Origin of the sequence: Desulfobulbus alkaliphilus (assembly GCF_016918545.1) — a bacterium.
Lineage (GTDB): Bacteria > Desulfobacterota > Desulfobulbia > Desulfobulbales > Desulfobulbaceae > Desulfobulbus > Desulfobulbus alkaliphilus.
The window spans coordinates 1-57,671 of sequence record NZ_JAFFQC010000014.1; the positions used below are offsets into that span (position 1 = coordinate 1).

The window sequence follows — 57,671 nt, forward strand, 5'->3', positions numbered from 1 at the left end:
TGTCTCGACCACGGCATCAAGGGCTTCAAACGCTACGTCGCCATGGCGGTATTGGCACGGAACATACAGCGCCTGGGTGCGGTGTTGCGCCAGCAGGAGCAAGAAGCCGCTCAACGAAAGCGCGGCCCGTATAAAAAAGCGGCCTGAGTTAAACAGGCTGCCCCGGCTTTGCAGACGACGGGAGAACTCTGTCCTCTGATCGCCTCACATGGGAACGATTCTCATGTTTAGCACGTTAAAGCTAAAACCCGACACCAGAAAGAAAACCATTCTCATTAGCGATGACCCCGCCGAGGCGCCGTTGGGTAAAAAATGGGGGTTTTCTTTCAGGCACTATATAGCCGCAATTGACGCAGATGTAGCGATTGCTTATATTCTGATCCATAATTACACCGCAAAGTATTTAGCCTGAGGATGGTGGACAACAATGGCGGAGGTCGACTGCTCCGGCACCATCTGCATATTTTCCGTCAGCGAAATCCCCAGCTTTTCCGGTTTCAAAAATGCGAACAAAGGCCGATGGGCCTCCAGGTCCGGACAGGCCGGATAGCCGAATCCGTACCGGGACCCTTGATACTCTTGAATCAGATAGCCCTGTCCATGTTCAGCCCCCTTGTTTTCGATCCCCAGTTCCCGTCGCATGACTCCATGCCAGTATTCTGCCAGAGCATCGGTCACCTCCACACTGAATCCGTGCAGCAACAGATACTCATGGTAGGCATTGGCCTGATACAGCCGCCCTGTTTCCTCGCCGATTTGCGAGCCTATGGTGACAATGAAAAATCCGACCAAATCGCCGCCGGCTTGCTCTGACCTGAAATAATCGGCAATGCAGAGGAAAGGAGCCTCAGCCTGACGAGGAAATGAAAAAGTATGGCTGTTGCCTTCGGCCTCAACCACCAGGGTATCACTCTTGGCATAACACGGAAAATATCCATAACTCACCTTGGCCTGTATCCATCCTTGGGCAAGGGATCGGCGCAGCAGGTCTTCATAGAGAGGCTGCACGGTTCCCTGAATCAGGTCCTCATACTCCCCTGCCCCCATTTTTCCCCGCCGGTATCCCCAACGACCACGAAAGAGCGCCTGGGTATTGATCAAGGGAAACAACTCAGCAGGATTAATATCTTCGACATAACGCTGTCCGATGAAGGGAGGCACCGGCACCGGTCCATTGAAATCGACCACGCTTTCCTTGCGGCCTGGCTTCATGGGTTTGATTGCCGAATGTGCGTCGTACACCGTTGCAGCCAAAACCCCTGCCTCAAAATCCTTGACCGCCTGCAGACCGGCAAAAGCATCGGCACAGTAGACCACCGGCCCTGGATAGGACGGAACACATGATTCAGCGACAAATTTAGGTGTCAAAGCCGCACCACCCAACAGGATAGGAATTGTCAACCCGGCATCCCGGTACTGGTGCATGGAATCCTGCATGGCAAGGGCTGATTTGACCAGCAGACCGCTGAGGCCAATGATATCAACTCGATACTCTTTGGCTTTTTCAATCACTGTTTCAGCCGGCACCTTGATACCTATGTTATAGACCGTGTAGCCATTGTTGGTCAGAATGATATCCACCAGGTTCTTGCCGATATCATGGACATCCCCCTGGACGGTGGCCAACAGGATTTTTGTGGCCGTGTCGCTGTCGGTTTTATCCATAAAAGGTTCGAGTAGCGTTACCGATGCCTTCATGACCTCGGCCGACTGCAGCACAAATGGCAGCAGAATTTCGCCTTTGCCAAAGAGCTCTCCCACATGGCGCATGGCTGGAACCAGAATTCGGTTGATTATATTGACCGGTTGATTTCGCTGGCGAAGAATGGCCAGCACATCGTCCAGGTTTTCTTTGTCACCCTGCAGCACTTTCTCAACCAGGAGTTCTTCCGGTGATCGATACCCTTCCGCTTTATCCTCACCGCCCCCGGGCGTCTTACCGCTGAAATGTTCGATAAAACGCATCAGCGGATCTTTTTCTCCTGCAACCCGCTGATCTGTCAAAAGATCCAGACTGATCTGTCGATCTTCAGCAGCAATACCCGCCAGGGGCAGGATCTTGGCCACATCGACAATAGCGGCATCCAGCCCGGCTGCCACAGCCTCGTGAAGAAAAACCGAATTGAGAATACGCCGGGCCTGCGGAGCAAGTCCAAACGAGATATTGCTGAGCCCCAGCACAGTCATGCATCCCGGCAGTTCAGCCTTGATCCGACGAATCCCCTCCAGGGTCTGCACAGCGGCATCGCTCAGGGATGGATCACCGGAGCCTACTGTGAACGTCAGACAATCAAAAAGCAGATCTTGAGATCGCAGGCCGCATTCATCAACGGCAATGGTATGTATAGCCCTGGCAATGCGCAGTTTATCCTCGCTGGTCATGGCCATGCCCTGGGCGTCGATGGTGAGAGCGACAACCGCGGCTCCGTATTTTCTGACCACACGACAGACCCTACGGATGTTGATGCCGCCATCCTCAAGGTTGACCGAGTTGATAATTGCCCGACCGGGATAGAGTTTCAGACAGGCCTCGATACATTCCGGTGAGGTGGAGTCAATCATCAGCGGGGCTTTGAGAGACCTGGCGCACATGCGAACCAGGGTGGTCATGTCCAGTTGTTCATCCCGACCGGCATAAGCGGTGCACAGGTCGATGACATGCGCCCCTCTGGCTTCCTGCTCCAGAGCAATTTTCAAACAGGCTTCGTACTCATCGGCAAGAAGGAGTTCCCGGAATCTTTTCGACCCATTGGCATTGGCCCGTTCACCGATCAACAGTGGGGGTATTTCCTGTTGCAGTTCAACGGCCTGGTAGAGGCTGGCAACCGAAGGTTTCATACCAGCACCTCCCGTACCGCCGGCTTGACTCCGGCCAGCGTCTGCACGAGCTGCCGGGTATGGGCAGGGGTGGTGCCGCAGCATCCACCGACCACACTGACGCCATATTCCATGACAAACCGCTTCATCTCCTGGGCATACCCCAATGGATCAAGAGAATAGCATGTTCTGCCATTAACAACTTCAGGCAACCCCTGATTGGGGACGCAGGAAATCCGCCCGGGCCAGTTACGACTGAGATAACGGATATGGGATTCCATATCCGCTGGACCGGTTGCACAGTTGAGGCCAAAAGAAAAAAGCGGATAGGGCTCGAAGGTGACGGCTGCGGCGGCGATGTCCGTACCAACGAGCATGGTGCCGGTCCGCTCTATGGTGACCGAAACCATGACCGGGATCTCCAGATGCATGGCTTCCAGGGTGGCATAACAGGAGGTCATGGCTGTTTTGATCTGCAACAGATCCTGGCAGGTTTCAATGATAAGCAGGTCGACTCCGGCCTCGGCCAGGGCCCGTATCTGTTCTTTATAGGCGCCTGCCAGTTCGTCCACCGAGATATGACCCAAGGAGGGCAGTTTCGTTCCCGGTCCAATAGAACCGGCGATATAAGTGTCTGCTTTGCCGCCGATAGCTGTGCGGGCATTTTCAACTCCGGCGCGGTTGATCGCTTCAACCCGCTCCTGCAGGCCATATTCCTCGAGAACGATGCGGTTGGCGCCGAAGGTGTTGGTCTCGATCACCATGGCCCCGGCCTCGACAAATCCGGTGTGCAGGGCGATAATGGCCTCCGGAGCAGTCAGGTTGAGTACTTCGTTGCAGCCTTCCTTGCCATCCCATGCCGAAATTGGAATAGCCATTTCCTGTAGATTGGTTCCGCAGGCGCCGTCAAGAATCAGCACCTCATAATCGTGTGGTTGCATTGGTCGTTTGTTTATTTTTCTGAATACTATGGGTCATGGAAACTTTCGCAGCTGGATCAGCTAGTTTCCCGTTGGTATCGCATGTTCGAACACCCTGGAATCGCAGAGATCCCGGCGATTATGCCGTATGATTTCATTGTACGGGTGATGCAAATGATTCGCATCACTTTTTTCCGAAACCGCTTGGGTACCTCTTCTCGGTTCACATCGAGCTGTCCGCACCTCGGTGCCTCTTGTCAAACCTGTTTTTTTTTTCTACAGTGGTGCCAACCTGGTATTGCACCTGGTTCGATGCAAGCGGTCACAGGACCCCATCCTGCAACGATCCAGCTCCCGTGCCCACACTGTTTACAGCTCTGCATCCGTTTGTTCTTAGATGCGCCGCTGGCAAAAGGATTCCGGGGGCCAGGGGCGACTATCGTTCCCGGTGCCGGAAAACAGTTACAAATTCCTGTAAGGTGTTCCCTGATGGAGCCATCAATCACCGCTCTTGTCCTTGCTGCCGGCAAGGGCACCCGCATGCGATCCAACCGTGCCAAGGTGTTGCATGAGGTTTTCTTCCAACCAATGATTCACCATGTACTCCATGCGGTGAACCAGGCCTCCATCAATCACTGCGCTGTCATCGTCGGTCATCAGCGGCAGGAAGTGATGGCCGCCCTGGATGGGTTTTCGTTAACCGCGGTGCACCAGGAGCAACAACTCGGTACCGGGCATGCTGTTCTCTGCGCTGAAGCGGCGTGCGCCGGAGCGGATATGGTCATGATTCTCTGCGGCGATACCCCGCTCATCAAAGCATCAACCCTGCGCGCCATGATTTCGGCCCATCGGCACCAGCAGGCCGACCTGACCCTGATGTCGACCCTGCTTGACCAGCCATTTGGATACGGTCGCCTGCTCACTGATGACCAAGGAGCTGTTTTGTCCATCGTGGAAGAGAAGGACGCCACCGAGGGACAGCGCCGGATTCGAGAGGTGAATGCAGGTATCTATCTGGTCGATACAAAGATACTTTTCGACGCCCTCCGCCGAGTCGGAACCAATAACAGCCAGGGGGAAATGTATCTGACTGATATCATTGCCATCGCCAATGAGACGGGACGAAATGTGCAGAAATTTCTGCATCCTGAAGCCATCGATGTCCTGGGGGTCAATTCCCGCATCGAATTGGCCCGGGCGCAGGCAACCCTGCAATGCCGACACAATCACAGCCTCATGCTCGCCGGTGTCACCCTGTACGCTCCCGAAAGTACCCTGATCGCCCCGGATTGCATCATTGGTCAGGACACCAGCCTGCAGGGCAATATCCGCATTGACGGTGGGACAACCATCGGTACAAACTGCCGGATTGACAGCGGGTGTGTACTCCATGCCTGTCAAATCGGCGACAACGTGTCCATCGGGGCCAATACCGTTCTCGAACACTGTACCCTTGCCGACAGCATCTCTGTACCGCCTCTGACCTATCGCCGGGATACCTGATCCATTCCTTGCTTAAGCAACCACCCATGAAAGGGTCCATCCCGCCGGCACACAAGACCTTGACCCTCTCTTCCGCCCCCTCTTTTCCTTGGACCACGAGACATGACTGATCTGAAAAAAATATATTCGACCCTGGCAGGCGACGCCTTTCCCATGGAGATGACCCTTTCCTTTGACGGCCAGACTTTGGTCTATCGAAAAAAAACCTGGAAAATTCCCATGGCCGATGGCACCGTTGAAGAACGGGGGCTGCGTTATGGGGAAAACCCTGATCAGGAAGCCGCGCTTTATGAACTGGTGAACGGCAACCTGATCCTCGGTGACTGCCGTTTTATCGAACCAGGCAATGGTCTGGTCAGTGCCATCACTGTGGAGGATATGCTTCAGGTTGGCAAGCATCCCGGGAAAATCAACCTCACTGATGTGGACAACGGCCTCAATATCCTCAAGTACCTGATCGATAAGCCCGCGGCCATTATCCTCAAACACAACAACCCCTGCGGTGCTGCGATTGGTTCCAGTCTGGCCGAAGCCTACAATCGTGCCAACCGTTGCGACCGTATTGCGGCTTTTGGCGGCGCGGTGGTGACCAGCCGCCCACTGGACAAAGAAACCGCCGAACTCATGGCAGCAAACTTTCTGGAAGTTGTCTGCGCCCCCGAGTTCGAAGAAGGGACGCTTGCGATTCTCGCTCGCCGCAAAAATCTGCGGGTGATCCGCATCGCCGGCATCAATCGTCTGGCCGATTTCGAGCAGCATCGCTTTGTTGATTTCAAATCCCTGATCGACGGGGGCATCATTGTCCAGCGGTCAGCGATCAACACGATCCGAGCGGCAACGGACCTGCAACCGGCAACCGCCACTTATAAAGGGGTTGCCTACGCATGCGAACGTCAACCGACCCCAAGGGAAATAGAAGACATGCTTTTTGGCTGGGCAATCGAACACGGGATCACCTCCAACTCGGTCATCTATGTCAAGGACGGGTGCACGACCGCCATCGGTGCTGGTGAACAGGACCGGGTCGGCGTTGCGGAAATCGCTATCCACAAAGCCTATGTCAAATACGCCGACATCACCTGCTTTGATACCCATGGCATTCCCTATGCGGATCTGGCTCTGGAAATCTCCCGCGGTCAACGGGATAGCGCTGACAAGGAGGCGATTGACGCCAAAGTTCTGGCTGAACGAGCCGGTCTTCCCGGATCAGTGATGATTTCCGACGCCTTCTTTCCCTTTCGTGATGCAGCCGATGTCGGCATTCGCGAAGGTGTCACCGCCATTCTCCAGGCAGGTGGCTCCATCCGTGATTTTGAGTCCATTACAGCCTGTAACGAGGCCGAACCTCAGGTGGCGATGATGTTCACCGGGCAGAGGTCTTTCAAGCATTGACCTGAATCCGTGACGGCTGAACTCCTTGTTTGCTGCATTCTGCTGCACTCAGGGGATACGTGCGATGATATTTCTGACAATTCGCCTTCACCAGCCGCCTTTGGGGGCGTCCGTCCGCTCGCCCTCTTCATTGCCCGCACCCGTCCAATAAAGGATCCTTTCATCGAACGGCCACGGACAACGAAGTTGACCAACGGACCAACGCTCGCGGATCCAGGATGACCAACAGCCTGCTTGGCTCAGCCAAGTATTTGCGATGACAGCGCCGCAGAGGTTCCCGGCAATGCAACGGGTTCCCACCTCTCTCTTGCGGCTGAACGGAGACAGGCTTCGGCAACACGAACCGCGGCTACCCCTTCCTCGCCGGCAACCGGATTCACCATCTCGCCGCGAAGAAAACCAAGCCATTGGGTCAGCAGCGGTACAATGGTACTCACCGGCTCCCGTGGATCAAGAACAATCCGGTCCTGCCCATGAATCAAGGTACAGCAATGGTGCACCTGATCGCCATGCAGCTGCCCCAGCCCCCCAATAAATTCAAACCGTCCGGAACGAGCCGTGCCGACCTTGGAACAATCCACAGTGCCAATAACACCGTTTTCCAGTTCCACCAGCACTATCAGCTGATCCTCGAGTTGTTGTGCATGTCGGCGCTGCGTTCGGGCCAGAACTCGGATGATTTCCTGGCCGGTCATGAAACGCAGCGCATCGAATACATGGACCGCGGTCTGCAAGCTGACACCGGCTCCCGCCAGTGATGGTTCGTCCAGCCAGGAGAGGGTTGCCGGTTCCAGGCGCTGATTGGCGCTGAACCCATACAAGGGACCTATTCTGCCAAGACAGTCACGGAGAATGCCGACCACCCGGTTATAGCGCAGTGTCTGGCCAATGGTCAATGGAACCTTCATGCGCAGGAAGTCTTCACAGATGGCCTCGGCATCTCTCACCGAAACAGCCATGGGCTTTTCGAGTAACAGAGGTTTGCCGGCCTGGGCGCAGGCTGCGGCAACCTCCCTATTCAAACCCGGCGGCAAAGTGGCGACAACCGCATCGACCTCCGGCTCGAGGATTAGTTGACGCCAGTCAGCAAGCCACCGACACCCCCATTGGCGGGCCTGCTCCTGGCCCTGCTGAGATCGCCTGCTGATGGCGGCTAAACTGAGTCCTTCCACATCTTCTATGATATGGTGGGCATAGCGGCTGCCATGCTTGCCGGTGCCGATCACGCCAACCCGCCATGTCTTGGTTGCTGCCGTCATGATTGGTTCCACTTTTTGGCATCATTGCCCGGGTTGGTAAAAGACCGTGCAGAGCGCAGTCGCTCTCGTCGCCTGAATACATGCAGCGCTACCGGATAGCTGAACAAGGCGACAGGCACAGCGAGCGCCAGGCCACCGGTAAGCAGAACCACCATGGCGCTCAACCCCAGGTGCCCGACCAAAACCGTTGCCTCCACCAATCCGGCCTCCTGGACCCTCACCAGAGTGAACTGTACATTTGTCCACCCGGCCCGTCCCGGCAAAAGGACATTACCGACCACATAGGCAAGATAATACAAAGGAAGATAGGTCAAGGGATTGCAGATGATGGTGCAGGTTATAAAAGCGGCCACGGTACTGCTCTTCGTAGCCAAGGTAAAAAAGAGAAGCAGCACGGATTTGAAAGGCGACAGGGGCGCGAGACCGATACCAACTCCGACCGCCGTCCCTCGGGCCAGCGCCACCGGAGTGCCCTGCAAGCGTAGCAAATTGTGAAAAAGAGAGATGAGTGCCTTGATCACGGAATACCTGTGGTAGCAATTGCCCATCCAGAACCAGTTGCTCTTCCCTGACTCCTGGTTGCGCTGTTCAATGCAATCCTCGGAATGGCACCTCAAAGCCTGCGGTTACATTTGCCCGCGCGCCCTGATTGAGAACAGAATATTTCGCTCCTGGATGGACACCGGCAACCCACAATCTGATCTCTGCCTATCTGGGAAACCATGTGTACCGGCGTCAGGTCGCCTGTTCGCACAAGGAAGCCCATCCAACCGGCAATGACCTCGGATCGATATCCAGAGCATCAATAAAATCCTGTACAGAGGAGACAGAGCAGTTGACTGAAGACGTACGGCCACCGGCACGGACATCTGCGACCTCCCGTCGAAAATAGGTGAGCAGTGCTCTGCCTGCTTCCTGCTGGAATTCGCCATAGGGCACACCAATCCGGTCACAGAAGAGGATAAAACGGCGCCAATTGCACATCGCCCGATTGATCCCCCGAAACAGGGATAAATCACGATTTTCCACATCCAGATCGCGGAGAATGATCTCCCGATAGCGCTCAAGCACCGCATCCTGCAGGGGCTGCAGTTCTTCCGCGGAGAGAATGAAGCCGGGTCCTTCCTCATCCTCACAAAGATAATACAAACTGGCATGGAGGGCGACCTCGGGAATTTCACCGGAATGGCGGATGAGCAGATATTCCTCCTCCAGGATATATTCACGCTCACTGCCGATCATGCCGGTCCCTGGTCATTGTCGCTACTGTCGAGTTGATACAGATCACGAACCGTTTTAATCCGGTCATGCAGGCTGATGCAGTGATGCTCGGTTTTCAGATAACTCAAGGGATGGTACACCATCTTTCCGGTGATAGCGGCGATCATCTTTTCCAGTCCCTGCCGGTCCATCTCTTCCATATTGTTCAATCGCCCCATGGTTTTCTCGACCTCAGCGCGGACAAGCTTCTCGACCCCGGCGCGCAACTGAATGATCGTCGGTGTTGATTCCATATTAGCGAGCCATTTACCGAACTTCAATTGCTCTTCAGCAATGATACGTTTGGCCTTGATCGCCTCTTTGTCCCGCTCGGAACGGTTCATTTCGACGACATTGTGCAAATCGTCGATATCATAGAGATATATGTTATCAAGGTCATTAATGGCCGGATCAAGATCCCGGGGCACGGCAATGTCGATGAAAAACAGGGGCCGATTGCGTCGTTCCCGCATCACCGGGCGTACATCCTCCTTGCGGAGAATGAGATCGGGAGAACCGGTCGAACTGATGAGGATGTCAACCTGCTGCAGTTGATCCAGCAGTTCTTCCAAGGCCACGGCCCGTCCGTTGTAACAGCGGGCCAGATCAACCGCCCTTTGCAGGGTACGGTTAGCGACCACCACTTCAGTGACCCCCTGCCCGACCAGATGTTCCGCAGCCAGTTCCGCCATTTCACCGGCACCGACCAACAGCACTTTTTTCCCGTCGAGACCACCGAAGATCTTTCTGGCGAGTTCAACCGCGGCATAGCTGATGGAAACGGCACTGGCCCCGATACGGGTCTCGGAGCGAACCCGTTTGGCCACGGAAAAAGATTTGTGGAGCAGCTTGTTGAGAATAAACCCGGTGCACCTCTTTTTCGCCGCATGCCGGTAGGCCTCTTTCAATTGACCCAGGATCTGGGTTTCGCCAACAATCATGGAATCGAGACTGGCAGCCACCTGAAACAGGTGGCCAACGGCATCGTCATTGACATGCTGGTAAATGTGCTGGTTTAAATCTTCAGCAGAGACAGCGCTGGTAAATAATCGTTCAAGGACCCGTGCCTTTGCCAGTTCGACATTCTGGCAGGTAAAAAGAATCTCCACCCGGTTGCAGGTGGACAGGAGGTAGTATTCACGTACTTCTTTCAGGTCTTGCAAAGCCCGTAACGGCTCCTCGTAGCCGGAAGAAAGGGCTAACTTCTCCCTGACCGCCAGCGGCGTTGTTTTATGATTGACGCCCAGCAGGACGATAGTGTCACGACGCATAGGTATGGATCCCTTTCAAGAGAAAGGAAACCCCCCAGAGGGTAAACAGTACGGACAGGAAAGCAATGATACTGAGAAGGGCCGCCCTTCTCCCCCGCCAACCGACGGTGAAGCGTTGATGGACCACTGCCGCATAGAGAAACCAGGTTACCAGCGACCAGGTTTCCTTGGGGTCCCAATGCCAGTACGCCCCCCAGGCCTGTTTTGCCCAGATGGAGCCGGTAATCAACCCCAGGGTGAGCAAGGGAAAGCCGATACTCAAGCAGTGATGATTGAGGGTATCCAACGTTTCCAGGGAAGGCAGACGGGAATAAAACAAACCAAAGCGCTTCGTTTTGATTTCCCGCTCCTGCAACAGATACATACAGCCACCGATGCAGGCTAAAGCTAGAAATCCATAGGCGATCAGGGTCACCGAGGCATGAATCGGCAACCACCAGGATTGCAGCGCCGGAGCCAACGGCACTATCTCCCGGGAGGAAAAGGCTGCGACCAGCATCAAGGCCAGCACCAGAAGACAGACAAAAACCCCGAGATTTTTCACCGTATACCGCCAGCGAAAGGTCAGATAGCAACAGCTCAATGACCAGGCGAAAAAGGAAACCGTCTCGTGGTGACTGGTAATCGGGGTATATCCGGCTTCAAAGTATCGAGCAACAATGGTCAGGGAATGGAGACAAACCGCTGTGAGGAAAAGGAAATATCCGATGCGGCGAATTTCCTGCTTCTTGTTGAAGAAAAAAACCAGATAGGCTGCCGTGGCAAGCAGATACACCGTGACACTGCCCTGAAAAAGCAAAAAACTCATGAGCCCTCCTTCCGCAGCAGGTCTGGATCGACTTCGACCGGACGTCCGAGAACAGCCTGCAGGTGCTGCCGGATTCTGTCCCAGTGATCATCCCGAATCCAGTCAACTATATCCTCATGGAGAATCTGCTGGAAAAGGATCTTTTTCCTCTCCCCATCCTCCTCCAGCAGGATGTCGTCCCGCAGCCTGGCCATTAATGCGGTGAGAAGGACATACTCCTCACCGAAATCGTGTTCAAGGCGCCGCCTGACCATGGCCGCAAGAGCCGGTGACCTGCCATTGGTGGCCACGCTGAGGGTCAGATTCCCTCTTCGAACCGAAGCCGGAACCTGGAAATCACAGGCTTCAGGAGCATCGGCCCGGTTGATCAACAGTCCGGCGTCTCGGGCATCACGGGAAAGAGCATTCTGCACCTCAGCAAGGTCAGTGGCGGCAAAAACAAGAAACACTCCTTGGAGATCAGCGGTCTCGTATGTTTTTTGACGCCATTCGATGCGTTCCTGCTCGGCCAGGAACTTCAATGCGGCCGTCACCACCGGACTGACCACCCGCACCCGACCGCCACTGGCCAATAAACCACGAACCTTTCTCTCGGCCACTCTCCCCCCACCCGCAACGAGGCAGAGCTTACCCGATATATTGAGACATACTGGGTACATGGAATGATTGGTTACGTTGATGACCATGGTTAGTCATACAGACTGGTTTTCTTTGCGCAAGAGGTCAAAAAAATCGCACAGATATCCCCCTATGACCCTGCACGCCTGATCATGGGTTTGTACTTGTCTGTTGAATCATGCTTCTGTCTTGTGCACGATCACAGGCACCTGTTCAACCACGTAGCTGCAGGCGGGTCAGAAGGATGACCTTGTCCTCATCCAGGCTCTTCAGTTTCCTTCGTGAGGCAGAGACGATGTACTCCTTTTCCGCCATTTGCAGAAAAGGTTTGAGGCTTCGACGCTGGATATCATGGGCCAGATACACTACACCTTCGGGCTTGAGTGCCTGGCGGAGGATCTCCAGCAGAGGTTGAAAAAAATCGTCACGAAAAAGAATTTCCGCACCAATGATGACCTCATACTGCGCCATTTCCGGCGGATTCAGCCAGTCCAGCAAGGAAAATTGGACCCTATCAAGTCCGCTTGCCGCCGCATTGATCCGTTGAAAATCAAGGATGATCTCCTCATAATCGCTCAAAGTGACCTGAAAACCGGCAGCCGCGGCAGTCAAACCCGGGGCACCGAGTCCTGCCCCAAGTTCCAGCAACGTGGTTCCCGGCGTGTTATTCAGCCCGGCGACGAAATCAGAGAGCACAATAGCCGCCTCCCAGAGCCTGACCCAGAAAGGAAAGGCGGAAACGTCCTGCAACGGATCCTTGCCTGCCAGAATCTGCTCGAGATCGGTCATTTTCAGAAGCTGAAGACGATGCTCTCTGATGGTCAAGGGCTCAAAGGCAACCTGGTATCTTTTTTTAATATCAGTATACAGGGCTAGGGCATGAGGGGGCAATGTTTGCGGATCCATTCTCCATCACTAGTTAATTTTTATCGCGAAACCAGGGAATCGCAACCTGCTGCGATTAGTAAACAGTGGCTGCGCAAGCAGTCGGGTGCAGTGTTCTCCAGAGCAACCCATGAACCCAAAATCTCATCCCTGACCCGCTCGAGAAAAAAAAGAGCGGACCGATGATAATCGGCCCGCTCTTGCATGCAAAGAGATTTTTTCAGGTTATCAGCAACCCTCCAAAGCTCTCCTTTTTCGCTCGGTTCTTGTTAAAACGTTATCACCCACTTCAAAATCAATGTCTTCACAGGTCATGGTCACTGTTGTATCTTCAATGGCATCAACAGTGCACCTGGCGGCAAAAACCACGCCACCGCTGAACAAAAAAGCCGCAGCCAACGTTATTGCAACAATTTTTTTCATCCTACCCTCCTTTGGCAAATGAAATGTGAGAAAAACCGGATTGTTTCACCTCGTTCAGCGACATAATTTAGAATATACCAAAACACTTGTCAACCTCAATTCCCAGCCGATCAAGATAAAACCTAACGATATAGTACTGATTCTATATCTTTTTCCAAAATCCGGCGAACTATTCCTCCGGAATATTTTTTTACTACATGTCCGTCCCTGTTGACCAGAAACGAGGTTGGAACAGTAGTAATACCGCCAAAGTCGCGGGTGGCTTTGTTATCTGCCATCAGCACCGGATAGCTGATCCCTGCCCTTTTGATCAACCGATTCACGGCCGTGGTGCCACCTTCATCCACTGACAGGGCCACCACCGTAAAACCATGCGGCGAGAATTTCGCATGCATATCCTTCAGAAGTGGAATTTCATGCAGACAGCTCGAACACCAGGTTGCAAAAAATGTAATCAGCAGCGCCCTGCCTTCATAGGATTTGCTGGACACAACAGCACCATCAACCGCCGTCGGCAGAGAAAAGGCAGGCATGGGCACAGCCCCTCGGCTTTCCGTACAAAAAACAGTCAGTACCAGTGCCAGCCCCAATATTCTCAACGCTTGCATGACCTGCCCACTCCTTAAATTCTTCCCTGATTCATTTCGCCTGCCTCTTGACGAACTTTTTTTCAAGCCATCCTGCCCGCCGGAAAAAACCTGTCTGTCTTCGGTAGTATGATGTTGACCTGTCCTTGACATTCAAGACACAATTCTGTTCTTTGAATTTCACTGCACTCTTTAACCAGTCCGGTTCCGCCCTCAGTTCACGCCTTGATGTCCAACAGGCTTCGAGTCATCTTGTCCGTGGTTTCAAGGGTTTTCAGGTTGGCATTGAATCCGTTTTTGTTGAGCAGCAATTCAGGGATTTCTTCCGCGAGATCGACATTCGATAATTCAACCATCTCATATCCTCGTTCGCGCATCTCGGCTACATAAGGTCCCGGCGATGCGACTTTTTCCACGGTCGCCTCGACTCCCTGAGGGTAACGTTCGGAGAGGAGCACCCGGTCCTTTTTAAAGCCCTGGGTCTGCATATTGGCCACATTGTTCGCATTTTTCTCAACCCTGGTCGTCAAGGCTTGAAGGCCGGATAAGGCGGTATATACTCCATTTATCATCGTCATTCTCCTGAATTTGAAAAAAGATTATAATTTGTTCAGATAGAATAAAGGTAGCAAAATCAGCACCAGAACAGGCATTCATAGACTATCCATTTATTGCACCACCACACTTGTGCCCACAATTAAGGAGGCCAGAGCGGGCAGCCCCCCTGGCCACCAGAGGTCGTGAACAATGGCATTGGTTACGAACCAAGGCCCGGTCTTGCTGTTCCGTTGCCGTGACCGATTTTACTCCCCGGGAAAACCGTTGCGTCCCGGTCTTCTTCCGGGTAGATAAAAAGTGGTGTGTCGATATTCTCAGCGATGCATACTATTCGATCCTTCCATCCATCACAAGATTATGAGCCCGAAAACTCTCCTGCTGTTTGTTTTTTTTCTTTTTCCCCTCCCGGCCTTCTCGCTGGCCGATGTGATTGATCGCAGTGTTGCCATAGTGAACAACGACATCATAACCCTTTCTGAAGTCAATGAAATTGGTGCCCCTTTTTTCCAGCGAATTGCTGATGAAACCCCACCCGCTCAACTCGAGGAAACCCTAAGGCAGGCACAAAAAGAAGTTATCGAACAGATTATCGAAAGAAAACTCCTTTTGCAGGAGGCCGAAAAACTCAACATTCGCGTCAGTGATGCGGAAATCGACACGACCTTGCAACGTATCCTGACCGAAAACAGAACGAGTTGGGACCAGTTCCGTGAAGATTTATCCGCCCTGGGCATGAATGAAAAACAATACCGGGAAGAACTGCGGCAACAGATTCTGACTTCTAAGCTCATCAACCAGGAGATACGGGCACAGATTGTCATCCCGGAAGAAAGGGTGGTTCTTTACTATGACAGGTATTATACTGAGTATGAAAATGAAGGGTATTATATTCTGCAGATCGGTACGCTCTGGGGAGCACCGGATCGAACCGGGACAATCCCGACACAAACGGAGGCCAGAGAAAAAATCCTCAACATTCGAGAGCGTGCCGTTCGCGGGAATAATTTCAATCAATTAGCCAAACAATATTCCGACTTGCCTTCTTCGGTCGACGGCGGCGACCTGGGAGTTTTTCAACGGCATGAAATGGCTACCGCCATGCGGCAGGCAGTCGTCAATCTTAAGCCAGGGCAAATCAGCGAAATCATCGAACTGAGTAACACGTATCAAATTTTCAAGCTCCTTTCGAGCCAGACGGGCCAAATCACCGCCAAGGTGCCCTACGAATCTGTGAAGGAAGAGATACGTGACCTGCTCTTCCAGCAGGAAATGGAAACCAGGTTCAATGAATGGTTGCAAAACATCCGCGATAAAGCCTATGTCAGGATCCTTTGATACTCTCGACAAACATCTTCCGGAGCGCAATGCTCGAAAAGTCACACCACCCTTGCCCCCAGGTTTGAGCATCAGTGCTGTCCCGCTTCCTGCCGAAAGGCCTTTTTTCAACCTGTAACAGGACAAAAGACATGGTTCGTCCCATTTCGGAACCGCAGCCCATTCATCACCTACTGCGATCACTCCGCGAAAACAAAGGTCTGACCTTGGAAGAAGTGTCCCGGTCTACCAGGATTTCCCTCAGCAATCTGCGCGCCATCGAATCTCTGCAGTACGAGAAATTACCGGCCGATCCTTTTACCAAGGGAATGCTCATTCTCTATGGCACCTTTCTTGACCTTGATGGCCGAGAAATCGCCTCAAGGTTTTTTTGGGAACGGGACGGTGGCAAGGCGGCGACCCCTTCCCCAAAAAAATACCTCGCCCGTCGCTCCCTGTCGCCCAAAGACCTGGCCGAGCCCGCTCATTTTTCCTCGGCGACGATTGCCGGTATCCTGATGACCCTGATCACGGTTTCGCTCACCGGGTTCTGCCTGTACACCTCATGGAATCCTTTTATCTTCCTGACCAAGGGCATAAAAAACTCGCCGGCAGCGACAATCAGTCCTTTTCACCCTGCCGACCCATCATCCGGCACCATTCCGGGACAAGTTGACAGTGCAGAAATCAGCGTCCTGTCAGACGGTGAGATGTCCGTTGCCTTAAACATTTCCGATGCCAAAACAATACGACCCAAAAAAACAGGCCAGCTGAATCCGCTCATTTTTTCCAGGTTGAATCAGTTTGTCCCGACTTTCGACCCCAGCTCCACTGTACTCCTGTCCCACACTCCTCCAGCTAACAGTGAAGACCAATCACTCCGCGGCCAGACCCTTTTTCATTTCACACCATGATTCAGCGCTCGACCTGCGCCATAGTGCTACGGGTTGTCGATTACGCAGAATCCGACAAACTGGTGACCTTGTACAGCAGAGATCTTGGCCGCATAACCGGTATTGCCAAGGGGGCAAAAAAAAGCAAACGTCGTTTTGTCAACAAACTCGAGGAATTCTCCCTTTTGCAGCTTCTCTACCAAACTCCGCGGATAGAAAACGGGCTGTTTTTCATCGCCGAGGCAGAACTTCTCAATGCCTATTTAGCTTTACGAACCGACTACCGGCGCTACACCACTGCTGCCTATCTGAACGAACTGACGGTGCGCTTCACCCGGGAAGCCGATCCGGATTCCCGTCTCTTTACACTGCTCCAGTGGGCCCTGGCCTCACTGGAGCGCAATGACAATCCTGCAAAAATAATCGCCCTCTTTCACTTGCGACTCCTTGCTGCTGTCGGATACCGGCCGGAATTGAGTGCCTGCGGATCGTGTCGGCTGGCGATCACAACAGGATCCGGTCATCATTTTCGACTTGTGCCAGGCAGTGGTGCACTTATCTGCACTTCGTGCCATCCTTGGCGCGAGTTGGAAAGTACCCGATTATCGCCGCGCACCGTTGCATTTCTCAGCAATGCCCAGTCCTTCGCACTGCATCAACTGAACCGACTGCAACCATCACGCCAGGCAGCCGCAGAGGCCATGGTCGCACTCCATGCCTACACACTGCATCTTTTGCAACAGGACATCCAATCCTGGCCGGCGGTATATGCTTTGTATGCCAACAAATCATGTCCGACAGCGCAAGCACTCACAGATACCTCATCCTTGCAAAGTTGCGGCAGCCCATTTTGAAATATGTACCCGAATCCGTGACGGCTGGATTTTTTTGGATATATCTTGCTGTAGTCATATCAAAAAAAGCGCCCAACCGTCACGGATTCAGGGCAATGATACCCTCAACGGTCCACGACGTATCAGCCAGCACCTTGTCGGCCTTCCCCGTATGCTGCTCTTAATTCCTTCCGCGCTTCTTCTTTTCTGCAAGCGATTATGAATCGTTCCAGTCTGATTATCACTTTCCTTATGGGTTGCCTTGTCGTTGTCCTGTGGAAGGTTGTCAACGCGCCCAACATGGAACCCCCGTGGCCGGAAAAAATTCAAGGCTTCGCTTTTTCTCCGTACCGGGGTGATCATTCACCCCACAGAGAGGAACACCCGACCATCGAAGAGATCGACAATGATCTGGCTTTGCTGGCCGGCAATGTTCATGCGATACGGACGTACAGTGTCGATGGAACCCTTGCGGAAATTCCACGCCTTGCCGCAGCCAGAGGGCTGAACGTGGGTCTGGGTGCCTGGATCAGTACCGATCACCAGGCCAATATAGAGCAGATCGACAAACTCATCTCCATCTATCGTGAGCATCATCGCACGATCGTGCGGGTTATTATCGGCAACGAAGTACTGCTCCGCAATGACCGCACCGCTGAGCAGATGATCAGCTACCTGAAGCGGGCCAAACAATCGATATGGGCACCGGTCAGCCTCGCGGAACCCTGGCATATATGGCTGCGATATCCGCAACTGGTCGACCATGTCGATTATATCGCCGTGCACCTGCTGCCGTACTGGGAGGGTGTCCCAGTGGACCAGGCCGTAGATTACATCGTCATGCGGTATAATGAACTGCAACAGGCCTTCCCGGACAAACCGATCGTTATAGCCGAGATTGGCTGGCCAAGCGGCGGCCGGATTCGCCAGGGTGCTGTCGCCACCCCGGCCAACCAGGCCCGTTTTCTACGGCGCTTTCTCGATGTCGCCGAAGAAAACAACTATACCTATTACATCATGGAGGCCTTTGATCAGATCTGGAAACGGGGTGAAGAAGGTGAAGTGGGCAGCCAATGGGGAGTCTACAATGATCAGCGCCAGCCGAAATTCGAATTCACCGAGCCGGTGATCAGGATCCCGCAGTGGCGCGAACTGGCCGCCATCAGCATCGCCCTGGCTGTTCTGGTCCTCCTGCTCCTGTTCAGAGACAGCAAGGGTCTCCTTGACCGGGGCCGAGGCTTCCTGGCACTCATCGCCTACGTCATCGCTTCTTTTGCTGTCTGGCTTGTCTATGAATTTCAGCGCCAGTACATGACGGCCTCAACTCTGTTCGTTGGTGTGGTCTTGCTGCTGGCGGCAACTGGCGCCATACTCGTCATCCTCGCCGAAGCTCACGAATGGGCTGAATCTCTGTGGACCAATACATGGCGGCGTTTGCCGGATCCGATCCAGCCAACAGGGGATTACCCCCTGCCGATGATCTCCATCCATGTGCCGGCTTACAACGAACCTCCCGAAATGATGATCCAGACCATCAACGCCCTGGCGCGGTTGGATTATCCGCTTTTTGAGGTTTTAGTTATCGACAACAACACTAAAGATCCCGCCATCTGGGAACCAGTCGCGGCCCATTGCCGGCAACTTGGCCCAAGATTCCGCTTCTTCCATGTTGATCCCCTGGCCGGCTTCAAGGCAGGCGCATTGAATTATGCCCTGAAGAAAACCGCGGCAGAGGCGGAAATTGTGGCGGTCATCGACAGTGACTATATCGTTGAACCAAACTGGCTCAAGGCTCTGGTGCCGCATTTTGCCGACGAGAACATGGCCATCGTTCAGGCACCCCAGGATTACCGCGACGGTGATGAAAACGCCTTCAAGGCTATGTGCCTGGCCGAATACAGAGGTTTTTTCCAGATCGGTATGGTCACGCGCAATGAACGAAATGCAATTATTCAGCACGGCACCATGACCATGGTCCGCCGCCGGGTGCTCGATGAAGTCGGCGGCTGGGCTGAATGGTGCATTACCGAAGATGCGGAACTGGGCCTGCGAATCTTCGCCCAAGGCTACGCAGCCTGTTATGTACCGCACAGTTTCGGCAAAGGCCTGATGCCCGATACTTTTCTTGATTACAAGAAACAGCGTTTTCGATGGGCATACGGATCGGTCCTCATCCTTCGCCACCACATGATGGTGATGCTCGGCCTGAAGCGCACCAAGCTGACCCGAGGCCAGCGATATCATTTCCTGGCCGGTTGGTTGCCCTGGTTTGCCGACGGGGTCAACCTGCTCTTCAATCTCCTTGCCCTGGCTTGGTCATGTGGCATGATCATCTTTCCCGATCATGTTCCTCCACCCCATGTCCTCTTTGCCTGTCTGCCGGTGAGTCTTTTTGTCTTTAAGGGTCTAAAAATGTTTTTTCTCTATCGAAGCCGTCTGGCCGCGACACGCCGACAAAGCATCATGGCTGGCCTGGCCGGATTGGGCCTGTCACACACCATCGCCCGGGCAATGCTCACCGGATTTATTACCCGTCGCATTGGCTTTTTCAGGACGCCCAAAAAAGCAAGAGCCAACGCTATGATCAAAGCCCTGAGTGATGCCCGTGAAGAATTGCTTTTTGCTGCCGCGCTCGGCATGGCAGCTTTTGCCATTCTCCTGCGCGAGGACGGCAATATGCTCGATATTCGCATCTGGGCTATGGTGCTGGCCATCCAGGCCATCCCGTACACCGCTTCTGTCCTGGTGTCCTGTATCAGCGGCCTCCCCGGATTGCCGGCCAAATTAATTGGTGCCATGCCGCCTCTACGGGGAGTGACACAAAACGGCCAGATGGGGGAAAAAGACCTGAATCCGTGAACGTTCGTCCGTGCGTCAGCTTCGTTGTTCGTGACCGTTCGATGAAAGGATACTTTATCGGACGATTACGGGCAATGAAGATGGCGTGCGAACGGATGCCCCCGAAGGGCGGCTGGTGAAAGATATTGTCAAGGATTCTGCTATAATTATAAAATGATTACAGTAATATACACCCAAAGCAAGCGCCCAGCCGTCACGGATTCAGGAAAGAATGAGGCAGGAAAAAACGGACGGTTCAGAGACTGATTATACCAGGCAAACCGACCGCTGCCCAGCGGCACCGATCTCAGCCTCCACGAATCAATTCGAGCAATTCTTCGGCACTTATCCGAGTACTGACGTCTGCTCCTTCGAGCAGAGAATTGGCCAAATCACGTTTTTCCTGATGCAGACGGACGATTTTCTCTTCAATGGTGTTCACGGTCACCAGACGATACACGGTAACCGGCCGCTTCTGCCCTATACGGTGAGCCCGATCGGCGGCTTGATCCTCCACGGCTGGATTCCACCACGGATCCATATGGATGACATAATCAGCAGCAGTCAGATTAAGCCCTAATCCACCGGCTTTCAGGCTGATTAGAAAAAGCTCCCCTTCTCCGGCCTGAAACCCCTCGACTTGACGCTGCCGTTCCTTGGCCACAGTCGTCCCATCCAGATACTTGTACTCTATCCCCTGCTGATCAAGATAGGACCGAATCAAGGCAAGATGGCCGGTGAACTGGCTGAAAACCAGGGCCTTATGCCCCCCCCCAAGCAAATCTTCCACCACCTCCGCAAAAACCTGTAATTTGGTGGAAGGAATGTCAACCAGACTGTTAATGAGCTTGGGATGACAACAGGCCCGTCGCAACCGCATGATTTCAGCCAGAATCCGCAGATGGCGACCTGTCTTTTCACTGCTGCCCTCGATATTTTCTATGGCCTGCTGTCTGAGCGCCTCATAAAACCGCATCTCTTCCGGCTGCATTTCCACTCTAAGCGTTATTTCCGTGCGCGGCGGCAACTCTTCGAGCACTTGTGCTTTTATACGCCGCAGCATGAAAGGTCGGATCAATTTTTTCAGCGTTCTCTTTGCTTCCCGGTCGTGATGCTTCTCTATGGGAATACCGAAGCGACGATTAAACTGCTTAAAAGTGCCAAGCAATCCGGGGTTGATAAAGGCAAACAGATTCCACAATTCCCCCAGATGGTTCTCAATAGGGGTACCGGTGGTGATCAATCTGAATCTGCTGACAAGACGCATGGCGGCTTTTGATCGCTTGGTGGCCGCATTTTTTATTGCCTGAGCCTCATCAAGGACAACGGACTGCCATTGCACCCGGGATAACAGATCGATTTCCTGCTGGAGCAAGGTGTAACTGGTGACCAGGAGATCGAATTTCCCCAGAGAAGAAATGATTGCATCGCGATTCAACTCGGAAAACATGTGGAAATTGAGAGTCGGGGCAAACCGATTCACCTCAGCCTCCCAATTCATGCAAACGGATGTCGGCGCCACCACCAGTGTCGGTCCCTGATGAGCCAGGCTGAGAACAACGGTGATGGCCTGCAGCGTTTTACCGAGCCCCATATCGTCGGCAAGACAGGCCCCGACACCCAGGTGGGCCAAACGGCTCATCCAGACAAACCCTTCCTTCTGGTAATCCCGCAACTCCGCTTTCAGGGTTGTCGGCACCTTGGGCTCCAGCTGCTGAGCCTCGGACAGAGCCTGCAATCGCTGCCGCCAACCCTTATCTGCATTGGTTTGAGCCTGATGGGTCAACTCCTCAAGAGCAATGGCCGCCAGAGGGTGGACCTTGAGTTCGAGTTCATTGCCGGGTTGATGACTGCCAAAAAGAATGAGCTCCTCCAGGCGATTGCGAAACTCCTGGGTCAAGGCAAGAAACTGGCCCTCCCCCATGGGAATGAACCGGCTCCGGCTTTCGCGAACCTTGTCCAGAAGTGTTTTCAGTTCAATAACCTCATCCTGGTCAATCTCGAGTTGCCCGGAAAGGGAAAACCAGTCCTGCTGACTGGTGCGGATATTGAGATTCAACTGGTTCACACCGGCTTGCCTGCGCACGGAAAGCTTCTCGCCCTCAGGCCATTCGAGAATAACCCGGTCCCTGATTTTTTCAATTTCGAGCAGAACCTGCAGGCACTCTTCAGGATCAAGCAGGTGCCATTCTCGTTTGTTCTCCTGCTCAAAATCGATGGCCAAATCGAGCATCGGGCAACTTTCCTCGATTTCCCGAGCCTTTTCTTCTTCAAGCGTGAGGTTTCTCCGAGTCCGTAGCCGCCTGCCGTTGATTTCGGCAAAAACATTCGCTACCCCCACCCCGGGTTTCAGGTACGGTCCCGCGGTCGAAAACGGCCGAACAAAAAATTCGACCCGAAACCCGCTCCCATAGGGAATAATATGGATGTGGATCGTGGCATCACTCTCAATACAGTCGGCGGAAAGATTTTCACCAGGGACTTCGATGGCGGAATGAACGGTCATAAAAGAGGCGATATTACCTATCACATCCAGGACCTGCCGACTGGCGGCAAAGGGCACAAGCAATCCTTCACGCCCTGTGATTGCCGCGACCTTGCGATGCTCTTCACTGATGTGAACAATTTTGAAACGAGTAGGAGTCTCGGGCCAGACAGCAACGTTGCCCTCGCCGATATCATGGGAAAAGTGAATAAAAAGCGAATCTCCCTGGTGCTCAACGACCAGTTCCGGCTCTCCGACTACAATCTCAACCGGAATCTGGGGGGATTTTTTCAGAAAAACGAAAGGATGCCCAACCAGAGCGGGATAGGCGATGTCCGGATCAAAGACAAAAGCACTGTTTCTTGTTTGCCCTTCAGCAACCTGACGCAGACCTGAACAGAGTTTTCGATCCTGAGCGGTCAGATACTCGAGATCTTTATCCTTCAGCAAGCGCCGGAAGGCAATGGTTCTTCCCTTGCTCCAATTGCCCATCGCCCCTTTTTTCTGCTCTTTGGGGATCAGTTCCAGGGCACCGTCACCATACTCAACCAGCCAGCAAAGCCTGGTCTTTTTATCCGGCTCTCTGATCCTTCGTGTCACCTCGATCAGATCCTGCAAGCTCTGCTTCCAGGGAGCGCGGGGCGTTATAATATCCGTCAGATAGCGACAATTGAGTTCCAATGCCAGTTCCCGGGCCGTTTCTCTCATATCGCGCTGATCATTGTTCAGGGTTGCCAGCAATTCGGCCGACTCCATGGCAACCCAGAGGAACTGGTTGCGCAGAGCCTGTTGGTGCACCTTGCGCAAGGTGTCCTGAAAATCAGCAGGAATCTCCACGCCCATCCAGTGGAGGGCCAGAATTGCCACCAATGAAGACAGGCACCGCTCATCGGCAACCAGATCCTCGGTAAGTGCCAGCATGTCCGGCATGTTATCATCGGGGGAGCAGACGACGGCATCAAGAAAACGGAAAGAAATTTCCTCGGCACAGCCATGGCAACGACCAAGTACGATGCCGACGGCCTGACGAATACGATCGCGATCACCTTCCCTATCCCTCGCCAGCAGCGAAAAAATACAAAACAAACCGGTAATACCATGAAAATAAACCGGTTGCGAACCAGCATACCGCTGCAGCTGCTGGAGATCCTCAGTAAACAAACGGAGAGCCCGATCCGTATCCCCGCCGAGAAAAGCGGCGGTCCCGGCAAAACCAGAACCTAGAAAACTCTCGCCATATTTTTCCAGAAGATGGCGTAAATCCTCCAATCGCCCCTGCAATACGTAATACCCAGCCAGAAGACGCCGAAACGGGATCCGTTCATCCACTGGTACGGTCAAGGCCTGTTCATTTTCCAGGTAGACTGGAATCGCGGAAAAATGATGCAGTCTCTCCATGGAATAACGCACGACTCGGTCCAGCAGGAAGAACTGCAGCGAACCAGGCAGGGTTCTGAACCAGACAGGATCAAAGGGCCGTGCAGCCACACAGACAGGGGGGGGAAGATCGTCCAGATAGCGCCGCTGACAGGACCCTTCAATGAAGGCCAGCGCCTCGTCAAGTTTTTCAAAATCCTGACTATATACCCCCAGGCGAAATTGCCGCATTGCCCGCCAGCATCGGGTCGGCCATTTGCCATGCATGTAATCTACAGGGGCTGCTTTTTCAACAAGGGCAGCCAGCTGAGAAAAAACTCCGCTGGACAACGCTTGACGGGTGAGCCATTCCGCCAAGGCAGGCGGACATTGATTCTGTTTGCTGACAACCCCTTTGCGCCGAAGTCGGGACAGCATACCCCCGATCTCCTCACCGGTGGGAGAGCGCCCACCAAACAGGGCAGGATCAAGCACAGCGGCACATTTGGCGAGGAACCCGGAGGAGACCGGCTCGTAAATAATGGCAATCAACTGCAACAGCAGCTGTTCGTCCGGAGGAAGCGCGTTGGCGATCTCCTCAAGATCGCCGATATTGAGAGAGGTATCCGCGGGTTGCTGAACATGAATTGCCGATACTTTTTTCAAAACACGTGCCATGCTACCAAAAAATTCCTGTCACTCGCTGATAATGCTCGCGGCGCCTGAAATCACTTAAGGATATCCAGGAGGAAGCACGCACCGACAGGTCTGTATGTATTCTCGCACCATGCAGTTGCACTCTGCCGGTACCTGGTGCGAACAAACCATTCCGCTTCAACAAAAAGTTAAATTCAGCAACTATCATCGTAACATATCAGTATTGATGCGTATTTTTGCCTGACTTCTCAGCTGTGCGATCCAATCTGACAGGAGCATATTTTTCTGGGCCGCGACCAGTTGTTGTTCCATGTCTTGACGGTATTCGCTTTTGAAGGTCTCCGGGCCACGACGACTCTCAAGTATTTCGTAGATATAGAAATCAGAACCGACGGCCAGCACCTGTTCTGGAAAAATGTCCACCCCGATATGGGCAAAAGCAGCCTGGCGAACCGGATCCGGCACATTATCCGGTGGACCGATTCGTTGTATGAATGAAGACTCCTGCCGTTCAATGTTGTCCGGCCAGACCCCTGTTTCCTGCAGCATATTCAAGGCTTCCTGCGCCGCAGCCTGGGCGATTTCGCCACTCCGACTTCTGGCATACTCCTCCTCAACCTGCCCACGTACCTCTGCCAGTTCAGGGACCACGGACGCTTTGATGTCCTCAACGAAAATAATTGCGTATCCGGTTTCAGTTGCCACAATCGAACTCAACTCACCCTTGCGCAGACTGAAAGCGGCCTGCAAAAATGAAGGGTCACTGACAACACTGTCCTCGGGAGGTTGATCCCGGGAGAAATAATCGGTTCGATGTAAGGGTTGCCCCCCTTCAGCATGGTACCGGTCCAGACTGCCGGTCCGCATAATTGCCTCGTAGGCGTCCGAGGCCCTTTTAAAAGTCATGCCCTTGCCGCGCTGCCGTTCCAATTCAGCGCGCAATTCCTGCTCCACTTCTTCAAGTGGTTGGGTCCTCTCTGGAACAATCTCCTCGAGTCGAATGATATGATACCCGAAAACTGAGCGCACCGGTCCTCGAACTTCACCGGCATCCATGGTAAACGCAGCTTCTTCAAAAGGCTGCACCATCCTTCCCCGACTGAAAAATCCGAGGTCTCCGCCAGTATCGCGAGTGGCATCCTCGGAATACATCCGTGCCAATTCCTGAAAACTCTCTCCCTGCTGGATCCTGGCCAACACACTCTCTGCCTGTACCCGTTGCGCCGTTTCCATCTCCGGGGAATCTTCCTCCGTAACCCGAAACAGGATGTGCCGGGCCCGTCGTTGCTCGGGTCTGAAATATCGATCGAGGTGCTCCTGATAATGCGCCTGAATCTGCGCCTGATCAATCGGTGCTTCCCTGAGGTCATCGGCCGAATCAAAGAAAAGATATTGCAGCGCATATTGCGGCGGCAGGGTAAACTTGTGTTTGTTGGCGGCATACCACGCCTCCAGCGCCTCATCTGTTACCTTGACCTGAGACTGAAAAGCCTCGCCCGAGAACCTGGCATGGGCAAGCCTGATCTCTTGTGCATAAAAGTCAAGCCAGTCCTGCACTTCCCGCTCGGAGACAGCGGCAAAAGAACCGACTGCTTGGATCACCCGATCGGCGAGCAGTTCGTTGCCAATTCCAGTTTCAAACATGGCAGGGGTCAGGCGATTTCGCTCAAGAATATGCTGATAGGCCGTCAGGTCAAACGCTCCGTTGGTCTGAAAGATGTCCATTTCCCCTATTGTTCGCTGAATCGTCTCGTTACTGACCGCCAAACCAACCCGCTTGCCCCCCTGACGCAACAATTCTTCCTGGATCAGCTGGTTCAGGACCTGTTCCCTGAGCCCGATTCCCGTAAAAAAATCAGGAGGCAACTGATCACCGAACTGTTGCCTGTAGCGATCAACAGTCTGGTCGTACTTCTGCTGAAAAGCACGGTAGGAAATCTCTTTGCCATTAACGGTGGCAAGAACATTGGGGCTGTCTCCGAGGTTAGTGCCAACACCCCAGAAAATGAAAACAATTGCGATAATAACAACAATCAGTTGCACAAAAATAGACTGCGCCTTTCTTCGAATAAAATCCAACATGGTACATTCGCCTTAACTAAAGTATCGGTTTCCCCGTATCTTCCGGAGCGGTATTATGGTCCATCTCCCAATAAGTTACCAGAGAAAAATGCACACGACCATCAGGAGATCGCGGGTGAAGTCTCCTTCAAAAAAATCAGGGTGATTGCTTGACAAAGCCCACCCCCTATAGTAAGAAACTGGTGATTTTTAAAATAGGATTCGATTACTCATCCATAAATAAACACTTTGGCCAAGGAGGAACACATGGCAACAATTGAGCACAAAGGCAAAAGCTACGAGGTAGACGAAGACGGCTTCCTGCTGAAAGGCGCTGACGAATGGGACGAAAACTGGGTAGATTACGTCAAGGGCGTTGAAGGAATCGCCGAAATCACTGACGAACACCAGAAAGTCATTGATGCCCTCCAGGAATACTACAAGAAGAACGGCATCGCCCCCATGGTTCGTATCCTTTCCAAAACCACCGGATTCCCGCTCAAGCGCATTTATGAACTCTTTCCATCCGGCCCAGGAAAGGGAGCCTGTAAAATGGCAGGATTGCCCAAGCCAACTGGTTGCGTCTGATTCATCCTTCCGCTGGTTATCAGTACCCAAAAAAGCCGCCCTCGGGGCGGCTTTTTTTAGCTGACAAGTATCTGGATCCATAAAGGCTGGACTCTTGTTTTTGATGTAATCTGCTGTAATCAGTTTACAATTTGGAAAAAATCTTTAACAATTCTCCTGCACCAGCCGCCCATCGTGGCGTTCGTCCACACGCTATCTTCATTACCCATAATCGTCCGACAACGTCTACTAGAATCCAACGGCCACGAAAACGAAGCTGACGCACCGACGAAAAGTCACGGACCCGAGAAGTAGACGTCACGGATGCAACAGATTATTTCGATTGGTTCACTGCCCTCCACCTGCTCACCTCCCTGAGCGCCTGTGCTGAAGAAAGTGTGCATTGCTCGTCACCTTTTCCGAGGTGTCCTGCTAGAAGGACATTTCCAGGAAATGAGCGTGAAAACGGGTCATATCGGCACCACAGATACCACAGACGAATTGCACAGTGCCAAAAATATTAGTATCACTTTCTTGCGGCGTAAAAGAGCCGTCACTGTTTTGCAGGTATCGAGTTGTCACCAGGACATTTTCAGCTATCTCAACAAAATTTTTAGTATTGCCGCATTGTTGACAGGCAACGCGGCCAGCCGGCTCACCGGATGGAATCTGCACTTTTTTCATCGATTATTCCGTCATCATCTTTGGAGAGGGAACCGTCCGTCACCGATCACGGGGTTTGTGCCTGTCTGGTTTATCTCGCTCTTGTCTTCCCTTGTTTCATGCGAAATGTCGCACCAAAAAAGCGGTGGCATCATTGAGCGGTGACTCCTCAGCACATTCTACCCGGGAAACTCTGGAGAAAGGCGAGCCGATGGCAAGCCACGCGACCAGCTCATCGACCTTGAGCAAAGCACCCTCACAGACAACCTCTACAGTCCCATCAGGCCGATTAGCAACCCAGCCTGAGAGGCCAAGTCGCAGAGCCTCTTGCCGGGTATGCTCACGAAAAGCAACCCCTTGAACCCTGCCGTATACCCGTGCGCGGACCCGCTTACGCTCCATTTTCATTCCTCCACCGCAGAGACCAACTGAATAAATTCCCTTTCGGAAAGAAGCGGCAGTTGCAGCTCGTGAGCTTTTTTCATTTTGCCACCCGCCTTTTCCCCGACAACGACATCCGTCACCCGCTCGCTGACCGTATTTGCCACCTGACCGCCCCGCACTTTGACTGATCGCTTGGCCTCCTCCCTTGACATGGTCTGCAAGGAACCGGTAAACAGAAAAACCCGGCCGGCAAGAGGCTGCGACCTTCCTTTATCCGCGGCCACCACTACAAGACCGGCCTTCTCGAGCCGTTCTATCATCCGATGAACATCTGGATCCTGAAAGAACAGGGAAAGACTGGCAGCCACCTGTTCACCAATTCCGTCAACTCGGCGAAATTGTTCTTCGTCCGCCGCCATGAGCTCGTGGAGACTTGTGAAATGTTCGGCCAGCGCCGCGGCAGTGACCTCACCTACATGTCGGATTCCCAAGGCTGCCAAAAACCTGGCCAATGGAATCCTCTTTCGATCCTCAATGGCAGCAACAACATTACGGGCCGATTTTTCGCCCCACCCTTCAAGGCTGGCAAGCTGTCCAGCGTCAAGGAAAAAGAAATCCGCAATATCACCAACCACTCCGGAACGAACAAGCTGTTCAACATTTTTTTTGCCCAGCCCATCCAGATCCAGTCCACTCTTGCCGGCAAAATAGATGAGACGTTGCTGCTGCTGCGCCCGACAATGCTCATTGACACAGCGGATAGCGGCCTCTCCCTGAACGCGCGCCAGCGGATGCCCGCACTCCGGGCAGGAGGCAGGAAACATGATGGGCTGCTCATCTCCGTTGCGCAGTTCGGGTACCGCCTTGATCACCTCCGGAATGACATCACCGGCCCGCTGCACCAGCACTGTATCACCAAGCCGCAGATCCTTTCGCTTCATCTCGTCTTGATTATGCAGGGTGGCCCGTTGGACAACCACCCCATCAATCTCCACCGGAGCCAGTAGAGCCACCGGCGTGACTACCCCGGTCCTGCCCACCTGGAAATCAACAGCCTCGATTTTCGTGGTCGCCTGCGTGGCTGGAAATTTCCAGGCAACAGCCCAGCGCGGCGCCCGGGCGGTGAATCCCAGACGTCGTTGCAAGGCAAAAGTATCGACCTTAACCACGAGACCATCGACTTCATAATCAAGTGCATGCCGCAGAGCCAACACCTGCTGATACTGCTGCTCGACCTCTCCAGGCAATCCACACCCCTTGACCAAAGGACTCACGGGAAAACCAATCCGGGACAGAATCGTCAGCAGAGCCTCCTGCCCCTCTGCCGGGAGAACCTCGGGATTAGCAACCCCATAGACAAAAAAGTCAAGTGGGCGCCGGGCAGTGATCCTCGGGTCAAGCTGGCGCAAGGAACCTGCAGCAGCATTGCGGGGATTGGCAAAAAGTGGTTCTCCCTGCTGGTGACGGAGTTGATTCAGCCTCTGAAACCCTTGCTTTGACAAAAACACTTCACCTCGGACATAGAGTTCGTCAGGAATGGGAATGTCCTGATCACCCTGCAATCGTAGAGGGATCGCTTTGACGGTTTTCAATTGCGCGGTAATATTTTCGCCAATCAATCCATCTCCTCGAGTGGAACCGGTGTGGAGAAAACCCTGGCGGTACACCAACTCCACCGCCAAACCGTCCACTTTGGGTTCAGTCATAAAACGAAGCGGTAGATCCGTGCGCAGAAAACGCTGGAGTTTTTCCTGAAAAGATTGGAATTCGATCGTGGAGAAAATATTGTCCAAGCTGAGCATGGGATGAACATGCCGCACCGCTGTAAAACCCTCGGCAACAGACCCTCCAAGGCGATGACTGGGGGAATCTGCACTGACAAGATCTGGATAGCGCGCCTCAAGTGCCAGTAATTCCTGGAACAGCAGGTCATACTCTCCATCGGAAATAACCGGATCATCAAGGACATGATAACGATGATCATGATAGCGGATCAGTTCTCGCACTTTTTCCAGGCGCGCCTTCGCTTCAAGCTTTTCCGTTTCCTTACTCATCGAGCAACAGACCACCCTTGGCGATGTTATCCCTGCTCTCCTCGTCAATAAAAATGAGGATAGATTCTTTTGGTTTGTCCGCGGCTTCGGCGATCACATCGGTAACCCCGCGAACAATACGCTTTTTCTGCTCCCTGGTCAGGGCTCCGGCGACTCGAATACTCACGTACGGCATATCAACACCTCTTGATTGGTAACCTGCCTGCAACGGTGGCAGACACCTGAATCCGTGACGACTGGACGCTTGTTTTGGATATATTTTACTGTCATCATATTATTATTGCAGCTCAACCCTGGAAAAAAACTTTCACCAGCCGCCTTTCGGGGCATCCGTCCGCACGCCATCTTCATTACCCGTAACCGTCCGATAAAGTGTACTTTCACCGAACGGTCACGAACAACGAAGCTAACGCACGGACGAACGCTCACGGATTCAGGAGACAGAGAACATTCCCCCGATCCTGCAGAGCATTTTTGCAAGACAAACCGTTTCAACAGAGGTAACATATAGCAAAATATTCATTTTTCGTCGATCAGGATTCCATCGTTGCACTTGCAACCGCCGACCACCGGATCCGTCACCACTCTTGAAGGCTGATCCTGTCTGATTGGCCATGCGCCTGTAGAATACGCCTCACGGCCGCTCGGGTTTACTGGGACGTGACCGCCTTCTGCAGCCTCCCACCGCGGACATTTGCGGCTGTGCAAGCTGGGCACCTGTGATTGCTTGCCCAGGTCGACCATCCTATCTCACAACACAGGACCATCAGCATGCACGTCATTGTTACCGGTGGCACCGGTTATATCGGCAGCCACACCTGCCTGGAACTGCTCAACGCCGGTTTCCGAGTGACCGTTATCGATAATCTCAGTAATGCAAGCCCCAAAGCCATCCAAAGAGTCGAGGAACTCAGCAACCGGACTCTCACTTTTATGGAACTTGATCTGTTGGATTTAACCGATCTCCGCCAGGCCTTCAGAGATTGTCCGGACGCAGCGGCTGTCATTCACTTTGCCGGCCTGAAAGCCGTCGGGGAGTCGGTGCAGTATCCACTGCGCTACTATCAAAACAATATCATCTCAACCCTCAATCTTTGTCAGGTCATGGCAGAACAAGAGGTCAAGACCATAGTCTTTTCCTCTTCCGCCACGGTGTACGGTGACCCGGTATCCGTTCCCATCAGGGAATCCTTTCCTCTCTCGTGCACCAACCCCTATGGTCGTACAAAATTAATGATTGAAGAGATACTTGGTGACCTCTTCAGAGCAGATCCGCAATGGAATATTGCCCTGCTTCGCTATTTCAACCCGGTCGGCGCCCATCCCAGTGGTCGGATAGGGGAGGATCCGGAGGGAATTCCCAATAATCTCATGCCTTATATTACCCAGGTTGCCATTGGCAAACTGCAGGAACTTTCAGTTTTCGGCAACGATTACCCAACGCCGGACGGTACCGGGGTGCGCGATTACATTCATGTTGTCGATCTGGCCACGGGTCATCTGCGTGCCCTGGAAAAGCTCGAGGAAAATCCCGGTATAGTGACCTATAACCTGGGGACAGGGCGAGGGTATTCCGTACTTGAAATGATCAGGGCCTTTGAGTCGGCCAGTGGCCAATCGATTCCATACCGGATAACCAGCCGTCGCGCCGGAGATATCGCCCAATGTTATGCTGATCCAACTCTGGCCCGCAAAGAACTGGGCTGGTATGCTGCATTCGGATTACATGAAATGTGTCGAGACGCCTGGCGCTGGCAAACTGCAAATCCTCGTGGCTATAGATAGTTCTTGAACGGAACCCTGTGATGACTGAAGACAATCTGTATGCAGCAGGTCGTGTTGATCAAGACTTCAGTTTTAATGATCGGGTGGCGGAAGTCTTCGACGACATGCTCGAACGATCCATCCCCTTTTATCGAACGGTCATGGACTGTATGGCGCAATTGCTTGTCAACAGGTTACCGGAGGGGGCAACCCTCTACGATCTTGGCAGTTCCACCGGTACGACTCTGCTCGAACTGACCCGGCGCATGACTGCCAAAAAAGTCCACTACATCGGCATTGACAATGCGCCAGCCATGGTGGCAAAAGCACGACAAAAAAGTGCCCAATATGGAAAAAGCGAGATGCTTCAATTTCGCCTGGACGATATAACCCGTTGTCCCCTTCCAGACGCATCAGCGATTATCTGTAACTACACCATGCAGTTTCTTCGTCCCATGACTCGCCAAGTGTTTATCGAACGGCTGTACCGGGAACTCTCTGCCGGCGGCATATTGATACTCAGTGAAAAAACCATCGCTGCGGCAGGGCGGCTCAACCGGGATTTCATCGAACAATACCATGCTTTTAAAATGAAGCAGGGGTATTCGGAACTGGAAATTTCCGCCAAGCGAGAAGCCCTTGAAAACGTGCTGGTCCCTTTTTCCGTTGACGAAAATATCGCCATGCTTCGCCATGCCGGATTCGAAGAAATCGAAATATTTTTCAAATGGTTTAACTTCACCTCGATGGTAGCCCTCAAACAGCCCTGAAATGGACTTTGCTCAACGTTTTCCCTCTGCCGACACGCTCCGTCTGCAAGAGATGCTCAATGAAAAAACGGCCTGGATCAGTCAGGATAAAAAAGGATTTCTCCGCTACCGGCTCCCTTTGCAGACCGTCCAGGATCTTCATGCCTCCTTTTGTGACTTTTCCGGTGATGTGGTGCGCATCGGAACTCCGGAGGATCTGACACCGAGCGAGCAACAACGGGTGTATTCAGTGCTCCGCGGGTTAATGCCGTGGAGAAAAGGTCCATTTTCGGTTTTCGGTGTTGATATTGACGCCGAGTGGCGCAGTGAGCGAAAATGGAACCGTATCGTCCCCGAACTGCCCCCGCTTGCAGGAAAAGTCATCGCCGATATAGGTTGCAATAACGGCTACTACATGTTCCGTCTGGCTGCGTATGAGCCGGAATTTGTCCTTGGGTTTGAGCCCTATGTCCAACACTATTTCACGTTTCAAACCCTCAACACTTTTGCCAGGCAGCCCAACCTCCGGGTTGAGCTCCTCGGGATTGAACATCTTGCCCTGTTTCCCGATTGCTTTGATGTCATCTTCTGCCTTGGCATCCTCTATCATCGGCCGTCTCCTGTGGACGCTCTCCGCGATCTTCATTGCGCTTTGAAACCGGGGGGATGGTTATTTGTTGAATCCCAGGCTGTGCCCGGCACTGAGCCAGTAGCGCTTTTTCCCCGTCACACTTATGCCAAAGCGCCGGGGACCTGGTTCGTTCCCACCGCCACCTGCCTTCACAATTGGGTGACACGCGTTGGCTTTGAGGAAACCAGGGTGTTCTGTGAGCATCCCATGAGCAGCCGGGAACAGCGCCGGACACCATGGATGAATTATGAATCCTACGAAGATTTCATTGACAAGAACAACCCGAATCTTACTATAGAAGGGTATCCTGCACCCCGCCGGGTATTCTTGAAGGCAAAAAAAGCAGCTGTTCACTCCCTGCGGCAGTCTTCGCCGAGAATCTCGATATCTCCCAATAACAACCAAGGTGATTTGATATGAATCCACAAAACTGTACCCTGTACCACGGCGGCCTCAAAGGCGCGGAAACGGCATTCGGAGAAAATGCTGAAAAATATGGCGTTCAAGAGGTTATCTTTACCTTTGAAAATCATCGCCTCAACCGCGAACGGAACACAGTCCTGCTGGGTGTCGAAGATTTACAACGAGGTGATATCAGTATGGAACTCGCCTCCAGGATGATGAACCGAACCTACTATGAGACAGAAAAAATCCGCAAGGTTTTGCAAACCATTTACCATATGGTCAACAAGGGACACCAGGTCTTTGTCATCGGCACCATCCTGGATGATGACTCGGTCAAGGGAGGAACCGGCTGGGCGGTTGAACTGGCGAAATTATTCAATCGACCTCTCCATGTCTTTGACCAGAATCAAACCCAATGGTTCACCTGGAAAGAAGGCGCATGGAAGGAGGATGACCCGAGAATCTGTTACAACACTTTTGTCGGCTCCGGAACCCGGTACCTCAGTGATCACGGTATAGCCGCCATTGAACAATTGTTTGCCCAGAGTTTTGAAAAAAAATAAAGGTCGTGCATGGATCGCGCCATATCCGAAACGTCCTCCCGGGGAATGGCGCGATCCGAATGATGACCCCGCTGATGTGAAACACAGCCGATAATCCGTTTACCAACGACATACGACCAGAAGCACCTCCTCAGGGAGATAGACCTCACCCCTGGAGAAACAGACAGCAGCAGATCTGCTCGATTTTGCCACACTCCTGGAGGTTTTCCGTCTCCAGAACGTCTCCTCCTCCTGGATACAGAACACTGACAGCGCCTCGCTGAAAACCTCCCGCCGGAACCAGCCAGTCCCTGCGAAAATTGACGAAATATTGTCACCGTCTTCCCGACACCCATTCCAGGCCTCTGGCACTCTTGGAGGGGATCTCTTCTGGAAGCTTTAGCTTGCATTCTTCATTGCGGTTTATTATACGAACAGGTGTTGTCTGAGCTGTCGACAGGGTGACAGACACAGCGGCAGGCCATCTTTCAGCGGCTATAAGGCAGTCTCTACAGAGCCCGAAAGTTGAAGCGGCTCCCAGCAGCATTGTTCCTGACGTGAGCACCCCAGTCCCCCAGTTTCCTTGCCGGCAGTGCCCATTGGCTGAAAGCTGAACGGACACGGTCCCTTGATGAGATCGTGTACCTCCTTCAACCCGTTTCCTGATATGGACCATACCCACCAACATTCTGAAACCACCGACACACCTGGAGCAAAACAAACAAGAGTACTGAGCGACAGTACCAGCAAGCTCGCCCTGACAGTGGGATTTTTATGTATCCTGATTTTAGTGGCAGGGACGCTGCAAGGAATTGTCGCCTTCAAGACCAACAAAGAGCTCAACGATCAGATAGATCAATTGATCGCTGAACGGTCACATCCTGCGCCGATGCCAGATCTCATCGACCTGCAAGCCGAGGTTGACGCCTTGAAAGTCCAGCTGGCAGCCGCTCGGAAAGCTTCCCTCACCCATTTTGAAGGAGAAAAGGCGGAACATGAAGCGAGCAGTAATCCGCTCAAGGCCCAGCAGCATGATCAACCGCATGCCTGCATTGTTGTGAGTGGCGGAGACAAAAAACAGATAGCGGGATCCATGCCACCCCAGCAGAGGATAGATAAAGACCTGACAAATGAGCCCCCCCACAGCGGCGGGCTCTTTATTGCCACACCGAAAGAACGACTGGAGCAACAAGGGCGGCGTCATCCGGACGATCACTTCGCCAGCATCGCCAATCTTCCCTTGGGCAAACCAGTCCCAACAGCGATCAGCTCACCCTTCGGCACAAGAATCGACCCCATAAATGGACGAAAAGCCTTTCATGAAGGTATTGATTTTCGTGGAAAAACTGGTGATCCGGTCAAGGCAACCGGCCCAGGTGTGGTCAAACGTTCACTGTACACCAAGGATTACGGACACCACATTGTTCTTTGCCATAACAATGGGTATGAAACGCTCTACGCTCATCTCAGTCAACGCCAGGTCAAGCGGGGAGAACGGGTACAAGCGGGGCAGCAGATCGGTTTGGTGGGAAACAGTGGCCGTAGCACAGGTCCGCACCTGCATTACGAGATCCGCCAGAACGGTACTCCCGTGGACCCGATGAAATTTATCCGCATTGCCCAGTTGATGGAGCCGGCAAAACGACCGGGTCCAACACGTGTTGCCGATTCCCGCAACACTTCAGGTGTGCCAATTCTCCGCAGGTGAAGTTATCCGCACCTGTTCCCTGGAAAAAAAAATCCCTGGATCAGTGACCCCGCCGTCACGGATCCAGGAAATAACTATTTGCCGATACAAAAGCGGCTGAAAACCGCATCAAGAACTTCTTCAGAGGTGGTTACCCCAGTAATGTCGCTTAAATAATCAAGGGCCAATTGCAACTCCACCGCCAACAGATCGACGGATGAACCCTCGGCTACCGCAGCATTGAAACGACGACAGGTGGCAAGGGTTTTATTGAGCACGGAACGATGGCGGGCATTGGGAGCGCAGGTCATCTGTTCACGGATGCGGGCGCCGCGGACATCGACGACCCGCAAAAACATAGCCTCCTGCAAAGCATCAAGTCCTTGCCCGTTCCTGGCCGATATCGATACAACCTCTTCACCGGAAAACAGCGTTTTGAGATCCGTCAGTTGGTCAGGAGTAACAAGATCCTGTTTATTGAGGATAACCAGACGATTTTTGTCCTGAAGCAGCTGAAAGAGTTCGCTGTCACCTGCGCCAACTCCGTTGTTCGCGTCCACCACAAAGAGCACCAGATCCGCTGCCTCCATCTTCTGCCTGGCCCGTTCTATCCCCAGTGCCTCAACCGGATCTTCATGAACCCTGATGCCGGCGGTATCAACAAGATGAAACGGAATGCCGCGGACAGCAATGCACTCCTCGATGGTATCCCGCGTCGTTCCGGGAAGAGCAGTAACCAAGGCTCGCTCCTCGCGCAACAAGCCATTCAATAAACTCGATTTGCCTACATTGGGGCGACCGACGATGGCTACCCGAACGCCTTCGCGAAGAATTTTCCCTTGATCGGACATGGCAATCAGCTCTTCAAGAGGAGCCATCACCTGCGACCTTACCCGTTCAACGGCTAAGGCCCCGTCAAATATCTCGACGTCATCTTCAGGAAAATCAATCGCCACTTCAAGTAATCCGAGGATGCCGATCAATTCCTGGCGGATTTCTTCAAGAATATCGAAAAGAGCCCCTCGCAATTGACTGGCTGCCAATCTAGCGCTTATATCGGTCTGGGCCTGCAACAGATCCAGTACCGCCTCGGCCCGGGTCAGGTCGATTCTTCCGGCGAGAAAGGCCCTTTTGGTGAATTCGCCCGGATCGGCGTGACGTACCCCAAGTTCAAGGACCTTGCGGAGAATTTCTTCGAGGACCAAATAGGATCCGTGACATTGTAACTCAACGATGTCTTCACGGGTATAAGTGCGCGGTGCCCGCATATAGACCGCAAGAGCCTCATCGATAACGGCTCCCTCCTCATCGACAATTGTCCCGTAATACAATTTGTGGCTGATAAAATCAGCATTCCGTGCCTGAGGAACAAAAACTGCTCTCAACACTGTCAGGGCTTGAGGCCCGGATATGCGGATAATACCAATTCCTCCAATACCGCCGGGAGCAGTGGCAATAGCCGCGATGGTTTCAATCGCCGGATGAGCGGCCACCTTGACCTCCCCGACGCTTTTTTGCCGCAGGGCGCCGTCCTTTTCCAGGCTTATAGATCAACACCTTTTTAAACAATCCCTCGCCTACGGAACGACTCCGCACCCCTTTTTCTTCTTGAAGCACCATATGGATGACGCGTCGTTCGGAGGGATTGAGCGCTGGAATAGCCTGGGTTTTTCCATCTCTCTTGACAAGTTCCGCTAACTCCAGAGCACGCTCTCTCAGTTCCTCTGCCCGTTTTTGGCGGAAATTGCCAGCGTCCATGGCAAGCATGACTCTGTCTGGCAGGTGTCGAGCAACCATTTTACGCAATAAATACTGAATACTGTCAAGAGTCCTCCCTTCCGGACCAATCACCTGAGATTCGTGCGCCCCGGCAACACGGCAGTGGACGGTATTGTGAGTATAACTGACATCAACCTCAGCGGGCAATCCCATGATTTGCAACAACTGTTGCAAATCGTCTCGAATTGCGACGAGATTCTCCTCGGAGGGTGGCTCTAAGGCCGAATCCGGTTCAAGATCTTCGCTCTCGTCTTCATCATCAACACCCTCTTCATGGATGGTATCGCCCTTCGCTACATTCACCAAAACCTTTTCTGCCTTGACCACATGGTTGACCTCGGCGGGCCTGTCAACCTCCTGAAGTGCTTCCGATGCAAGCGATTCATCCACAACAGGGAGGGTGTCGGGGGCATCTTTTTCGCGATGGGTTGCTTTACGGTATACCCGGATATGTGCCTTTTTTTTACAGAGACCAAAAATTCCCGCGGAACCGGTTTCCATAACCTGTATGTCCAGTTCCTCCCGCGAAACCCCAAGCTCCTTGCAGGCCAATTCTATCACTTCAGAGATGTCTTTTCCGAAAAAATCTTTTCCCTTGCTCATGAACTAGCTCTCTGATTCGAATATCAGGCCTTACTTTGACGATTAATCAACTGCTGCTGCAAAATGGAAAGCAGGTTGTTGATAAACCAGTACAGCACCAGACCTGATGCAAAATTAACAAACAGAATAGTGAAAACAACCGGTAAAAACTGCATGATACGAGCCTGCATCGGATCGGCAGTGGTAGGAGTCATCTTCATCTGAAAATACATGGATGCACCCATCAGCAACGTCAATATCGGGAGACCATGCAGATATGGAATATCAAAACCCACCCACAGTCTATCCGGGGCGGAAAGATCATTGATCCACAGCATGAAAGGAGCGTGCCGCAATTCTATCGCCGCCAGGAGCACCTTATACAGGGCGAAAAAGAAGGGCAACTGGAGCAGCATAGGCAGACATCCGCCCAGAGGATTCACCTTGTACGTCTTGTACAGGGCCATCATCTCCTGATTCATCTTCGTCGGATCACCCTTGAATTTTTCCCTCAATTTTGCGACTTTAGGCTGAAGCTTCTGCATGTTTTTCATCGACTTCATACCTTTCTGGGAAAGCGGCCAGAAAACCAGCTTGATCAATACCGTCAACAGAATAATCGCGACCCCGTAATTCCCAGCGTATTGATAGAAAAAATTGAGCAACCAGAGCATGGGCTTGGCAATAAAATCGAACCACCCGAAATTAACTGATTTGGCCAGATTGCTGTTAAGGGAGTTGTCGATCTCTTTGAGCACCTCCAGTTTCTTTGGGCCAAAATAGAGCTTGTATGTATAAACCTGTGACGCGCCGGCGGGAAGAACCCTGATTCCTTCTGAGATCAAGGTCCTGACCTGCCCCCCGGCTCCCTGCACGGTCACCAGGTGCATTTCATTTGCTGGCGGGATTACAGATGTCATAAAATAGTTATCAACATATCCGGTCCAACTGACCTGACCTTGGAAAATAACCGGGCCCTCATGCAACCTTTTTGTTTTAATCTCCTCCAATTCGCCATTGACGAAGGCAGCCGGACCGGCAAAGAGAAACTTACTTGTCGGGCTGGCGTGGGCGAAGGGCTCATTGCGCAAAGACAAGGCCGGAGAAATTTGCAGTGCTGTATCTGTTATATTTTCAACCGCATGCTCAACACTGATCAGATAACTATCGCCATGAAAGGTCATGGTGCGAACGATTCGAATCCCTTCAGCAAGTTCGGCGGTCATTACCAACTTGCCTTCTTCCTGGTGCGAATGTAACACCAGAGCGGTTTCTTCTGCCCTGTAGACAGGAATCGACGTGCCACCATCGTTATCAAGGGAAAAAAGTACAGGGAGGTCGGGCGGCTGCCGGGGAAGAAAGAGTTGCATCGGTCCGGAATCCAGCTCTATTCCGGTACGGAACTCATTGAGAACAAAACTCTTGAATCCCCCTCCATGTTCATGGAGCACTGCGGTGAACAGTGGTGTGTCCACACTGATGGCCCTGGCTTCCCGATCAATCGGTACCGATTCTGGCCTGTCAATGGGACTGGTAGCCGGATCTGGCAAGGCCTGGATCCCGGTGCTCACCTCTTCCTGCTGAATCGTAGCAGTCTGTGGGGCTTCTTGGGGAGGAGCAGGCCTGTAAAAGAAATACTGATAACCGACCAGGATGAGAAACGACAAAATAATAGCCAGAAAGGCTCTGTACAAATCCATTATATGTACCTTTGAAAACGCTGCTGCAGCAGTGAGGTTGCGGAGGCGGGAAAAGGCTCCACGCAGACGTATGCATGGTTACTTGACCGGGTCAAATCCTCCACGGGAAAAGGGATGACAACGAGCAATACGCCATACAGCCAGCAAAGCACCGCGGACTACACCGTACCTGGTTACGGCTTCTATAGCGTATTGAGAGCACGAGGGGACAAAACGGCAGGCAGGAGGGAAAAGTGGGGAAAGTATATACTGGTACATTCGGAAGACCAAGACAAGGATTCTCCTGGGCATAGTATGCCAGCGGAGGCAGCCATTATCAGCTGTGGATGTTTCCAGATCCTTGTTCAAGCCAACGGTCTCCGCTTGTTTTGCGCACCGAGAATCTCTTCCATGCTGGCTTGCAACGCACTGAGACTGTTCGTTTGAAACCCGGGCCCAATGGTGACAACGATGTCACTGTTGGCTGGAAACATATTTCGGTTGAGCCGGAAGGTTTCCCGGATCAACCGTTTAATCCTGTTTCTGCGCACAGCATTGCCGATCTTTTTCTGCACACTTATTCCCAAACGGTTGAAACCTACGCCATTGGGCAAGACAATGATATTGTATCCATTCCCTCGCAACCGATGCCCAAGTTGATAGACGCGCTGAAATTGCCTTGTCTTTGTGAGCAGATGTGTTTTAGGAAGAGCATGCCTGCCCAATTACGGTTCCGGATCAAGCAGCTAATTGCTTACGGCCCTTGGCTCTTCTCCGCTTGATGACAGCCTGCCCGGCCCGGGTCCTCATGCGAACAAGAAATCCATGGGTTCGGGCACGTTTGATATTGCTGGGCTGGAAGGTTCTTTTGCTCATGATAAGGTTCCTTTCATTAAATCAATCTGTTGCGTACAGGATTGGTGGTGTTTTATATGGCACTCAGAGGCCGTCCGGACATCTTGAGGCAGGACGACAGGAGATAACCTGAATCCGTGAGCAGAATAATCAAAAGCCCGGAGTTACGCCCCAAAGAAAAGCATCCATATCTGCCCGTCCCGCAAGAAGTCATCGCTGCATCCTTGAGTACAAGTGGACCACTTGACCTCACGCAGTTTCATCGATTGCCTCCATAGGTTCTCCACGACGGTTTTTGCGAGTTCAACGAAACTCAAAAGGATAATTTTAATCACAACGTATTCTTTCTGTCAAATTATTTCACCTGTATCCATAAAGAATGCAATGAGCCACCACTTCTTCAGAGGTGAAAACGGCGCCCTCGCGGCCAGGAAACAATCAATTCTGGATCCGTGGGTGCTCGCCCATGCGGCAGTTCTGTTGTTCGTGGCCGTTTGATTCAAGCTGTCGTCATAGGACCGGTAGGGGTGATGAAAATGGCGTACGTAGGGACGCTCTCGGATTCTGGCTGTGATCACCCACAATACAGAAGCGTGGCAAAGCACCTGGATCCTTTGAACAAGGGCCACACCCGCACATTCCCTCACCTGGGTATCTCTTGACAATTTCCGGCCAGAGCCATTGCAAAGATAATGACTTATCTTTATATTGGCGTGTTAAAATTTTTATCCGCGGCAATGGACAATCAAAAACCACCAACACCTCCTCAACTGTTGCGCGGCAACGCCCGGGAAACATATGAATGATTTTGATATTGCTGTCATCGGCGCTGGACACGCAGGATGCGAAGCCGCCCTGGCTGCTGCCCGCATGGGTTGCCGCACGCTGGTTTGTATCATTAACGCCGACACCATTGGTGCCATGTCCTGTAACCCAGCCATCGGTGGCCTGGCAAAAGGACACCTGGTAAAAGAAATAGATGCCCTTGGTGGCGAAATGGCGAAAAATATCGATGCCACCGGTATCCAGTTCCGCCGACTCAATACCAGCAAGGGGCCCGCTGTCCGGTCTTCCCGTGCCCAGGCTGACCGGTTGCTGTACCGATTGCGTATGAAACGACTTCTTGAAAACCAGCCTAACCTGGCTATTCGGCAGGCTGTGATCGATGAAATTCTGGTCGAGAACGGCAGAGTCGTCGGTGTGCGCACTTCTCTTGACGAACATTTTCGCCTACGAGCGGTTGTGGTGGCTACTGGCACCTTTCTCAACGGCCTCATCCACATCGGTCTGAAAAATTTTCCTGCCGGGCGTATGGGAGACGCACCGTCACTTCAACTTGCCCGCTGGTTTGCGGCCACCGGGTTTGCCGTGGGTCGCATGAAGACCGGAACCGTTCCCCGCCTGGATGGTAATACCATTGATTACTCCCGGTTGGAAGCTCAGTACAGCGATGAGCAGCCAGCGCTCTTTTCTTTCTCATCATCAGGCGGGCCGTTACAGCCCCAGCGCCCCTGCCACATCACCTATACCAACGAACGTACCCATGAAATCATCCGGAAAAGTATCCATCAATCGCCTATGTATGCCGGCATCATTGAGGGGGTGGGGGCCCGCTACTGTCCGTCAATCGAGGACAAGGTCATGCGCTTTCCGCAAAAAGGGCGCCATCAGATTTTTTTAGAGCCTGAAGGCCTCGACACCATTGAAGTGTATCCCAACGGCATTCCCACCAGCCTGCCGCTCAGTACACAGATCGACATGGTCCATTCTATAGCCGGACTGGAAAATGCCCGTATCATTCGGCCCGGTTATGCCATTGAATATGATTATGTTGATCCCCGCGAACTCAAACCATCTCTGGAAACCAAAAAAATCAGCGGTTTGTTTCTTGCCGGTCAGATCAATGGCACTTCAGGGTACGAAGAGGCCGCCGGTCAGGGGTTAATGGCTGCAATCAACAGCGTGCTCTACGTCCGAGGGGAAGAACCACTCATCCTTGACCGGTCCCAGGCGTACCTTGGCGTCCTTGTCGACGATCTGGTCACTCTGGGCACAAAAGAACCGTACCGTCTCTTCACATCCAGGGCAGAATATCGCCTGTTACTCCGGGAAGACAATGCGGATATGCGCTTGCGGGCCATTGGTCGCCGGATTGGCCTGGTGGACAAGGAAACCTGGACCGATTTTCAGCACAAAGAACATTGTATCCAGGAAACTATCAGACATCTCAACGAAATCCGTATTAAACCGGACACAACCATCAATGCCTGTCTTGCAGACTACAGTACCACCGCCATCAATCAGCCCCTGACTCTGGCGGAACTGCTTCGCCGCCCTGAAATCAAAATGTGCCATCTAATCGAAATTGGAGGAAAAATCTTTATCGACCTCCCCTTTCCCGAGGGAGCAGAAGCCTATTATGATGAGATAGAGCTGCAGGTTAAATATGCTGGATATATCAAGCGGCAGGAAGAACAGATCAGCAGATTCAAAAAACTCGAACGAATTGAACTGCCCACTGAATTGGAGTATCGGGGATTGCCTGGACTTTCCAATGAGGTTGTCGAGAAGCTCTCGAAAGTACAACCACGCTCCCTGGGACAGGCATCGAGGATTTCCGGTGTGACACCCGCGGCGGTGTCCGTGCTTCAGGTCCACTTAAAACGGCTCGGCTACCTGTAATCCGCAGAGGAGAGCATGCTGAATTTTCCGATTATCGATCCGGTTCTTTTCTCCTTTGGTCCGTTACAGATTCGCTGGTACGGACTTATGTATGTCTGTGGTTTTGCAGCCGCTTACCTGCTGGTCCTATACCAGGGTAAAAAATTCCATTGGGAGAGGTTACTGCAGCGGCTGGATAACCTGAATCTCTTCGTGATCATTGGTGTCATTGTCGGTGGACGCCTTGGATACGTTCTCCTCTATCAACCCTCGTACTATATTGCCAATCCCTTGGAGATTGCAGCCATCTGGACCGGTGGCATGTCTTTTCACGGTGGCTGCGCGGGTGTCCTCATCGCCGGATTCCTGTATTGTCGACGACATGATCTGGACTTCTGGAAGGTAGCGGATCTGTACGCGGTAACTGCACCCATCGGTTTGTTTTTCGGTCGATTGGGCAATTTTATTAATGGTGAGTTGTACGGCAGAGTGACATCCGTTTCCTGGGGAATTATTTTCCCGGAAGGCGGCCCTTTCCCCCGACATCCATCTCAATTGTATGAAGCCGTTCTGGAAGGAGTCATCCTTTTCCTCATCCTCTGGTCGCTCAAGTCCAGGCCCTGGCAACAACCACAGCCAAACCTCTGGCCGCATGGGACCCTGCTGGCCCTCTTCCTGGGGCTGTATGGAATTTTCAGATTTTTTATCGAATTTTTTCGGGAACCCGACCCGCAGATCGGCCTGATTTTTTCGCTGTTGTCAATGGGCCAGGTCCTGTGCCTGCTGATGATCTGTGCCGCACTCCTGATTTGGTACCTGCGGCACACGGTGACCACTGGTTCGACTTCCTCCGGAAAGCGATCCCGTTCACGCCGCAGGTCCTGAAAGGTGCACGGAAAGAAAGGAAGGCAACCGCCTACTCCACTTTTACGGCCAGTTCCCTGCCGGGTCGAAACTTGACAACTCGACGCGAGGGAATCGGCACCGCTTCTCCGGTTTTTGGATTTCTCCCTGTTCTCGGTGCCCGATCAACGACCGAAAAACTGCCGAAACCCGACAGGGTCACTCGCTTGCCCTCCTGCATTGCCACCGCCAGAGTGGCCAACAGTCCGTTGAGTCCCCGTTCGGCTGCATCTTTACTGATATGCGCCGATCGGGCGATGGATCGTACGAGATCGCTCTTATTCATGGCTCATCCTCAATTCTGTTGATTTCACAGACAGACGATCTTTATTCGTCTGCAACCCTACTCAAATCCAGATAAGCCATTTAAGCGCAGGAAGGAAAAAACCACAATTGATGGAAATACCTAGGGATTCATAGGTATTTTTACCTAATATTTTAAAATTATCTAATTGAATAGCGATGTTAGAGCAATGTTATTTATGGGGGAAAAAAAGGAAAAAGAAGACGAAAAAGGACCGCCACCGCATTTTCGACGGCGAATCGATAGATCACCGAAACCCCGTTGCTACAAGGTCTCGCCAGCCGGCATGAAGGGACACAGCCGGCAGTCACGGCTCGAGAAATCGGGGGTGCATCCATGCTCCCTGCAACAAAGAAGGAAAAGCAACCCCACTGGCACAACCCTGGAATGGTTACCGGGGCGCGACCACACCAGTACTGACCACATGATTGACCAGGTCAACAGTTTTTTTCATTTTGAATTTTTTCAAAAGGTTAGCCCGGTGATGATCAATGGTCCTGGGGCTCAACTTGAGTAATTTGGCTATTTCTTTGCTGGAGAGCCCCTGTACAACCAGTTTCAACACCCCTTCCTCACGTTTACTGAGCACCTCAAAGGGTATCTTGCTTTGGCCACGGAAGGCGACTATCACCTCTTCGGCGACTCCCGATGATACTTGCGGTGAAATGTATGTTTTTCCCTCCTTGATTGAACTGATTGCGGTGAGCAGCTCCGCCTCGGAATCATCCTTCATCATGTACCCATGGGCTCCGGCGTTGACAGCGTGAAAAACATAATGGCTACTGGAGTGCATGGTTAAAATAAGGATTGCGATATGTGCATGGGCTTTGCGAATGCGGCCCAATGCTTCGATCCCATTCAGGCGGGGCATGGAAATATCCAGAATAATCATTTCCGGTTGATCCTGCTGCAGCAGATCAAGCAACTCTACTCCATTGCTCGCCTCCGCAATAACCTGAAGGGTTGGATCTTTTTTGAGAATGCTCTTCAGTCCCTGCCGGATGAGGCCATGATCATCCGCGATAATGATACGGTACGGTTTCATTGCTCCTGTCTTCATTGAAAGAGAATACTCACGGGACAATGATCGGACCCGCTGATGTCGTCGTGAATACCTGCATCAAGAACCCGCTTTCTGCTGTTGGCGTCTACGATGAAGTAATCAATCCTCCAGCCGATATTTTTTACCCGGGCACTGAAACGGTAGCTCCACCATGTATAGCGACCGGGAGATGGATCAAAATCTCTGAAGGTGTCAACATAGCCCGCATTGATCAACTCATCCATCCAGGCCCGTTCCTGTTCTGAAAAACCGGGATTCTTCATATTCGCTTTTGGATTGGCAAGGTCGATCTCTTTATGAGCTACGTTGAGATCACCACAGAGGATAACAGATTTGATTGCGCTCAACCGATTCAGATGGGCAAGAACCGCCCGGTTGAACTCCTGCTTGAAGGCCAAGCGCCTCAATTCGGGTTGGGCATTGGGGAAATACGCATTGATAAAGAAAAAAGTATCAAATTCCAGGGTCATCACCCTGCCTTCATCGTCGAATTTCCGCTCATCGAGCCCATAGGTGACATGCAATGGCGGCCGTCTGCTTAACACCCCGGTCCCTGCATAGCCCTTTTTCCGGGCAGGATGCCAGAAGGCCTGATAGCCAGGCAGGCTGATAATGGCCTCAGGCAACTGCTCAGGATGAACTTTAATCTCCTGGAGAGCAAAAATATCGGCATCAAAGTGGTTGAGCACATCAAGAAAACCATTCTTCAATGCGGCTCTGAGTCCATTGACATTCCAGGAAACAAGCTTGATCTCTTCCACGGTGGATTGAGCCCCCATATCCTTCTTTATTCGCCGAGGGGTAACCCCTATTTTAGGGCACAGCTTGATTAGTGCACACCGATCACAATGGGGCCGTTGCGGTTTGCAGATCTCCTGACCAAAGGCCACCAGAAGCGAATTAATCCGGATCCAGTATCGCTTTGGTAGTTTCTGCCGCAAGACCTGTTCTGTTTGCACGGGTGTTGCAGTCTGAACATATCCCCATATATTCATAATGCGATGAACATGGGTATCAACGCAGATGGCAGGCTGCTGATAGGCGACGGCGGCAACAAGATTGGCCGTTTTCCGACCTACACCCGGCAATGCGAGCAGGGAATCAATTTCACGGGGAACCTCACCCCCGAACCGCTCCGTGAGCACTCGTGGCAATTTGTTGAGATATCGAGCTTTCTGTCGAAAAAAACCCACCGGAAAAATGAGTTGTTCAAGTTCATGCACAGTCAAAAGCGCCAGTTCCTCAACAGTCCTGGCTCGAGAAAAAAGGCGCTGTGAAGCCGCCGCAGTCACTTCATCTCTGGTGCGCGCGGAAAGAATAGTCGCTACCAGCACTTTAAAAGGATCCCTGGTCTGAACCGCAATCAAATCAACAACCGGCACCTGATATTTCCTGACTTCAGGTTCGAGGATGTCGATAATCTGTTCAATGGGAAAGGTCATGGACGGTCTGAAATAATCATCGAAAAAGCGAACATACGGTACCGGGCTGCAGCGACGGGAGGAGAAAAATAAAAAAACCTTCGCAGGCCATACTCGTTCAACGGGTGCAGGTGAGTGAGTACAACACCCGGTACTGAATTCGCATGCTCCAGAGTTCGGAGTTCGATTCCGCACATAGTTGTCTTATTGCATGGACAAGGATCCAAAATCCTCAAAATTGGCGAGTTGTCCGTGCTCACCAGCTCCTCCACTCCCAATGTACAGCACGGTCACTCCATCTTGCTATTTTTCACTGCCATAATACTTCTGCTGATAGTCATAATACCCGAAAATTTTTTCATCGAGCGCGGTCGATTGGTAGGCATTAAAAACCACCCCCAGTATCTTGTCTCGGCCGATGGTGTCCACCAGGGCTTTGACATGTTCCCGTCGAGAACCTCCATGACGGACAACAAGGACCACGCCGTCCACATGTTGCGCCAGAACCTCGGTCTCGCTGGCGGCATGCAGGGGTGGAGAATCCAGCAGGACAATGCGATCCTTATAGCGCATGGCCAACTCGTCGATAAGATTGGTCATGGCGGCAGAGCCCACCAGTTCAGCAGGATTCACTGCCTGGGGGCCCGCCGGGAGGATTGACAGTTTGTCAACCCCACTGGGCACCAGCAATTCCGGTACCCTTTTTCTCTGCTGAAGATAATCCGCCAGACCGGCAGCATTGCTCAGGCCAAACAGAACATGCTGTGCCGGACGACGAAGATCACCGTCAACCAGCAGACAGTAATTGTCAATACCCTGGGCCAGGGAAATCCCAAGGTTGGCACAGATAAAACTTTTCCCCTCACCCGGTGAAGCGCTGGTGATCAGGATAGTTCGCGGCGCTTTTCCGCTGAAGGGATGCAGAATTCGGGTTCGCAGGGCGCGGATGCTCTCGGCCACTGCTCCTGTGGTTGTCGTTGCCAGGATCAGGCGTGCGTCCCATTGACCGGTTCCGCTCTGGACAGGAACCGCGGTGCCGTGTCGCTGATGCGAGGGCGCAGGTCTTTTTTCTGGTTCTCCAGCGGATGGTTGGCGGCTCTCAAGATCCGGATATTCCTCTACCACGCCAACAGATTCTTCCGCCCGCTTCAGGGCCTCAAACACTTTTCCCACTTGGCCTCCAACGATTGTCTTAAAAATGCAGGTAACGCAGCCATTGCTCCGGCAGTATCCTGCCGAGAAGAGAATACTCCCGGGTCATTGGCAATATTTCCAGTAAAAAGGCCACAAGCCCCAGGCTGACTGCCGTCAGACCGAGTACAATTGCCAACCGGCCGCTGTTCCGCTTGTTTTGCCGGGCCACGGGCAATGGTGTCTCTTCACCGGGAAAATGAAGATCATCGACGCTTTCCTGAATCAGTTCCGCATCAATAACCGGCTTGTTTTCGGCAAATCCCGTCAGCAAGGCATGGTCACAGATAATATTGATGAGCCTGGGCGTGCCCTGACTCATTTCATGGATGAGAGCAATTGCTTCCTCGGAAAAAATATTGAAATGCCGGGCCCCTGCATGTCGAAGGCGAAAAAGAATATATTGCCGGGTCTCATCCAGGGTAAACCGGCTGAGATGAAAGCGGATGCCGATGCGCTGCCGCAACGGCAACAGGCGATCATCGCTCATCCGCTCGTTGAGTTCCGGTTGACCGACAAGAAAAATGGAGAGAACATCCTGGCCTTTTTCTTCCAGATTGGAGAGCAGCCTGATCTCCTCGAGCAGGTCTACAGGGAGCACATGGGCCTCATCAACAATAAACAAGACCCGCTCCCCGGCTCGGAAACATTTTTTGAGAAACTCGGCAAATTCGATGAGAAACATCGCTTTATTGCCGTTCCACTGCAGTCCCAATTTCTTGGCGATGTAGGAAAAAAACTCATCACGATAGAGGATGGGATTGTTGAGCAGGCAGACGTGTACATCCTGTTCCAGGGAACTGACCAGAGCCTGCAACAGGGTTGTCTTGCCGGAACCAACATCCGCGGTCAACACAAGAAAGCATTTTTTACTGAGAATCCCGTACTTGAGGATAGCCAAACCTTCCTGGTGGGTATCACTCATGAACACCGCTGACGGGTCGGGCGTAAGCGCGAAGGGTTTCCGGGTCAAACCGTAGTATTTTGTATACATGGCAGCAAAAAAGGTTTCAGCAGGTGGATGGGAAGTACTCAAACGATAATCAAACCCTTTCTCCACAAATAGGCCATGGTTGCCAGGAGAAGAGCACCACAGGCCGTAAAAAAGACCACACTGACAATGAACCGTATTCGCCGCTTGCGAATTTCGGTATCCATTTCTAGATAGGCAATGGCGCTGACCACCGGCACCCCGAGATAGTCCTCTATCTCACCGGCATCTTTAAAAGAAGTATCCACAAGATCCAGCATGAAAATTGTCCCCAAGCTCAAGGCCAATCCAGCTATCGCCGCCGCAAAAAATATCTTCACAAAATTGGGCTTGAATGGTTGCGCAGGAAGACGAGCTGGATCAACAATTGTGAACCGGCTGCCTCTCTGGCTGCGTTCCAGATATTCGGCTGATTGCGCCTGGAGATTCTGGGCAACGAGATGATCATAATGTCGGCGGAATTCATTGTAATCTCGTGTTAACCCCGCCCATTCCGCCTCTCTCACCGGTGCGGCCTCTATCCAACCTTCGTACTTGGCTATTTCCTCCGGAATGCGTGCCTGAGCGGCCCGTAATTGTTGAATATTGAGATCGATATCCCGAAGCTGCAACTGCAGACGTTGCACTTCCACATTCAAAGGGGAGGCAGCACTTCCGCCGGCAACTGCCCCGGATTGCTGACCAGCAATTTCCTCATTACCCATCTGCGTTTCTAATTGCTCGATCAGCTGCTGAGTCCGGCGAACTTCCGGATGCTTCTCGGTATACCTGACAAGCAGCGAATTGAGATGACGCTGCAGTTGTTGTAAGCGCTCCCCATCGGTCAAAAGGGTCTGTCCCGAAGAAGCCCCACCCCTACCACCCGGCATGCTGTCAACCGTGGTGCGTGCAGCGGCAAGACGCTGATGCATCGCGATCTGCTCTTGAAGCATAACCTTAGTTCGCTCCAGATCCTGAATAGATTCCTGGATCCCTTGTTTCTGCGTATGGAGAGCTGTAAGCCGGGCAAGATTACTTGCCCGTTGCTCAGGCATCTCATTAAAATATCTGAGTTTATAATCACGCATGACCTGTTCTTTCTCATCGAGATCCCTTTTGATCATGGCAAGTTCGCTCTGTGTGTAGCGAAAGGTTTCCGTTGCCCTTTCTGCACGATATTTGAGGTTTTCTTCAATAAAAAGAGCTGCCAGGGCATTGGTGACGCGCATGACCTGTTGTGGATCACGACCTTGAAAAGAGACGCTGAATACATCACCTTGTCTTGACGGTGAGATAGAAATGTTTTGGCGCATCATTTCAATAACATCCTCAATAGGAAGCCGCGCGCGCGCTTCTTCGTACAGAGAAAACTGTATAATCACCCGTTCAAGGTTGTTTCGACTGGTTACCAACTCTTGTAAAGTCCCCAAAGTTTCCCGTAGCCTACTTCGCCCTTGCTCAGGATCCATACGGGTCGGACTGATTCGCTGCTGCTCATAACTGAGCACTGCCGTGCTTTGATACAATTTCGGTGTCCGTAGATAATGTCCCAGCCCAGCAAGACAAGCGATGAGCAGGCACAGGGCGATCCACTGCCACTTGGCGATGACCAGGTCGACGTATTTTTTTAAAAGTTGACGCTGTTTGTTTTCCATGATCTACTCAAATGAAAAATATTTTTCTTTCCGCCACCATGCCTGCCAGTTCATCAACCACCTGCGTTATCGGCGATATTCACGGGTGCCACACCGCGCTCACCCTGCTTCTGCCTAAAATCCTTCATCGGGCGGATTCCCTTGTCTTCCTTGGAGATTATGTTGACCGGGGACCCCATTCCAAAGAGGTGGTCGCGACCCTCATCTCCCTGCAACGCACCCATCCGCGTGTTATTTATATAATGGGTAATCACGATTTGCTGTTTCTGCAGTACCTGTCCGGCCAGGAGAGTGCTCTTTTTCTTCGAGTAGGCGGTCGCCAGACTCTGGCCAGTTACGGGTTGGATCCCGCCGGCGACCGGGATCAGATCGCCCGGCTTGTTCCGCCGGAGCACCTCGCTTTTTTAAAAAGCCTGCCTCTGTATTGGGAAGACAGCCACGCCATCTACGTTCATGCCGGATTGCAGCCCGGCCGTCATCTCGCTCAACAGACTTCACAGTGGTGTTTGTGGGCAGGGGAGGAATTCTATCAGAGCACCTATGATTTCGGCAAACCGGTGGTCTTCGGCCACACTACCTTCAAAAAGCCCTTGCTGACAATAAACAGAATCGGCATAGACACCGGTGCGGTGTACGGCGGCCGTCTGACAGCGCTGCTGTTACCGGACCGGGAGGTGGTCAGTGTTCCCGGAAACCCGGAAAACCTGTCGTTCTAATGTAGGATATATGAAAAAAAAAAAAAGACAAAGGGGTCATTGCAGTTCTTCAAAAATAAAGGGGATGGCTTCGCTGATGGAAGGACTCCTCAGGAGCAACATAACCAGCCTATCCAGTCCCAGGGCAATCCCGGCCGCCGCCCCGATTTTCTCCAGATCGGCCATAAAGGCTTCAGGCATAACAGCCTCTCTTCCCTCCATCCGCAGTTTTTCGATTTCTCCGGCGAAACGCTGGCGCTGTTCCTCCACGTCCACCAGTTCGGAGAAACCATTAGCCAACTCAACGCCGGCCACATATAATTCGAACCGTTCGGCAACCGTGGGATTATCACGACAACCACGGGCCAACGACCCCAGTTCTATAGGATAGTCACAGAGAAACACGGGGCGATCACGACCAAGATGGCCCTCAATCCGGGTGACCAGGATCTCATCGAACAGCCCCCTGGCCAGCGCCCAATCCACCTCGACATCGGCATAGCGGCGAAAGGCTTCAGCCACGGTCAACCGTTCCCAAGGGGGGGTCAGCGAGATGCGGCAATTATTCCAGCAAAGAAAACCCGGACTGGCAAAACCGGGAAGATGGGGCAGCGTCCTGTGCAGGTGACAGAGCAAGGCCTCACATTGCCCCATCAGATACTCATAATTCTCACCGCGTTGATACCATTCCAGCATGTTGAATTCCGGCTGGTGCAGCCGACCGGATTCTTCCTGGCGAAAACAGTGGCAGATCTGAAAAATCCGGGTACACCCCCGGGCCAGTAAGCGCTTCATGCACAATTCGGGCGAAGTCTGCAGAAACCAGCCATGGCCGGTAAAAGGGATGAGGTGTGATTCGGGCAGCAGAACGGGGAGACGGACGGGCGTATCGACTTCGATATACCCGTTTGCAAAAAAAAACGCCCGGATGGCCTGCAGCACCTCTGACCGCTGCCGCAGACCATTGGCCGTCAGCATGGCGCTATTCCTTCACCCGGGTGATGTAGGTTCCGGTTCTGGTGTCGATCTGAATTTTATCACCCTGTTCGACAAATGGGGGCACCTGTAATTGAAAGCCGGTCTGGACCGTCACTGGTTTGGTGTCCGTGCCGGAGGTGTCTCCCTTGACCCAGGGGTCGGCCACGGTAACCTCAAGATTGACAAAGGTGGGCAGGCTGATATCAATGGGCCGGTCCCCAAAAAACAAAACCTGCACCTCCATGTTGTCGATAAGAAAATTCAGCCGATCACCTAACTGTTCCCCGGTCAGATAAATCTGCTCATAGGATGTGGTGTCCATGAAATGGTACTCATCATCCTGGGCATAGAGAAACTGCATCTTCCGCTCTTCCAGATTCGGTCGTTCAAATTTATCGTTGGAGCGATAGGTCTGGGTGAATTGATTGCCGGTGATCATGTTACGCATCTTGGTCCGATACAGGGCCTGACCTTTTCCCGGCTTGGAAAAGTCAAACTCGGTGATGATGTATGGCTCACCATCAATCTGAATCTTCAGCCCTTTTCGCAAATCAGAAGCTGTATACATACATTCGTCCTTACATTATATTAAATAGTATGATTTAAAAGGGTGTTATGGTACGATACAGGCTGTTTTTTTGCAAGAGCTTCCTGCTTTCCCACGCCAATCAGGCCCATTCCCTGAATCCGTGACGGCTGGACTTTTATTTTGGATATATCTGCTGTACTCACATTATAATTGCAGCAGAATCCTTGAAGATAACCTTCACCAGCCGCCCTTCGGGGCGTCCGTCCGCACGCCATCTTCATTGCCCGTAACCTTCCGATAATGTGTACTTTAATCGAACGGTCACGAACAACAAAGCTGACGCACGGACGAACGCTCACGGATCCAGGAATTCGAGACCATCATCATCCCAGACACCATGGTGATACAAGCTGGAGTCCTCTCCGACACCCATTGTCATCGACCGGACAATCCATTCAAAAAACAGATTAAACAGTGCTTTGCCGGCTGTGATGTCATTATCCATGCCGGTGACATCACCAATCAGTCCGTGCTGGAGTTGTTTGCCGGCAAACCTGTCTATGCGGTCAGCGGCAACATGTGCGATACCACCATTCGCCATCGTTACCCGAAACGCCGGGTTTTCACCCTCAACGGCCACATCCTCGGCCTCACCCATGGTGATCGTTTAGGATTGGAAACAGAACACGCTCTGCTACAAATATTTCCGGAAGCAGCCTGCATCATCTCTGGCCATACCCACCGGCCATTCTGCCAGCGTCTTGGCGAGGTTCTTTTCCTCAATCCCGGAAGCTTTAAAGGAACCGGGCCTTATGGTGCTCCCGGCACCTACGCTATCCTGGAAATAGGGGACACCCTCCACGCCAGTCTTCACACCATTGCCTCTCCCACATGAAGACACTCTGGACCCCCTGGCGCATGGAGCATGTCCTGGGCCGTGCCCCTGCAAGCGAAGGCTGCCTTTTTGAACCACCGGGCGACACATTGCACGATAAACGCTCGCTGCTTCTTTTTCGCGATAACCTGAGCGTTGTTCTGCTGAACCGTTTCCCTTATGCCAACGGTCACCTGCTCCTCGCCCCCAGACGGCATCTCAACGATCTTACCGAAGCATCCAGTGAAGAATCTCACCGCCTGATGGAACTGCTTGCCGTCTGCTGCACTATTCTCCGGCGGAAACTCAATCCCCATGGCATCAATATCGGACTTAATCTGGGAAGAGCTGCTGGTGCCGGTATCGTCGACCATTTCCATTTCCATCTTGTGCCCCGCTGGGAAGGTGATCATAATTTTATGACCGTTTGTGCGGAGATCCGCACCATACCCCAACATATTGATCACACCTTTGATCTTCTTCTGCCTGAATTCATTGAGCTGGCCACCAACCCGGACCCATGCATACCTCGCTGAAACTGACCCCTATGCTCCGTCAATATCTGGAGATCAAAGAGCAGCATCCCGACGCGATTCTGATGTACCGCATGGGTGATTTCTATGAAATGTTTTTTGATGACGCAGTTCTTGCCGCAAAAGAACTCGGCATCACCCTGACCTCCCGAAGCCACAAAGAGGAAACTAATAAAATTCCGATGTGCGGGGTCCCGTTCCATGCGGTCACCGGTTATCTCGGTAAACTGATTAAAGCCGGCCACAGGGTGGCTCTCTGCGAACAGGTAGAAGATCCTCGGGAAGCCAAGGGGATTGTCAAACGGGAAGTCGTCCGCGTGGTTTCTCCTGGTGTCACCACTGACGACCAGATTCTTGATGAAAAAACGGACTGTTATGTCTGTGCCCTTGCAATAGGCAAGAAGTCGAAAGAAGAACTGATCGCCGGACTGGCCTTTGTCGACATCTCCACCGGCCGGTTCCAGATCAGCGAGGTTGTGTATCCTCCAGGAAACCCGGAGCTGGTCGCCGACGAGATAACGCTGCTCAAGCCTGCGGAGATTCTCCTCTCCCAATCCGATACGGAACAGCGGCAGGATCTGGTTGACCTCTTCAGCGCTCAGGTCGAACAGCTCTGTTTCACTGTCCGCCCGGATTATCATTTTGACGGTGTCACTGCCCGCAATACCCTTACTGAACATTTTCGCACCACCAACCTGGCCGGATTCGGATGCGAAACCTATACCAATGGCATCAGAGCTGCCGGTGCCTTGATTCAGTACCTGCGAGAAACACAAAAATCCGATCTTTCCCACATCCGGCAAATCAGCCCTCTGCATCAGGACACCTACCTGATTATTGATGATGCCTCACGCCGCAACCTCGAACTCACCGAAACCCTGATCGGCGGCAGGCGAGCAGGCTCGCTCCTAGAATGCCTGGACCTCACCGTAACCTCCATGGGGGCCCGCCTTCTGCGCCGATGGCTGCTGTTCCCTCTCCGTGATCCCGATGCCATCCAGGCCCGCCTCGCAGCTGTCGAGGAGTTGCTGAACAAATCCGAAACCAGGAAAATCTTCAGAACCCTGCTTGACTCGGTCTACGATATCGAGCGGCTGTGCAGTCGCCTTGTCCTCGGCCACGGTAATGCCCGCGATATGAGCGCTGTCAAACTATCCCTGCGAGAACTGCCGGCTTTGCAGCACGAACTGGGTTCCTGCCAGGCGCCACTTTTCAAGTCCCTGAACGTATCCTTTGATCCCCTGATCGATCTTCACGCCCTGCTGGACCGTGCTATCCGTGACGACGCACCCATTTCTCTGCGGGAAGGCAGGCTGATCAAGGAAGGGTACCATGCCGAACTGGACCACCTCATCACCCTTCTTCGTGATGGGAAAAAATTGATTCTTGCCTTGGAACAGACTGAGCGGGAGAAATCCGGTCTGGCCAAACTCAAAGTAGGCTACAATAAAGTATTTGGCTATTATTTTGAAGTCAGCCGCAGCCAGGCGGAAGATGTGCCTGACTATTTCATCCGCAAACAGACCCTGGTGAATGCGGAGCGCTTCATCACCCCGGAATTAAAGGAGCTGGAAAACGACATCGCCACAGCGCAGGAGCGGCGTCTGGAATTGGAATACGCCCTGTTTGCGGATATCAGGACACAGTTCGCCACCCACAACCAGCGCTTGCTCACCACCGCTGGCCAGTTGGCCACCATCGATATTCTCGCCAGCTTCGCCGAAAGCGCCGCCCGACACCGCTATCAGCGCCCTGCCATCAACACCAAGGGGTACATACGCATCACAGAGGGCCGGCATCCGGTTATTGAACAGACACTTGAACCTGGACGCTTTGTGCCCAACGATATGCATCTCGATCAGCAGACCAGCCAGCTCCTGATCATCACTGGGCCCAACATGGCCGGAAAATCCACGGTACTCCGCCAAACCGCACTCATTGCCCTCATGGCCCATGTCGGCTGCTTTGTGCCCGCGGATTCCGCCGACATCTGTATTGTCGACCGTATTTTCACTCGCGTTGGCGCCATGGATGATCTGCGCCGGGGTCAGTCCACCTTCATGGTGGAAATGAATGAAACCGCAAATATCCTCAACAATGCGACGGAGAACAGCCTGGTCATCCTTGACGAGATCGGCAGAGGCACATCGACCCATGATGGACTCGCCATTGCCTGGGCCGTTGTCGAAGAGCTTGCTCAAAAAAACACCGTGGGCATCAAGACTCTTTTCGCTACCCACTACCATGAGATGACTGTTCTCGCCACCAACAGTAAAAAAATTTGTAATTACTCCATCGCCGTCAGTGAACAGGAAGGAACCATCCGTTTCCTGCATAAACTGGTCAGCGGTGCCGCTGATCGCAGTTATGGGATTCAGGTCGCCTCGCTGGCCGGTGTTCCACCCCATGTAATTGCCCGAGCCCAGGAACTCCTCACCGCCATTGAAAAAAAAGAAGGCCGATCTTTTCGCTCCATTCAATCATCTTTGAAAAAACAAGGAGGTGCTGATACCCCTCGCCAAATGTCGCTCTTTGCTTATGATGCCGGCCCGCTGGTGCGGCTGCTTTCCTCAATTGAACCCGATGAAATATCACCGCGCGAGGCTCTCGACATTCTCTATCGTGCACAGCACCTGCTCAAATTCAAACATGAGAAAATGTAAGCTCCAGGTCACACAGCAACAATCCCCCGTCATCGATCAAGAAAATATTAACTCCACGTATCGAGCTGGTTTTTATCCAGGAACAAGATCTTCATTCTTCATCAAATCGCGCTGGAAAAGACACTCTCATGGGTTTTTATTTTTCCTGAATC

The 57,671-nt window shown here is 52.6% G+C and carries 50 protein-coding genes; 19 read left to right on the top strand and 31 right to left on the bottom strand.

Annotated elements, in window-relative coordinates:
- Positions 1-387 precede the first annotated feature (387 nt).
- The gene (locus JWG43_RS08945; protein ID WP_205242574.1) at positions 388-2,838 is read right to left on the bottom strand and encodes a methionine synthase; all 2,451 of its coding nucleotides are present in this window, start codon (positions 2,836-2,838) and stop codon (positions 388-390) included.
- The gene (locus tag JWG43_RS08950) at positions 2,835-3,758 is read right to left on the bottom strand and encodes a homocysteine S-methyltransferase family protein (RefSeq protein WP_205242575.1); all 924 of its coding nucleotides are present in this window, start codon (positions 3,756-3,758) and stop codon (positions 2,835-2,837) included. The genes JWG43_RS08945 and JWG43_RS08950 overlap by 4 nt, the downstream gene beginning before the upstream one ends.
- Before the next feature lie 468 nt (positions 3,759-4,226).
- Between JWG43_RS08950 and JWG43_RS08955 the strand changes: the two genes are divergently transcribed.
- Both JWG43_RS08955 and JWG43_RS08960 read left to right on the top strand, forming a co-directional pair.
- Complete coding sequence (locus JWG43_RS08955) at positions 4,227-5,240, top strand: bifunctional UDP-N-acetylglucosamine diphosphorylase/glucosamine-1-phosphate N-acetyltransferase GlmU (protein ID WP_205242576.1); 1,014 nt, start codon at positions 4,227-4,229, stop codon at positions 5,238-5,240.
- Between the two features lie 102 nt (positions 5,241-5,342).
- Positions 5,343-6,632 (top strand): IMP cyclohydrolase, encoded by a 1,290-nt coding sequence (locus tag JWG43_RS08960; RefSeq protein WP_205242577.1) that lies wholly within the window; start codon positions 5,343-5,345, stop codon positions 6,630-6,632.
- Positions 6,633-6,871: 239 nt separating this feature from the next.
- Here JWG43_RS08960 and JWG43_RS08965 read toward each other — a convergent pair whose 3' ends face one another.
- The 10 genes from JWG43_RS08965 to JWG43_RS09010 form a co-directional block, all read right to left on the bottom strand.
- Entirely contained in the window at positions 6,872-7,891 is a 1,020-nt protein-coding gene (locus tag JWG43_RS08965) for a Gfo/Idh/MocA family protein (protein ID WP_205242578.1), read from the bottom strand.
- On the bottom strand, positions 7,888-8,439 hold the full coding sequence (locus JWG43_RS08970; RefSeq protein WP_205242579.1) for a DUF2062 domain-containing protein: 552 nt from the start codon (positions 8,437-8,439) through the stop codon (positions 7,888-7,890). The genes JWG43_RS08965 and JWG43_RS08970 overlap by 4 nt, the downstream gene beginning before the upstream one ends.
- A gap of 187 nt (positions 8,440-8,626) precedes the next feature.
- Positions 8,627-9,133, bottom strand: coding sequence for a hypothetical protein (locus JWG43_RS08975; protein WP_205242580.1), 507 nt, complete (start codon positions 9,131-9,133; stop codon positions 8,627-8,629).
- Complete coding sequence (gene hemA / locus JWG43_RS08980; protein WP_205242581.1) at positions 9,130-10,422, bottom strand: glutamyl-tRNA reductase; 1,293 nt, start codon at positions 10,420-10,422, stop codon at positions 9,130-9,132. Before hemA ends, JWG43_RS08975 begins: the two co-directional genes overlap by 4 nt.
- A complete protein-coding gene (ccsB, locus tag JWG43_RS08985; RefSeq protein WP_205242582.1) occupies positions 10,412-11,230 on the bottom strand; it encodes a c-type cytochrome biogenesis protein CcsB in 819 nt (272 codons plus the stop codon). The genes hemA and ccsB overlap by 11 nt, the downstream gene beginning before the upstream one ends.
- Positions 11,227-11,916 (bottom strand): precorrin-2 dehydrogenase/sirohydrochlorin ferrochelatase family protein, encoded by a 690-nt coding sequence (locus JWG43_RS08990; RefSeq protein ID WP_338033252.1) that lies wholly within the window; start codon positions 11,914-11,916, stop codon positions 11,227-11,229. The genes ccsB and JWG43_RS08990 overlap by 4 nt, the downstream gene beginning before the upstream one ends.
- Positions 11,917-12,061: 145 nt before the next feature.
- A complete protein-coding gene (locus JWG43_RS08995) occupies positions 12,062-12,754 on the bottom strand; it encodes a class I SAM-dependent methyltransferase (RefSeq protein ID WP_205242584.1) in 693 nt (230 codons plus the stop codon).
- A gap of 207 nt (positions 12,755-12,961) precedes the next feature.
- Positions 12,962-13,156 (bottom strand): hypothetical protein, encoded by a 195-nt coding sequence (locus tag JWG43_RS09000; RefSeq protein ID WP_205242585.1) that lies wholly within the window; start codon positions 13,154-13,156, stop codon positions 12,962-12,964.
- 122 nt (positions 13,157-13,278) lie between these two features.
- Entirely contained in the window at positions 13,279-13,764 is a 486-nt protein-coding gene (locus tag JWG43_RS09005) for a TlpA family protein disulfide reductase (protein ID WP_240193487.1), read from the bottom strand.
- A gap of 197 nt (positions 13,765-13,961) precedes the next feature.
- Positions 13,962-14,315: a flagellar basal body rod C-terminal domain-containing protein gene (locus JWG43_RS09010; RefSeq protein ID WP_205242587.1), complete on the bottom strand. Its 354-nt coding sequence runs from the start codon at positions 14,313-14,315 to the stop codon at positions 13,962-13,964.
- A 343-nt stretch (positions 14,316-14,658) separates the two neighbouring features.
- Between JWG43_RS09010 and JWG43_RS09015 the strand changes: the two genes are divergently transcribed.
- The 4 genes from JWG43_RS09015 to JWG43_RS09030 all read left to right on the top strand — a co-directional run bounded on the left by JWG43_RS09015 (position 14,659) and on the right by JWG43_RS09030 (position 20,200).
- A complete protein-coding gene (locus JWG43_RS09015; protein WP_205242588.1) occupies positions 14,659-15,636 on the top strand; it encodes a SurA N-terminal domain-containing protein in 978 nt (325 codons plus the stop codon).
- Between the two features lie 131 nt (positions 15,637-15,767).
- Positions 15,768-16,529, top strand: a complete 762-nt coding sequence (locus JWG43_RS09020) for a helix-turn-helix domain-containing protein (RefSeq protein ID WP_205242589.1) — start codon at positions 15,768-15,770, stop codon at positions 16,527-16,529.
- Positions 16,526-17,362, top strand: coding sequence for a DNA repair protein RecO (recO, locus tag JWG43_RS09025; protein ID WP_205242590.1), 837 nt, complete (start codon positions 16,526-16,528; stop codon positions 17,360-17,362). Before JWG43_RS09020 ends, recO begins: the two co-directional genes overlap by 4 nt.
- Before the next feature lie 198 nt (positions 17,363-17,560).
- Positions 17,561-20,200, top strand: coding sequence for a glycosyltransferase (locus JWG43_RS09030; protein WP_205242591.1), 2,640 nt, complete (start codon positions 17,561-17,563; stop codon positions 20,198-20,200).
- A gap of 286 nt (positions 20,201-20,486) precedes the next feature.
- On the opposite strand, the gene JWG43_RS09035 is transcribed toward JWG43_RS09030, so the two are convergent.
- Both JWG43_RS09035 and JWG43_RS09040 read right to left on the bottom strand, forming a co-directional pair.
- Positions 20,487-24,698, bottom strand: coding sequence for a DEAD/DEAH box helicase (locus JWG43_RS09035; RefSeq protein ID WP_240193488.1), 4,212 nt, complete (start codon positions 24,696-24,698; stop codon positions 20,487-20,489).
- A gap of 183 nt (positions 24,699-24,881) precedes the next feature.
- Positions 24,882-26,759: a SurA N-terminal domain-containing protein gene (locus JWG43_RS09040; protein ID WP_205242592.1), complete on the bottom strand. Its 1,878-nt coding sequence runs from the start codon at positions 26,757-26,759 to the stop codon at positions 24,882-24,884.
- Between the two features lie 246 nt (positions 26,760-27,005).
- On the opposite strand from JWG43_RS09040, the gene JWG43_RS09045 reads away from it, so the two are divergent.
- A complete protein-coding gene (locus JWG43_RS09045; protein WP_205242593.1) occupies positions 27,006-27,326 on the top strand; it encodes a TusE/DsrC/DsvC family sulfur relay protein in 321 nt (106 codons plus the stop codon).
- 411 nt (positions 27,327-27,737) lie between these two features.
- On the opposite strand, the gene JWG43_RS09050 is transcribed toward JWG43_RS09045, so the two are convergent.
- The 4 genes from JWG43_RS09050 to JWG43_RS09065 form a co-directional block, all read right to left on the bottom strand.
- Positions 27,738-27,989 carry a hypothetical protein gene (locus tag JWG43_RS09050; RefSeq protein WP_205242594.1) on the bottom strand — a complete coding sequence of 84 codons (252 nt, stop codon included), beginning with the start codon at positions 27,987-27,989 and terminating at the stop codon, positions 27,738-27,740.
- A 96-nt stretch (positions 27,990-28,085) separates the two neighbouring features.
- Positions 28,086-28,370: an acylphosphatase gene (locus JWG43_RS09055; RefSeq protein ID WP_205242595.1), complete on the bottom strand. Its 285-nt coding sequence runs from the start codon at positions 28,368-28,370 to the stop codon at positions 28,086-28,088.
- A gap of 2 nt (positions 28,371-28,372) precedes the next feature.
- The gene (ligA, locus tag JWG43_RS09060; RefSeq protein WP_205242596.1) at positions 28,373-30,406 is read right to left on the bottom strand and encodes an NAD-dependent DNA ligase LigA; all 2,034 of its coding nucleotides are present in this window, start codon (positions 30,404-30,406) and stop codon (positions 28,373-28,375) included.
- The gene (locus JWG43_RS09065; protein WP_205242597.1) at positions 30,399-30,581 is read right to left on the bottom strand and encodes a tautomerase family protein; all 183 of its coding nucleotides are present in this window, start codon (positions 30,579-30,581) and stop codon (positions 30,399-30,401) included. Before JWG43_RS09065 ends, ligA begins: the two co-directional genes overlap by 8 nt.
- A 596-nt stretch (positions 30,582-31,177) precedes the next feature.
- On the opposite strand from JWG43_RS09065, the gene galE reads away from it, so the two are divergent.
- The 5 genes from galE to JWG43_RS09090 all read left to right on the top strand — a co-directional run bounded on the left by galE (position 31,178) and on the right by JWG43_RS09090 (position 36,205).
- A complete protein-coding gene (gene galE / locus JWG43_RS09070; protein WP_205242598.1) occupies positions 31,178-32,191 on the top strand; it encodes a UDP-glucose 4-epimerase GalE in 1,014 nt (337 codons plus the stop codon).
- Positions 32,192-32,211: 20 nt separating this feature from the next.
- On the top strand, positions 32,212-32,940 hold the full coding sequence (gene cmoA, locus JWG43_RS09075) for a carboxy-S-adenosyl-L-methionine synthase CmoA (RefSeq protein WP_205242599.1): 729 nt from the start codon (positions 32,212-32,214) through the stop codon (positions 32,938-32,940).
- A 1-nt stretch (position 32,941) separates the two neighbouring features.
- On the top strand, positions 32,942-33,970 hold the full coding sequence (gene cmoB, locus JWG43_RS09080) for a tRNA 5-methoxyuridine(34)/uridine 5-oxyacetic acid(34) synthase CmoB (RefSeq protein WP_205242600.1): 1,029 nt from the start codon (positions 32,942-32,944) through the stop codon (positions 33,968-33,970).
- The gene (locus tag JWG43_RS09085; protein WP_205242601.1) at positions 33,967-34,518 is read left to right on the top strand and encodes a hypothetical protein; all 552 of its coding nucleotides are present in this window, start codon (positions 33,967-33,969) and stop codon (positions 34,516-34,518) included. The genes cmoB and JWG43_RS09085 overlap by 4 nt, the downstream gene beginning before the upstream one ends.
- 610 nt (positions 34,519-35,128) lie before the next feature.
- Positions 35,129-36,205, top strand: a complete 1,077-nt coding sequence (locus JWG43_RS09090; RefSeq protein ID WP_205242602.1) for a M23 family metallopeptidase — start codon at positions 35,129-35,131, stop codon at positions 36,203-36,205.
- 74 nt (positions 36,206-36,279) lie between these two features.
- Here JWG43_RS09090 and mnmE read toward each other — a convergent pair whose 3' ends face one another.
- From mnmE to yidD, 4 genes are all read right to left on the bottom strand, one after another.
- The gene (mnmE, locus tag JWG43_RS09095) at positions 36,280-37,677 is read right to left on the bottom strand and encodes a tRNA uridine-5-carboxymethylaminomethyl(34) synthesis GTPase MnmE (RefSeq protein WP_205242603.1); all 1,398 of its coding nucleotides are present in this window, start codon (positions 37,675-37,677) and stop codon (positions 36,280-36,282) included.
- On the bottom strand, positions 37,655-38,566 hold the full coding sequence (locus tag JWG43_RS09100) for a Jag family protein (RefSeq protein ID WP_205242604.1): 912 nt from the start codon (positions 38,564-38,566) through the stop codon (positions 37,655-37,657). Before JWG43_RS09100 ends, mnmE begins: the two co-directional genes overlap by 23 nt.
- 23 nt (positions 38,567-38,589) lie before the next feature.
- Positions 38,590-40,245: a membrane protein insertase YidC gene (gene yidC, locus JWG43_RS09105; protein ID WP_205242605.1), complete on the bottom strand. Its 1,656-nt coding sequence runs from the start codon at positions 40,243-40,245 to the stop codon at positions 38,590-38,592.
- 78 nt (positions 40,246-40,323) lie between these two features.
- Positions 40,324-40,536 (bottom strand): membrane protein insertion efficiency factor YidD, encoded by a 213-nt coding sequence (yidD, locus tag JWG43_RS09110; RefSeq protein ID WP_205242606.1) that lies wholly within the window; start codon positions 40,534-40,536, stop codon positions 40,324-40,326.
- 35 nt (positions 40,537-40,571) lie between these two features.
- Between yidD and JWG43_RS20570 the strand changes: the two genes are divergently transcribed.
- Positions 40,572-41,006: a hypothetical protein gene (locus JWG43_RS20570; RefSeq protein WP_443112633.1), complete on the top strand. Its 435-nt coding sequence runs from the start codon at positions 40,572-40,574 to the stop codon at positions 41,004-41,006.
- Here JWG43_RS20570 and rpmH read toward each other — a convergent pair.
- Positions 40,963-41,100, bottom strand: a complete 138-nt coding sequence (gene rpmH / locus JWG43_RS09120) for a 50S ribosomal protein L34 (protein ID WP_205242607.1) — start codon at positions 41,098-41,100, stop codon at positions 40,963-40,965. The genes JWG43_RS20570 and rpmH overlap by 44 nt on opposite strands.
- A gap of 777 nt (positions 41,101-41,877) precedes the next feature.
- Here rpmH and mnmG point away from each other — a divergent pair.
- A complete protein-coding gene (gene mnmG / locus JWG43_RS09125; protein WP_205242608.1) occupies positions 41,878-43,761 on the top strand; it encodes a tRNA uridine-5-carboxymethylaminomethyl(34) synthesis enzyme MnmG in 1,884 nt (627 codons plus the stop codon).
- Positions 43,762-43,776: 15 nt separating this feature from the next.
- Entirely contained in the window at positions 43,777-44,625 is an 849-nt protein-coding gene (gene lgt, locus JWG43_RS09130) for a prolipoprotein diacylglyceryl transferase (protein ID WP_205242609.1), read from the top strand.
- A 31-nt stretch (positions 44,626-44,656) separates the two neighbouring features.
- On the opposite strand, the gene JWG43_RS09135 is transcribed toward lgt, so the two are convergent.
- The 6 genes from JWG43_RS09135 to JWG43_RS09160 form a co-directional block, all read right to left on the bottom strand.
- Positions 44,657-44,929: an HU family DNA-binding protein gene (locus tag JWG43_RS09135; RefSeq protein ID WP_205242610.1), complete on the bottom strand. Its 273-nt coding sequence runs from the start codon at positions 44,927-44,929 to the stop codon at positions 44,657-44,659.
- Between the two features lie 409 nt (positions 44,930-45,338).
- Positions 45,339-45,992 carry a response regulator gene (locus JWG43_RS09140; RefSeq protein ID WP_205242611.1) on the bottom strand — a complete coding sequence of 218 codons (654 nt, stop codon included), beginning with the start codon at positions 45,990-45,992 and terminating at the stop codon, positions 45,339-45,341.
- Between the two features lie 11 nt (positions 45,993-46,003).
- The gene (locus JWG43_RS09145; RefSeq protein ID WP_205242612.1) at positions 46,004-47,452 is read right to left on the bottom strand and encodes an exodeoxyribonuclease III; all 1,449 of its coding nucleotides are present in this window, start codon (positions 47,450-47,452) and stop codon (positions 46,004-46,006) included.
- Positions 47,453-47,734: 282 nt separating this feature from the next.
- The gene (locus JWG43_RS09150) at positions 47,735-48,604 is read right to left on the bottom strand and encodes a polysaccharide biosynthesis tyrosine autokinase (RefSeq protein ID WP_205242613.1); all 870 of its coding nucleotides are present in this window, start codon (positions 48,602-48,604) and stop codon (positions 47,735-47,737) included.
- A gap of 19 nt (positions 48,605-48,623) precedes the next feature.
- Complete coding sequence (locus tag JWG43_RS09155; RefSeq protein ID WP_240193491.1) at positions 48,624-49,547, bottom strand: ExeA family protein; 924 nt, start codon at positions 49,545-49,547, stop codon at positions 48,624-48,626.
- Between the two features lie 107 nt (positions 49,548-49,654).
- Entirely contained in the window at positions 49,655-51,247 is a 1,593-nt protein-coding gene (locus tag JWG43_RS09160; protein ID WP_205242614.1) for a hypothetical protein, read from the bottom strand.
- 11 nt (positions 51,248-51,258) lie between these two features.
- Here JWG43_RS09160 and JWG43_RS09165 point away from each other — a divergent pair, with 11 nt between their 5' ends.
- On the top strand, positions 51,259-51,963 hold the full coding sequence (locus tag JWG43_RS09165) for a metallophosphoesterase (RefSeq protein ID WP_205242615.1): 705 nt from the start codon (positions 51,259-51,261) through the stop codon (positions 51,961-51,963).
- 36 nt (positions 51,964-51,999) lie between these two features.
- On the opposite strand, the gene epmA is transcribed toward JWG43_RS09165, so the two are convergent.
- Positions 52,000-52,920, bottom strand: coding sequence for an EF-P lysine aminoacylase EpmA (gene epmA, locus JWG43_RS09170; RefSeq protein WP_205242616.1), 921 nt, complete (start codon positions 52,918-52,920; stop codon positions 52,000-52,002).
- 4 nt (positions 52,921-52,924) lie between these two features.
- Positions 52,925-53,488: an elongation factor P gene (gene efp / locus JWG43_RS09175; RefSeq protein ID WP_205242617.1), complete on the bottom strand. Its 564-nt coding sequence runs from the start codon at positions 53,486-53,488 to the stop codon at positions 52,925-52,927.
- A gap of 358 nt (positions 53,489-53,846) precedes the next feature.
- Between efp and JWG43_RS09180 the strand changes: the two genes are divergently transcribed.
- Genes JWG43_RS09180 through mutS form a run of 3 tightly spaced genes read left to right on the top strand, consistent with a single transcriptional unit; the run spans position 53,847 to position 57,519 of the window.
- Positions 53,847-54,344, top strand: coding sequence for a metallophosphoesterase family protein (locus JWG43_RS09180; RefSeq protein WP_205242618.1), 498 nt, complete (start codon positions 53,847-53,849; stop codon positions 54,342-54,344).
- Positions 54,341-54,859 carry an HIT family protein gene (locus tag JWG43_RS09185; RefSeq protein WP_205242619.1) on the top strand — a complete coding sequence of 173 codons (519 nt, stop codon included), beginning with the start codon at positions 54,341-54,343 and terminating at the stop codon, positions 54,857-54,859. The genes JWG43_RS09180 and JWG43_RS09185 overlap by 4 nt, the downstream gene beginning before the upstream one ends.
- Entirely contained in the window at positions 54,844-57,519 is a 2,676-nt protein-coding gene (gene mutS, locus JWG43_RS09190) for a DNA mismatch repair protein MutS (RefSeq protein WP_205242620.1), read from the top strand. Before JWG43_RS09185 ends, mutS begins: the two co-directional genes overlap by 16 nt.
- Positions 57,520-57,671: the final 152 nt, after the last annotated feature.

Coding starts and splice junctions, on each gene's coding strand:
- ligA (WP_205242596.1), bottom strand. CDS start 30,406: ATGAGTAAGGAAACGGAAAAGCTTGAAGCGAAGGCGCGCCTGGAAAAA.
- JWG43_RS08995 (WP_205242584.1), bottom strand. CDS start 12,754: ATGGATCCGCAAACATTGCCCCCTCATGCCCTAGCCCTGTATACTGAT.
- rpmH (WP_205242607.1), bottom strand. CDS start 41,100: ATGAGCAAAAGAACCTTCCAGCCCAGCAATATCAAACGTGCCCGAACC.
- JWG43_RS09045 (WP_205242593.1), top strand. CDS start 27,006: ATGGCAACAATTGAGCACAAAGGCAAAAGCTACGAGGTAGACGAAGAC.
- JWG43_RS09100 (WP_205242604.1), bottom strand. CDS start 38,566: ATGAGCAAGGGAAAAGATTTTTTCGGAAAAGACATCTCTGAAGTGATA.
- JWG43_RS20570 (WP_443112633.1), top strand. CDS start 40,572: ATGTTTCCAGATCCTTGTTCAAGCCAACGGTCTCCGCTTGTTTTGCGC.
- JWG43_RS09185 (WP_205242619.1), top strand. CDS start 54,341: ATGAAGACACTCTGGACCCCCTGGCGCATGGAGCATGTCCTGGGCCGT.
- JWG43_RS08990 (WP_338033252.1), bottom strand. CDS start 11,916: ATGGTCATCAACGTAACCAATCATTCCATGTACCCAGTATGTCTCAAT.
- JWG43_RS09065 (WP_205242597.1), bottom strand. CDS start 30,581: ATGCCGTACGTGAGTATTCGAGTCGCCGGAGCCCTGACCAGGGAGCAG.
- JWG43_RS09035 (WP_240193488.1), bottom strand. CDS start 24,698: ATGGCACGTGTTTTGAAAAAAGTATCGGCAATTCATGTTCAGCAACCC.
- JWG43_RS08955 (WP_205242576.1), top strand. CDS start 4,227: ATGGAGCCATCAATCACCGCTCTTGTCCTTGCTGCCGGCAAGGGCACC.
- JWG43_RS09030 (WP_205242591.1), top strand. CDS start 17,561: ATGAATCGTTCCAGTCTGATTATCACTTTCCTTATGGGTTGCCTTGTC.
- JWG43_RS08945 (WP_205242574.1), bottom strand. CDS start 2,838: ATGAAACCTTCGGTTGCCAGCCTCTACCAGGCCGTTGAACTGCAACAG.
- yidC (WP_205242605.1), bottom strand. CDS start 40,245: ATGGATTTGTACAGAGCCTTTCTGGCTATTATTTTGTCGTTTCTCATC.
- recO (WP_205242590.1), top strand. CDS start 16,526: ATGATTCAGCGCTCGACCTGCGCCATAGTGCTACGGGTTGTCGATTAC.
- efp (WP_205242617.1), bottom strand. CDS start 53,488: ATGTATACAGCTTCTGATTTGCGAAAAGGGCTGAAGATTCAGATTGAT.
- JWG43_RS09040 (WP_205242592.1), bottom strand. CDS start 26,759: ATGTTGGATTTTATTCGAAGAAAGGCGCAGTCTATTTTTGTGCAACTG.
- JWG43_RS09050 (WP_205242594.1), bottom strand. CDS start 27,989: ATGAAAAAAGTGCAGATTCCATCCGGTGAGCCGGCTGGCCGCGTTGCC.
- JWG43_RS09005 (WP_240193487.1), bottom strand. CDS start 13,764: ATGCAAGCGTTGAGAATATTGGGGCTGGCACTGGTACTGACTGTTTTT.
- JWG43_RS09140 (WP_205242611.1), bottom strand. CDS start 45,992: ATGAAACCGTACCGTATCATTATCGCGGATGATCATGGCCTCATCCGG.
- JWG43_RS09155 (WP_240193491.1), bottom strand. CDS start 49,547: ATGAGTGATACCCACCAGGAAGGTTTGGCTATCCTCAAGTACGGGATT.
- JWG43_RS09010 (WP_205242587.1), bottom strand. CDS start 14,315: ATGATAAATGGAGTATATACCGCCTTATCCGGCCTTCAAGCCTTGACG.
- JWG43_RS09090 (WP_205242602.1), top strand. CDS start 35,129: ATGAGATCGTGTACCTCCTTCAACCCGTTTCCTGATATGGACCATACC.
- JWG43_RS08965 (WP_205242578.1), bottom strand. CDS start 7,891: ATGACGGCAGCAACCAAGACATGGCGGGTTGGCGTGATCGGCACCGGC.
- JWG43_RS09145 (WP_205242612.1), bottom strand. CDS start 47,452: ATGACCTTTCCCATTGAACAGATTATCGACATCCTCGAACCTGAAGTC.
- JWG43_RS08975 (WP_205242580.1), bottom strand. CDS start 9,133: ATGATCGGCAGTGAGCGTGAATATATCCTGGAGGAGGAATATCTGCTC.
- JWG43_RS09135 (WP_205242610.1), bottom strand. CDS start 44,929: ATGAATAAGAGCGATCTCGTACGATCCATCGCCCGATCGGCGCATATC.
- JWG43_RS09160 (WP_205242614.1), bottom strand. CDS start 51,247: ATGGAAAACAAACAGCGTCAACTTTTAAAAAAATACGTCGACCTGGTC.
- JWG43_RS09085 (WP_205242601.1), top strand. CDS start 33,967: ATGAATCCACAAAACTGTACCCTGTACCACGGCGGCCTCAAAGGCGCG.
- JWG43_RS08950 (WP_205242575.1), bottom strand. CDS start 3,758: ATGCAACCACACGATTATGAGGTGCTGATTCTTGACGGCGCCTGCGGA.
- JWG43_RS08960 (WP_205242577.1), top strand. CDS start 5,343: ATGACTGATCTGAAAAAAATATATTCGACCCTGGCAGGCGACGCCTTT.
- JWG43_RS09000 (WP_205242585.1), bottom strand. CDS start 13,156: ATGAAAAAAATTGTTGCAATAACGTTGGCTGCGGCTTTTTTGTTCAGC.
- JWG43_RS09180 (WP_205242618.1), top strand. CDS start 53,847: ATGGTGATACAAGCTGGAGTCCTCTCCGACACCCATTGTCATCGACCG.
- JWG43_RS09020 (WP_205242589.1), top strand. CDS start 15,768: ATGGTTCGTCCCATTTCGGAACCGCAGCCCATTCATCACCTACTGCGA.
- JWG43_RS09165 (WP_205242615.1), top strand. CDS start 51,259: ATGAAAAATATTTTTCTTTCCGCCACCATGCCTGCCAGTTCATCAACC.
- hemA (WP_205242581.1), bottom strand. CDS start 10,422: ATGCGTCGTGACACTATCGTCCTGCTGGGCGTCAATCATAAAACAACG.
- JWG43_RS09015 (WP_205242588.1), top strand. CDS start 14,659: ATGAGCCCGAAAACTCTCCTGCTGTTTGTTTTTTTTCTTTTTCCCCTC.
- epmA (WP_205242616.1), bottom strand. CDS start 52,920: ATGCTGACGGCCAATGGTCTGCGGCAGCGGTCAGAGGTGCTGCAGGCC.
- mutS (WP_205242620.1), top strand. CDS start 54,844: ATGCATACCTCGCTGAAACTGACCCCTATGCTCCGTCAATATCTGGAG.
- galE (WP_205242598.1), top strand. CDS start 31,178: ATGCACGTCATTGTTACCGGTGGCACCGGTTATATCGGCAGCCACACC.
- JWG43_RS09055 (WP_205242595.1), bottom strand. CDS start 28,370: ATGGAGCGTAAGCGGGTCCGCGCACGGGTATACGGCAGGGTTCAAGGG.
- cmoA (WP_205242599.1), top strand. CDS start 32,212: ATGACTGAAGACAATCTGTATGCAGCAGGTCGTGTTGATCAAGACTTC.
- cmoB (WP_205242600.1), top strand. CDS start 32,942: ATGGACTTTGCTCAACGTTTTCCCTCTGCCGACACGCTCCGTCTGCAA.
- mnmG (WP_205242608.1), top strand. CDS start 41,878: ATGAATGATTTTGATATTGCTGTCATCGGCGCTGGACACGCAGGATGC.
- yidD (WP_205242606.1), bottom strand. CDS start 40,536: ATGCCCAGGAGAATCCTTGTCTTGGTCTTCCGAATGTACCAGTATATA.
- JWG43_RS08970 (WP_205242579.1), bottom strand. CDS start 8,439: ATGGGCAATTGCTACCACAGGTATTCCGTGATCAAGGCACTCATCTCT.
- ccsB (WP_205242582.1), bottom strand. CDS start 11,230: ATGAGTTTTTTGCTTTTTCAGGGCAGTGTCACGGTGTATCTGCTTGCC.
- lgt (WP_205242609.1), top strand. CDS start 43,777: ATGCTGAATTTTCCGATTATCGATCCGGTTCTTTTCTCCTTTGGTCCG.